The following is a 55,273-nucleotide window of genomic DNA, read 5'->3' as shown; positions in this document are numbered from 1 at the left end:
GCAACGTTCGCGTCCACTATGCAATTCTGAAACAACACCCAACCACCCCCTTGTGGTGGGGGTTGGTGGTTCAACGAGTAACACGAATAATTGGATAGACGTGTACACGTTTGGAACCCGTGTGTGTGTTTCGCAGGGTTTCGGCGGTTATAGCGAAGTGGGAAACGCCCGGTCACATCCCGAACCCGGAAGCTAAGCCCTTCAGCGCCGATGGTACTGCACTCGGTAGGGTGTGGGAGAGTAGGACACCGCCGAACAAACATTGAAGGCAAGGAGCCGGACTTGGGTGCTCACCCGAGCCCGGCTCCTTGTTTTTTGTAAACTTGATCGTTCCGTCCGCGTGTGGCGGCCCCAGTTCCATAGCGAAGGTTGGTTCTCATCGTGACCGACGACAACTCCGGTAAGAGTTCGGACGACGGCCGCCAGGAGCGGCGCGCCGGACGGTGGTCGCGCGCCGCCGGTGGTGGTTCAGGGCAGCAGCGTCCGGCGACCGGGCCGGACCCGGCGTCGTCGGAAGACCGAGCGCCTCGCGACGATCGTGACGACCGTGAGCAACGACGTGATGGACGGGCGGGGCGTTCGTCATACGGCTCGTCGGACAGGGGCGGCCGACCGCCGCGCGGCAGCTCCAGCCGGACGGGGGATGACCGGCCCCGTCGTGATGGCCGTGGTGACGACCGCCGTGGCGGCCGGCCGACTGACCGGGATCGTCGCGAAGAGGGCCGCGGCGGACGCGGTTACGAGCGCGGGGAGCGGCGCGGCTTGAGGTCCTTCGAGACGGGTCGGGGGCGTCCGGACGGCAACGGGCGAGGTCGCCCGCCGCGCAGTTTCGACCGCCGCGACGATCGCGGCTCGCGCGCCGGTGGCCAGCGGGAAGACCGTGCTGGTGGTCCTCGCCGTGGCGGCGGCCGACGCGGGGATGATGCGCGGTTCGGGTCCGACCGTCCGCGCTACAACTCCGATCGGCAACGGAGCGACCGCGACGAGCCGCAGCGCGACGAGAACAGGTCCCGTGCCGAACGCGGCCCGCGCAGCTGGGACCGCAGCTCGCCCTCACAGAAGTCGGCTCGGGACACCCGCTTCGCACCGGTTCTGCCGGAGGACATCACCGGTCGCGAGCTCGACCGATCGGTATGGCGTGAGCTGCGCACCCTGACCAAGGAGAACGCCGAGGGCGTGGCGAAACACCTGGTCGCCGCCGCCACCCTGCTCGAGGAGGACCCGGACCTGGCGCTGGCGCACGCAGAGCATGCCGCGCGTCGTGCCGGCCGCGTCGCCGCGGTGCGCGAGGCCCTCGGCCTGGTGCACTACCGGCGGAGTGAATTCAACGACGCCATACGCGAATTCCGCACTGCCAAAAGGCTTTCCGGCTCCAATCACCTCTTGCCTTATCTCGTGGACTCCGAGCGCGGTCTCGGGCGTTACGAGCGAGCCCTGGATCTTGCGAGCTCTGACGAGGCCCGCAATCTCGGCGAGGCCGACAACATTGAACTCGCGATCGTGGTGTCCGGAGTCCGGCGTGATCTCGGACAGCCCGAGGCCGCGCAGATGGTGCTGCGCATCCCGGCGCTGGAACGCGGCACGAATCAGCCTTGGGCGGGTCGCCTCTTCTACGCGTATGCCGAGGCGCTGCTCGCCGGTGGCGACTCTGAGGGCGCCCGGGAATGGTTTGCGAAGGCACTCGACGCGGACCCGTCCGGTGAGACCGACGCCGCGGACCGGCTCGACCTGCTCGACGGTGTGGTGCTGACCGACCTGCTCGACGGCCAGGACGACGACGAAGGCGACCCCGTACGCGACGATGAGGGTCACGACGACGACAGGGCCGAAGCCGTCGATGGAGAGGTCGAGGTTGCGAGCGAAGCCGGCGGCGACGTGGCCGCGGATGCGGGCCCGCACGGTGGCGGCGACGGCTCGCGCGGTCCGGACGACCCTGGTGACGACACGGACGCCGACACGGGCCCGGCCCTGGGGGAGCGGCCGGACGAGGGTCGCTGACGGCGCTCCGGCCGCCGGCGGTCACTTTCGTCTTCATCTCCCGTTTCATCCACATCCCCGATCACGCACCAGGGCGATCCACAGCAGGCTGCCCACTGGCTCGACCCGGGCACGGCGCCGCCGCACAGTGGAACGAACATCCGTTCGACCCACGGGAGGCGACATGCCCACCACACCCGCCGCGACGGTCCGCGAAGCCGTCGCTGACACGACCGCACGCAACGAGGTCCACCTCATCGGCAGGGTCAGTGCGCCGCCGGAGCAGCGCGTCATGCCGAGCGGGGACGAGCTGGCGGTCTTCCGGCTGGTCGTCGACCGGCCGGCAGCAGCACGGCACGGGCCGCGGTCTCCCACGATCGACACCGTCGACATCGTCTGCTGGTCGGCCGCCACTCGCCGGAAGGCGTCGCGCTGGGCCGGCGGCGAGCTGGTCGCGGTCGACGGAGCGCTGCTGCGGAGATTCTGGAAACCACCGGCCGGGGCGCGAGTCAGCCGCTACGAGGTCGAGGCCTTCGCGCTGCAGGTGCTCCGTCGTCCGTGAGCCGGCGCTTGCCGGGGCCCGCGCCAGGACGGTGACCAGGTCGGTCGGCAGAATGGCCCGGTGACCGCAACCGCATCGAGTCCTTCCACGCCCGGCCGGCCGCTCGCCGGTCGTTATCCCGCGCTCGTCTGTGACCTCGACGGCGTCGTCTACCGGGGCGCCTCGGCAGTGCCGCATGCGGTCGACGGGCTTGCTGCCGCCGTCGACGCGGGCAGTGGCGTGGTGTTCGCGACGAACAACGCGTCGCGAACACCGGCCGACGTCGCCGCGCAACTGCGTGCTCTCGGGGTGCGCCTGGATGACGAACAGGTGCTCACCTCATCGCTGGCAGGCGCCAGCTGGCTCGCCGAACGGTTGACGCCGGGTGACCACGTGCTGGTCGTCGGCGGCCGGGGCGTGCCCGAGGCGGTGCGCGCGGTCGGGCTGGAGCCCGTGACACCGGAGACGATGCGACAACAGCGCGCGGCGGGATCCGACGGCGCAGACACCGGCGGCGCAGACACCGGCGTGAACATCGAGGTGAAGGCGGTGCTGCAGGGGTACGGTCCGGCGGTCACTGCGGCCGACCTGGGCGAGGCTGCCTATGCGATCCAGGCGGGTGCCCGGTGGGTTGCGACCAACGACGACCTGACTCTGCCGACAGATCGGGGAGTGGCGCCGGGCAACGGTTCTCTCGTCCGGGCGGTGCGGCTCGCGGTCGAGGTGGATCCGGAGGTGGTGGGCAAGCCCGGGCCGCTGATGTACGAGCTCGCTGCGAAGGCGCTGGGACAGGACGCCGCCCACACCCTGGGCATCGGCGACCGGTTGGAGACGGACGTCGCCGGCGCGCACGCGGCCGGCATGGACGCGCTGCACGTGCTGACCGGCGTGCACGGTCCGGCCGACCTGGTGAGTGCACCGGCGACGCTGCGACCGCGCTACGTGGCTGCGGACCTGCGCGCCCTCAGCCTGCCCTACGACGAGCCGCGCGCGCTGGGCGACGGCGCCTGGGCGATCAGGGAGTGCACGGCAACCCTGGCCTTCGACGGGGCGAACCCGCGAGTTGCATTCAGCGGCACGCCCGACCAGGGCGCCGAGGCCGACGGAGCCGACGCCGAGAACGACGAGGGAGACATCGAGCGGCTCCGGCTCGCGCTGCGCGTGCTCTGGACGGCGATCGACGAGGGGCACATCACCGCCGAGCAAGCGGTGGCCGCGCTCCCCGGTCGCAGCTAGCCTGGGCGCACTCACGGCGCTGAGGCCGGAGCGCGACGGGTGCTGGACCCTCGCGCGTCGTCATGGCCGGTGCCGAACGGCGAAGGAGAAACCGCATGGCACTGGACAGCGTTCGTACCGCACTGCAGATCGTCACCGGTGCGGGCGAGATCACCCGCACCAAGGCGCTGGAAGCCGCGGGCACTCTGCTCGAGGTCCCTGGCGTTGGCCTGGCGACCACCCGGGCAGGTGTGATCGCCGGGCAGGTCAGTCAGCTCGCCGACGAGCTGATCGACGCGGCCGCGGCCAATCGGCAGATGGTGCATGATCTGGTCGCCCAGGAAGTGACCTCGCAACTGGACCGGATCGGCCTTGCCCGCAGCGCCGAACTCGACGCGGCCCGCGCGCAGATCGAGCACCTTCAGTCTGAGGTGACATCACTGCGTCAAGAACGCGCTGCCGCTGCGGCAGCCGCGGCGGCCGTGGCAACCATGCCGGCTCCGGCCAAGGAGGCCTCAGCCAAGGAGCCCTCAGCCAAGAAGGCACCGGCCAAGAAGGCTGGCAAGCGGTCGGCGACGAAGAAGGCAGCCACCAAGAAATCGACGATGGCAACTGCTGCGAGTAGGACAACCGCCAAGAAGGCACCGGCCAAGAAGGCAGCGGCGACCAAATCGGCCGCCAAGAAGGCAGCGGCGACCAAATCGGTCGCCAAGAAGACACCGGCCAGGAAGGCCGCGAAGAAGCAGACCGCGAAGAAGGCCGGGGCGTAGACGGCTTGCGCGAGTCGGCGTGACCCTCCGGGTGACCGGGGCGCTGCGCCGGCAGCACGCTCCCAGCTCGGAGTGCCCGGCCGGGCCGGGCGCGATCATGAAGCGAGCCCATTACGATCGCCGCAACGCAAGCGATCGTCACGCAAGGCATCAGGAGATTCGAGTGAGCGAGATCGACCAGCCCGACAACGCAGCGGGGGCAGCGCCCGTGCCCGGGCCGCCGGTCCCGCGACAGCCCGTCGCGAATGGGGTCGACGAAGCGAAGGTCGGTCCGGAACCGGTTGCCGCGCAAGAAGATTCGCCCAGGAGCAGGGACCGGTTCTCGGCCACTGGCGACTCGCAGGTCGACCAGGCACTGTCGGGGCTGCCCGACCCGGACGTGCTGCCTGCCTCCGACGGCCTGGCGAAGGTGCCCGGCGAGGGCGGCACTGACGGCGAGGATTCCGAGTCGAGCGACGGCGCCCGCGGGCCGGATCTGGCCGCGCACCTCGACGGCCAGATCGCCGACGTCACCGCGGTGCACCGCCGGCTGCAGCAGCGACTGTCCGACCTGTCCGGCTGACGATGCGCGCCGACGCCGCCCTCGTCGACCGCGGCCTGGCCCGCTCTCGGGCGGTCGCCCGTGCACTCATCGACGCGGGCCGGGTCAGTGCCGCAGGCCGCCCCGTTGCCAAGCCGTCGACCTCCGTCGACCCGCAGACCCTCGAACTCACCGGCGAACCCGAGCGGTGGGTGGGCCGCGCGGCATACAAGCTGGTGGCGGCGCTCGACGCCTTCCCGATCGAGGTCGGCGGCACCCGCTGCATCGACGTCGGGGCGTCGACCGGCGGCTTCACCCAGGTGCTGCTGCAGCACGGCGCGCGCGAGGTGCTCGCCCTGGACGTCGGCCACGGGCAGCTCGCCGCCGCGGTGCAGGAGGACGACCGGGTCACCGAGCTGTCCGGCACCAACGTGCGCGACGTGACCGCGGGAGACCTCGGGGGTCCGGCCGACATCGTGGTCGCCGACCTGAGCTTCATCTCGCTGCGGCTGGTACTGCCCACCCTGGCCGAGCTGACCGCCTCCGGAGGGGACCTGGTGACGCTGGTCAAGCCGCAGTTCGAGGTGGGCCGGGAGCGGCTGGCCCGCACCGGCGTGGTGCAGTCGCCGAACGAGCGGGCTCGAGTGCTGCGCGACGTCGTCGGCGCACTGCCCGGCACCGGGCTGCACGTGCACGGCCTGGTGACGAGCCCGATCGCAGGAGGCACGGGCAATGTCGAATACCTGCTGTGGGCCCGGCATACGACGCCAGGCAAGATGACAGACGTGCAGCTCGAGACCACCCTGGACCGGATGCTGACCGACGAGACCGCGGACCGGCGCGTATGACGCGGCGCGTCCTGCTCGTAGGTCACCCGGGGCGGCCGGAGGCGCTCGACGTCGCGGCCGAGCTGGTGCACGGGCTGACCAAGAACGGCATCGAGGTGACCGGCTCCATCGAGGAGCTGCGCGCCTTCGGGGTGCTCGGCGAACCCGGCGTGACCGGCGAGGACGCCCCGCGGCCGGATGGCTGCGAGCTCGCGGTCGTGCTCGGTGGCGACGGGACGATCCTGCGTGGCGCCGAGACCGTGCGAGACAGCGGCGTCCCGTTGCTCGGCATCAACCTCGGCCACGTCGGCTTCCTCGCCGAGGCCGAACGCGACGACATCGAGCACACCGTCGAGCACATCGTGCACCGCGACTGGACCGTCGAGGAACGCGAGACCCTCGAAGTCGAGGCGTCGCTCGACGGCGAATCCCTGTGGACCAACTGGGCGCTCAACGAGGCGTCGGTGGAGAAGGCGGCGCGCGAGCGCATGCTCGAGGTGACACTCGAGATCGATGGACGCCCGCTGTCCACCTGGGGTTGCGACGGGGTGGTGATGGCTACCCCCACCGGTTCCACGGCATACGCCTTCTCGGCCGGCGGCCCGATCATCTGGCCGGGTGTCGGCGCTATCGAGGTCGTGCCGATCTCTGCGCACGCGCTCTTCGCCCGCCCGCTCGTGCTGAGCCACGACGTGCACATCGCGATCGACCTGCAGCACAGCACCACCGACGCGCAGGCGGTGCTGTGGTGCGACGGCCGGCGGTCGTTCGACCTGCCGCGCGGTTCGCGGATCGAGGTACGACGCAGCGACCGCCCGGTGCGGCTGGCGCGGCTGGGCAAGGCGCCCTTCACCGACCGGCTGGTCGCCAAGTTCGACCTGTCGGTGTCCGGCTGGCGCGGCGGCGCCGACCGGCACCGTCGACGCTGACCGCAGCACTGTCCGCAGCCGCAGTTAGGCTGCCGCACGTGCTGCGTGAACTTCGCATCCAAGGGCTCGGCGTGATCGACGACGCCCTGCTCGAGCTGTCACCCGGCCTCAACGTCGTAACCGGCGAGACCGGAGCGGGCAAGACGATGGTGGTGCAGGGCCTCGGGCTGCTCTTCGGCGGGCGCGCCGACGCCGCAATGGTGCGCACCGGCAGCGACCGGGCCGCCGTCGAGGGCGTGCTCGAACTGCCCGGCCAGCACCCGGCTCGTGATCGTGCGGCCGAGGCCGGTGCGGACGCCGAGGACGACGACCTCATCCTGGCCCGCGTCGTCAGCGGCGCCGGCCGCTCCCGCGCGCACGTCGGCGGCCGCAGCGCACCGGTCGGGGTGCTCGGCGAACTCGGCGAGCTGCTGGTCGCGGTGCACGGCCAGTCCGACCAGTGGCGACTGCAACGACCCGAGCAACACCGGGTGATGCTCGACGACTTCGGCGGCAAGCCAGTCGCCACCGCGCTCACCGCCTACCGGGGGTTGTATGACGAGTGGACCGCCGCCCGCGCCGAGCTGGCGATGCTGACCGGCCGCGCCCGCGACCGGGCGCAGCGGCTCGACCTGCTCACCGCGGCGCTCGAGGACATCGAACGCATCGATCCCAAACCGGGGGAGGACGCCGAGCTCGCCGACGAGTCCGAGCGCCTCGTGCACGCCGACGGTCTGCGCGACGGCGCGCAGCTCGCGCACGCCGCGCTCGCCGGCGACGAGGACACCGACGACGCTCCCTACGCCGCCGACTTGGTCGCCCGGGCGCGGCAGGCGCTCGCCGGCCTGACCGACCACGACAGCGCGCTCGCCGACATCGACGCGCGGCTGCGCGAGCTCGGCATCCTCGTGGCCGACATCGGTGCGGATCTCTCGTCATACCTGGCGGATCTGGACGTCGACCCCGGCCGGCTCGAGCAGGTGCAGCAACGGCGCGCCGAGCTCACCGGTCTGCTGCGCAAGTACGGCGACAGCATCGACGACGTGCTGCAGTGGAGCAAGCAGGCTGCAGTGGAGGCCGCAGAGCTGGCCGGTTCGGATGATCGCATCGCTGCCCTTGAGGAGCAGGTCGGCCAGCTCGAACCGAAGCTGAAGGCCGCAGCCGGCAAGCTGAGCAAGGCGCGCGGCACCGCGGCGAAGAAGCTGGAGAAGGCAGTCGCCGACGAACTCGCCCACCTGGCAATGGGTTCGGCCAAACTCGTCGTGCAGGTGCGCACCGATGCCGACCGGCGGTCACCGACCGGGACCGACGACGTCGAGATCTTGCTCGCCGCCAACGCCGGAGCTGCTCCGCGCACCGTGGCCAAGGCGGCGTCGGGCGGTGAGCTGTCCCGGGTCATGCTGGCACTGGAGGTGGTCAGCTCCAGTGGGAGCGTCCCCACCTTCGTCTTCGACGAGGTCGACGCGGGCGTTGGCGGCTCGGCCGCGCTCGACATCGGTGCCCGGCTGGCTGCTCTCGCGCGCAGTGCCCAAGTCATCGTGGTCACCCACCTGGCGCAGGTGGCGGCATACGCCGATCGGCACCTGGTGGTGCACAAGGCAAGCGACGGCCACGTCACCGAGAGCGGCGTCGCGACCGTCGAGGGTGCGGATCGGCTGGCCGAACTCGCGCGGATGCTCGGCGGCGTCAGCGACAGCGCGGCCGCGCGCGAGCACGCCCAGGAGCTGCTCGACCAGGCGACACGGACGCGGAAGTGATCAGGGCGCAGCGCATTCGACGCGCGCCGTGACGTAGACTGAGAGCCCGTGGTGGAGCAGACGAAACAAATCTTCGTGACCGGAGGCGTTGCCTCTTCGCTCGGCAAGGGCCTCACGGCTTCCAGCCTCGGACAGTTGCTCCGCGCACGTGGTGTGCGCGTGACGATGCAGAAGCTCGACCCCTACCTCAACGTCGACCCCGGCACGATGAACCCGTTCCAGCACGGTGAGGTCTTCGTCACCGAGGACGGCGCCGAAACCGACCTGGACATCGGACATTACGAGCGCTTCCTCGACGTCAACCTGCGCGGCGACGCCAACGTGACGACGGGGAAGGTCTACAGCCGGGTGATCGCCAAGGAGCGTCGCGGCGAATATCTCGGCGACACCGTGCAGGTCATCCCGCACATCACCAACGAGATCAAGGAACAGATGCGGGCGCAGGCGGCGCCCGACGTCGACGTCATCATCACCGAGATCGGCGGCACCGTCGGCGACATCGAGTCGCTGCCTTTCCTGGAGGCCGCCCGGCAGGTGCGCCAGGACGTCGGCCGGGACAACGTCTTCTTCCTGCACGTCTCTCTCGTGCCCTACCTCGCCCCGAGTGGCGAACTCAAGACCAAGCCCACCCAGCACTCCGTCGCCGCCCTGCGCCAGGTCGGCATTCAGCCCGATTCCCTTGTGCTGCGGGCGGATCGGGAGATCCCCGAGCCGATCAAGCGGAAGATCTCGCTGATGTGCGACGTCGACACCGAGGCCTGCGCCGCCGCGGTGGACGCGCCGAGCATCTACGACATCCCGAAGGTGCTGCACGCCGAGGGCCTCGACGCCTACGTCGTACGCCGGCTCGGCCTGCCGTTCCGCGACGTCGACTGGCACGCCTGGGACCAGCTGCTGCAACGGGTGCACGAGCCCGAGCACGAGGTCGAGGTGGCTCTCGTCGGCAAGTACATCGACCTGCCCGACGCCTACCTCTCGGTCACCGAGGCGCTGCGCGCCGGAGGCTTCCACAATGACGCGAAGGTCAAGATCCGCTGGGTGAAGAGCGACGACTGCATCACGCCGGCCGGCGCCCAGAAGTCATTGGCCGGTGTCGACGCCGTGCTGGTGCCCGGCGGTTTCGGGGTGCGCGGCATCGAGGGCAAGCTCGGCGCGCTGCGGTGGGCGCGGGAGCGTCAGGTGCCGACACTCGGCATCTGCCTCGGCCTGCAGTGCATGGTGATCGAGTACGCGCGCGATGTCGCCGGCATCGAGGGCGCGTCGTCGACCGAGTTCGACCCGGAGACCCCGGCGCCGGTGGTGGCGACCATGGAGGAGCAGAAGGCGTTCGTCGAGGGCGCGGGTGACCTGGGCGGCACCATGCGCCTGGGCGCATACCCGGCGGAGCTGACTGCCGACTCGGTGATCGCCAACGCGTATGGCGCCACGAGCGTCTCCGAGCGGCACCGGCACCGCTACGAGGTGAACAACGCCTACCGCGGTGAGCTCGAGGAAGCCGGGCTGGTTTTCAGCGGGCTTTCGCCCGATGGGCAACTGGTTGAATTCGTCGAGCTGCCCGCAGACGTGCACCCGTATTACGTTGCGACACAAGCACATCCGGAGTTCCTGTCGCGTCCGGGGCGGGCGCACCCGCTCTTCGCCGGACTTATCGGCGCGGCCATCGATCAGCAGCGCGCGTCGCGCCTGGTCGAGGTCGAGAAGCCGCGCTCGGGTGACTCGGTGCTGACGCAGTGACCGGACACGGCGACCACCCGAGGCTCCCGGACGACTTCCGCGACCGGCTCGACCCGCAGCCGGTGGTCTCGTCCACCGTGGGCTACCGCGGGCGGGTGTGGGACGTCGTCACCGACGAGGTCGACCTCGGTCCCGAGGGCGGCCACGTCACGCGCGACTACGTGCGCCATACCGGAGCGGTGGCAGTGCTCGCGGTGCGTGGCGACTCCGGCGCCGAGGAGGTGCTGCTGATCCAGCAGTATCGCCACCCGGTCGGCACCTTCGACTGGGAGATCCCGGCCGGGCTGCTCGACATTGCGGGGGAGGACCCGCGGGACGCCGCAGCGCGCGAACTCCGTGAGGAGGCCGACCTCGACGCCACCCGGTGGGACGTGCTGCTGGACCTGTTCACCTCGCCCGGTGCCGTGTCGGAGAACCTGCGGGTGTTCCTCGCCCGCGACGTGCACCCGGCGATCGCCGAGGGCTTCGTGCGCGAGGGCGAGGAGGCTGGGATGCCCACCGGTTGGGTCGCGCTCGACACGGCCGTCGAGGCGGCACTCACCGGGCGCATGCACAACGGCATCGCGGTGGCGTCCGTCCTCGCGGGTTCGGTTGCGCGACAGAAGGATTGGGCCACTCTCCGTCCAGCGAATGCACCGTGGCCGGAACACCCGGCATACCGATGAACGGCACGCCGTCGGCGCGCAGCGAGGTGCCGCCGTTCCACGTGATGGAGGTGCTGCGGGCGGCGCAGGAGCGCCAGCGCACCCACGGCGACATGATCCTGCTCTGCGTCGGCCAGCCGTCCACGCCAGCACCGCGGCCCGTGCTCGACGCAGTGCACACCGCGATCGAGAGCGAGCAACTCGGCTACACGCAGGGTGACGGCATCCCGGCGCTCCGGGAGGCGATCGCCGCCCACTACGCACGGACGTATGACGTCACCGTCGCGCCGGAGGACGTGCTGATCAGCACCGGGTCGTCGGGCGGCTTCAGCACCGTGCTGCTGGCCGCGTTCGACGCCGGCGATCGCGTCGCGATGGCGAGGCCGGGCTATCCGGCATACCGAAACACGTTGCGGGCGCTTGGTTTACAGCCAGTCGAAATCGACTGCGGGCCGCAGACCCGCTATCAGCCGACGGTCGGGCAGCTCGACGCGCTCCATGCGGCGCAGCCGCTGCAGGGGCTGATCGTGGCCAGCCCGGCCAACCCGACCGGCACGATCATCGACCCCGAGCAGTTGGCTGCGATCTCGCAGTGGTGCGCGGCGCATGAGGTGCTGTTGCTGTCCGACGAGATCTATCACGGCATCTCCTACGGCCGCGCCACGCACACCGCGTGGGAGTTCGGTCGTGAGTCGGTGGTGCTCGGCTCGGTGAGTAAGTTCTGGTCGATGACCGGCTGGCGGCTCGGCTGGAACCTGCTGCCGCAGTGGCTGCACCGGCCGGTCGACGTGCTGCAGAGCAACCTGGCGATCTGCGCACCGGCTGTCTCGCAATACGGTGCGGTTGCTGCGTTTTCGCCAGAGTCGACAGCGGAGCTGCAGCGACACGTCGAGCGCTACGCCAGCTGCCGGGAGTTGCTGCTGCGGCGCCTGCCGGAGCTCGGCATCGACGCCTTCGCGCCGCCGGACGGGGCGTTCTACGCCTACTGCGACGTCTCACATCTCACCGACGACTCGATCGCCTGGTGCCAGGAGGTGCTCGACCGCACCGGTGTGGCGATCGCGCCCGGTGTCGACTTCGACCCAGAGCACGGCAACCGCTTCGTGCGGTTCAGCTTCTGCGTCGAGCCGGCGCAGCTGGACGAGGCGCTCGACCGGCTGGTTGCGATGCTGCGGGACTGAGAGTCCAGCCGATCCTCTAGGCGATGTCGAGCGCCTGGCCGATCATCCGGTGCCCCTGCGCTTCGAAGTCCTCGTCACCGACCTGATAGGCCCACACCGCAGAGCCGACGGCTTCGTGCAGCAGCATTCGGCGCCAGGCGTCCGGCTCCCGCGGGTCCACGCCGTATCCCTCGAAGAAGGCCTGCTCCAGCGCCGGGCTCCGCTCGACGTCTTGTCTTGCGAGGCGTGCGAAATCGGTTGCTGCCGGCCGGAGTTCGGCACGACCGAAGTCGATGATGCGCACCTGGCCACCGTCCACGAGCCAGTTGCGTGGCTGCCAGTCGCCGTGGGTCGGCACCACCGGTGCCGGTCCGGTCGGCCAGTCGCGCATGGCATCGCGTAGGCGCTCGACCGTCTCGGGCGCAATCCGGTGATCGGCGTCGAGCCAGTGGACCATCCGGTCGTGCGCGGTCGCCAGGTAGTCGTCGTCGATGCCCTGATGCTGGCCGTGGAACTGCGCGAGGAGCCGACCGGCCTGGCGGTAGCACTCCGGATCGTCCTGTGCGGGGCTGTCGAGCACCAGTCGGCCGGGCAGGTGAGCGGTGACCAGCAGTTTGGCCGCCGCGTCGGCGTGGACGAGCTTCGGCGCGTGGCCGGTCACGGCCCAGATCGGCACCCACTCACGGTGTGCGTGGATCTCGCGGGCGATGTGCTTCTCCGCCTCGCCGCCGGCCTTGACGATGAATCGCCGTCCGGACTGGGCGATTTCGAGCACAACACGGTCGTCCAGACCCCAGGTGTGGTCGGCGACGACGGCATATCCCGGCAGCCAGGCGTCGAGCAGCTCCCGTTGTCGCGTGGTCAGCGACGGCGTCGGCCGCTCAGCCGGCGGCATCGAGCGCGCTCAGCTGCTCGGTGGTGATCGGAAGTTCTGCGGCGGCCAGCGCCTGGTCGAGTTGCTCGAGCGAACTCACCCCGACGATCGGCCGCACCGGCGGGTCGCTTCGCAGCAGCCAGGCGAGCACGGTCTGCCCGGCGGTCGCGTCGAGGGCGCCGGCCACGTCGTGCAGCGCGGCCAGCCGTGCGTCACTGCCCGGGTGCCGATACGCCTCCGGGAACGGCCGGTCCGATCGGTCGTAGCTGCCCTGGATGAGCGGCGAATACGCCCACAGCTCAAGGCCATTGGAGGTCACATAATCCATCGTCTCGTCGGTCGCGAAGCCGAAGCGGTGGTCCTTTCCCGGCACGGCGATGTCCGGTCGCGGCCGGAGGTATGACGTGGTCAGTTGCAGCAGGCTGAAGGGCTCCAGGCCCTGCGCGGCGGCGAGTGCGCGAGCCCGCTCCACCCGCCAGGTGGGGTGATTGGAGATGCCGAGCCGGCGCACGACCCCCGATTGCACGGTCCGCCCGAAGGCTTCGACGGTCTCCTCCAGCGCAGTCGCACGGTCCTCGCCGTGCGCCCAGTAGATGTCGATCGTCTCGACGCCGAGCCGCTCCCGGCTGCGCTCGACCTCACGGGCGATGACCGGCGCGGACAGGCCCTCGACGATGTCGAATTTGCCCGGAGTGACCGGCTCCTGACCCACCTTGGTGGCGATCGTCAGCTCATCGCGCAGGCCGGGGTTGGCCGCCAGCCACCGGCCGATGACCGCTTCGGACTGGCCGCCGGCGCCGGTGTCGGAGGCCCAGAACGCATAGCAGTTGGCAGTGTCGATGGTTCGCCCTCCGCGCTCGACGAACCGGTCGAGAAGGGCGAACGAGTCCTTCTCGTCGGAGCGGGTGCCGAAGTACATGGCGCCGAGCACGAGGTCTGCTGTGGAGATCGTCACCCGCCGATCGTAGTGCGGCGCTCAGAGGAACCGCCCGATGCTGCGCCGCAGGGACGACGCGTCCAGGCCGTGCGCGGCTCGGTGTTCGTCCGGCGTGCCGTAGCGACGCAGCTCGTGCTCCCGGTCGGTGCCGAGGGCCAGCAGGCGATGGGGTCGGTCGACCAGCGCCTCGCTGACCGAGCGCGCCGAGGTGCCGGCGAGGTATGGCTCCACAAGTACGACGGCGGGCGTCGAGCCCTCGACGGCTGCGCGCAGACCCACCCGATCGAACGGCCGGATCGTGCTCGCGTAGAGGACCGTGAGGTCCAGCCCAGCGGTGGCGTCCAGGACATCGCCCAGGGTCGGCCCGACGGCGATCACCACCCCACGAGCACCCTGGCGCAGAGCGGTGAACCGCGTTGACGACTCCGGGATTTCGACGCCGTGCTGATGCTCCTCGACCCGCAGGTAGTGCCGACCGCCGTCGGCAACCGCTCGGCGGAGCAGGATGTCGACCTCGCGGGCGGATCCGGGGATGTGGATCGACCAGCCGGGCAGCGTGTCGATCAGTGCCACGTCACCCGGTGACTGGTGGGTGCGACCGCCGGCCGCGATATCGAAGGAGCCGCCGGTCGACACCAGCACGCCCCCGACATCCTGGTGGCCGAAGTCGAGCTTGACCTGCTCGAACGGCCGCTCGACCAGGAACGACGCGAACGTGTGCACGATCGGTCGCAGCCCGGACAGCGCCAGCCCGGCGCCGACACTGACCAGGAGCTGTTCGCGGATGCCGACGTTGATGACGCGGTCGGGCGCCGCGGTGCGGGCGTCGCCGAAGAACTGCCCGGAGATCTCTGCGTAGACGAGTGCGACCTGTGGATGAGAGCGCACCAGGTCGGTCGCGGTGGCGCCGAAAGTCTCGCGCGTGGCGGCGAAAATAGTTGTGATTGTTGTCATCTCAGTACTTTTCCTCGACATCGGCGACGACTACCCGGGGGACTCCGGTGCGTCGATCGGTTAGCGCGGCGGCTACCGCGTCGTGGTCGCGGCCGTCCACCGTCCGGGTGTGCCAGCCTTGCGCGCGGAACCGCTCGGCGATGCGGCCGGGCACGGCATACGAGCTGGAGTGGTTGTCGATGACGACGACGGTCAGGCTGTCCAGGCCGGTGGCGGCTGCGAGCTCGAGCCCTTCGGCGTTGCTGCCCTCGTCGAGTTCGGCGTCCCCGACGAGTACAACGGTGCGCGCGGGTGAACCCTGCGCCCGCAGACCGAGCGCGACGCCGACGGCGAGCGGCAAGCCGTGGCCCAACGAGCCCGAGCCGATCTCGACACCCGGCACCAGGACACGGTCCGGGTGCTGGCCCAGCGGCGAGTCGAACGTCGCCCAGGTCGGCAGCCAGTCGGCCGGTATGAAGCCCTTCGCCACGAGCACGGCATAGTAGGCCATCGGGCCGTGCCCCTTGGAGAGCAGGAAACGGTCCCGGTCGGGGTCGGCGACCGTCTCGGGGGAGACGTCGAGCACCCGGTCGTAGAGCACCCAGATCACATCCAGTGTCGAGGTGGCCGCGGCCGAGTGCTTCTCGTCGCCGGTCATCAGCGACATCAGGCCGGCGAGATCGTCGTACCGGCCGGTGGGCGGGGGACCGGTGGTCAGCAACTGGTTCATAGGGTCCAGACTTGGGGTTCAAGTCGACTTGAAGTCAAGACCTCACGAGCTGATGCCGAGGAACTCCCGGATTGCGGGCAGCTCGCGCTGCGCCTGCTCGTAACCGTCGCGGTAGCTCGCCTCCAGCACGTCGAGCCGCCGCTCGCCGTTGCTCACGGGATCGCGAGTCGGCACGAAAACGTATGCTTTGCCTTGTTTTTCGAGCTCAAACAGTCGCTCACGGGTGGCGTTGTAGCGCTTGGCACGCAGCGCCATTGCGTCCGCAACTGCCGGGTATTTGCGGTAGTAGGCCCGGAAGAACCGGTCGTGTCCCTGCTCGGCCTTGACGTAGTCGCGGGGCTGGGTCAGCACCACCAGGAACTTCTCGTAGCCGTCGCGCTCCGCGATGTCCATGGGTATGCCGCCGGACTCGCCGAGCGCACCGTCGACGTAGAGGTGGCCGTCGAGCTTGACCGGCGGCATGAGCACAGGCATCGACGAGGACGCCTGCACGCGGGTCACCACGTCGAGCAGGGTCGGCATGTCCTTGCGGCCCCAGTAGACGGTCTCGCCGGTGGTCGCTTCGAAGGCGCCGATGCGCCACTCGTCGTCGGAGGCGGCGAAGGTGTCCCAGTCGAAGGGCAGTGCCGCGCCGGGCAGGCCCGACTCCTGGTAGATGTAGCGAGAGTTGAAGAAGCCCTTGCCGCGCACGAAGCTGCCCCACCCGCCGAACTGCGGGTCCTGCGCGAAGGTCGTGAACGACGCCTTGGCCCGCCACGCATCACGGGTGATGTAGTTGGACGCGTTGGTCGACCCCGACGAGATGCCGCCGACCCAGTCGAGCCGGATCTGCTCCTCGATCAGGGCGACCACCAGCCCGGCCGAGAAGCTGCCGCGCATCGCACCGCCCTCCAGCACGAGGGCGGTGTCGGTGATCAGGTGTTCAGTCGACACCGGAGTCGATCGCCGCACGGTCGAGCGCGTCGTCCTCGTCGGTGTCGACGGCCGGGTTTGCCGAAATCGCCGCAGCACCACCGGGTTTGAGCTCTCCGACCAGGTCGGTTTCGCGCTCGGGCAGAGCGCCGAGCCCGGCATACAGCTCCAGCTTGGAGCGGGTGTCGGCAATGTCGAGGTTGCGCATGGTCAGCTGTCCGATGCGGTCGGTTGGACCGAACGCGGCGTCCTCGGTGCGCTCCATCGACAGCTTGTCCGGGTGGTAGCTGAACGCCTCTCCCTGGGTGTCGACGATGGTGTAATCGTCGCCGCGGCGCAGTCGCAGGGTGACCTCACCGGTGACCGCCGAGGCGACCCAGCGCAGCAGCCCCTCGCGGATCATCAGCGACTGCGGGTCGAACCAACGGCCCTCGTAGAGAAGGCGACCCAGCCGCCGGCCCTCCACGTGATATTGCGCGAGGGTGTCCTCGTTGTGCACGGCATTCACCAGACGCTCGTATGCCGCAAAGAGCAGCGCCATGCCGGGCGCTTCGTAGATGCCCCTGGACTTCGCCTCGATGATGCGGTTCTCGATCTGGTCCGACATGCCCATGCCGTGCCGGCCGCCGATCTCGTTGGCGAGCTGGAAGAGCTGCACGACGTCGTCGAAGGTCCGGCCGTTGATCGCAACCGGACGACCACCCTCGAAACGCACTGTGACGTCTTCGGTTTCGATCTTCACCTCGGGGTCCCAGAAGCGGACGCCCATGATCGGCTCGACGATCTCCATGGAGGTGTCGAGGTGTTCCAGCCGCTTGGCCTCGTGGGTCGCGCCGAGGATGTTGGCGTCGGTGGAGTAGGCCTTCTCCTGCGAGTCGCGGTAGGGCAGGTCGCGCGCGGTCAGCCACTCCGACATCTCGTGCCGGCCGCCGAGCTCGTCGACGAAGTCGGCGTCCAGCCACGGCTTGTAGATGCGCAGCGACGGGTTGGCGAGCAGGCCGTAACGGTAGAACCGCTCGATGTCATTGCCCTTGTAGGTCGAGCCGTCACCCCAGATCGACACGCCGTCCTCCTGCATGGCGCGCACCAGCAGCGTGCCGGTGACGGCGCGGCCCAGGGGAGTGGTGTTGAAGTAGATCCGGCCGCCGGACCGGATGTGGAAGGCGCCGCAGGCGATCGCCGCCAGGCCCTCCTCGACCAGCTGACGCTTGCAGTCGACCAGGCGGGACAGCTCCGCGCCGTACTGCCCGGCGCGCCCGGGCACCGACTCGATGTCCGGCTCGTCGTACTGCCCGAGGTCGGCGGTGTAGGTGCACGGCACCGCGCCCTTCTCGCGCATCCAGGCGACGGCCACCGAGGTGTCCAGGCCACCGGAGAAGGCGATGCCGACGCGCTCGCCGACGGGGATGGAGTTCAACACTTTCGACACGGGGGCAGCCTATCTTTGTCCGACATGACCACCGACGACCCGTGCCCGTGCGGATCGGGCCTGCCCTTTGACCAGTGCTGCGGTCCGCTGCTGTCGACCGAGCGGCTCGCACGGACCGCAGAAGAACTGATGCGGTCGCGCTACACCGCCTATTACTACGGCAACCGCGAGCACCTGTGGCGCACCTGGCATCCCAAGACCCGCCCGGCGCAGGTCGAGGTCAACGACGGTGTGCGCTGGACCGGCTTGCAGATCAACGAGATTCGCGATGGTGGCCCGGACGACGACACGGGCATCGTCGACTTCACCGCGTCGTATGACGGGGGTCGCCTGCACGAACGCAGCCGCTTCGCCCGGCGTGCCGGCCGCTGGTTCTACGTTGGTGAAGAACAAGTCGGCGAGCACGCCGGTGACGACGATCAGCCCGCGAGGTAGCGGATCAGGCCAGCGGCGCGATCGAGCTGGGCGGCCTCCGCCGCCGGCATGAAGGCGGTGCGCGAGCGGCGGAACTCCACCGCGTCGTCCAGGCGGTCGAGCGGTTCGGCGACGGCGAGGAACGCATCCAGCAGGTCGGTCGCGTTGGGGTGCCGGTCGGCGAGGTAGGCCAGGGCGTAGCAGGCCAGGATCACCGCGGTGACGGCCACGTCCAGTCCCGGCGCGCCCCAGGCGGCGTTCTCCCAGTCGATCAGCACCGGGCCGTCCGGCCCGATGAGCACGTTGTTCGGGTGCAGGTCCAGGTGGATGAGCCGGTCACCACCGGCCTCCGGGAGGTCGACGTGCGGGGCGCGTCGTACCCGGTGGGTGCTGCGGTGCAGGTCGGCGAGCACGGTCATCGCCTCGTCGGTCGCCATCCGCCCGGCGGCCAGCTGGTGCAGCATCGTCGGTCCGTCGACGCGCTCGACGAGCAGGTCGGGGCCGGCCGCGAGCAGCACCAGCGGAGTGGGGACCCCGGCGTTGCGCGCGAGCCGAGCCGCCCGCGCGACCCGGTCGGCCGGCCAGGCGGGGTCGCGGTAGCGGCGCAGCACCCGGCCCCTGCCCAGCGCGTAGACGTCGGCCGTCGCGCCCGACGCGAGCAGCTCACCGATCTCAAGCGGGTCGGGCGAGGTCATCGGCGCAGAGTATGACGGGGCACGCGGACCGTCATCCCGGCATCACGGTGGTCACCACGGCGGTGCGGCTCGGACGTCGCGGGGTCGACCCGAAGCCGAAGGTCACCGGCGGCTCGACGGGCCGCAGGGCGCCGAGGGTCCGGCCGGCCCAGGTACCGGCCACCGAGGTCACCGCGTGCTGGTCGAAGGCGCCGTAGAACTCGCGGCGACCGTCGCGCGCCGAACCGGCGGTGCGCACACCGCGCATCAGCAGCCGGGCGGCCGGGTCGATCGCGCGGCACCAGGCGGGTGCGGTCGTGACGCGGCGCGGCGGCAGTGACAGCAGCCGTCCGAGCAGGGTGCGGGCCCCGATCGTCCACACCAGCTGCAGCTCGCCGGCGGTGAGCACGCAGGTCCGGCCGACGGTGCCGACCGTGACGGTCACCACCTTGACCTCGTCGAAAATGTAGGTCTGGCTGATGAATTCGGCGATCTCGGCTGTCGGGGCCAGCAAGGTCCTCACCCCTCCGTCGTGCTGCAGCATGACGTCGCTGAACGCCCCGAAGGGCGAGTCCGGCCACTGCCCGATCACGACCCGGACGCCGCTGGAGGTCCCGATGCCGGTGATCCACCCCGCAAAACGCTTCCGGCCCGACACGCTCATGCGTCGGCCGCGACCGGCTGCCGCAGCATGAACACCTCGTCATACGTAGTGAAACCGGCGCGCCGCAGGATCGGCGCGGAAGTGGTGACGCGCCCCTCCACGAACGCCAGGCGGCAGCCGTGCTCGGTTGCGGCGCGCAGGCGCGCGTCGAGGACGGCGCGATAGGCACCGCGGCCCCGTGCCGATGGGTCGGTGGCGCCGCCCCAGAGCTTGGCAACCGCGCAGCCCGCGACATACGACGTGCCACCGGTCGAGACCGGCCGCCCGTCGAGATAGCCGACCAGGTATTCGCCCGAGCCGTCCGTGGCGTCGCGCCGGCGTTCGGCGAGCTGCTCCTCGGTGACCGGCTGCAGCGGCGTCTCGAACGCCGCCGACTCCACCACCCGGAAGTCCTCGACCTGCCGGCGCTCCACCGCGGGCTCGACCGTGACGTCGGCCGGCGCCTCGAGTGCCGGCCGCGGCGCGGTCAGGCCGAGCACCAGCAACGCGAGGCGCTCCTTCTCCTCGCCGCCCCGGGAGAGCAGCGCGTCGACCAGGTCCGCCGGCCGGGTGCGGTCACCGAGCCCGTGCCAGTAGAGCGCCGGACGCTGCCACTCCCGCGCGATGGCCTCCGCGTCGGCGATCAGCGCGGTCGCCGGGCGCTGCGAGTCGACGTTGTAGACACCGGTGTCGTAGACGAAGCCGTTGTCGTAGCGCACGATGTCGAAACCGTCGGCCCGGCGGTGCTCGCCCTCCGGCGGCACCCAGAAGCTCGCGGACGCTGCGCGGACCAGTGTGTCAACTTCATCGACGTTCACCCCGCCGACGATAGACCGCCCGGGTCAGGCGCCGATCGTCATCCGCAGCGTGCGCTCGTTGCCGCACGAGACGAAGCCGAAATCGCCGAGCACGTCGACCAGTTGAGGTTGCGCCTTGGCGATCGCGATGCGGCAGCCTGCACCGTGGGCGCGGCAGAGCCGATCGCGGGTGAGCGCGCGGTAGACGCCGCGGCCCTGTGCCCAGCCGGCGGTCGCGCCGCCCCAAAGGACCGCGAGGTCGTCGCGGGTGGTGAGCGTCGCCGATCCAGCCGGGCGGCCTTCGAGCAGCGCCAGCAGGTGCGTCTCGAAGCGGTCGGTGCCCTGGGCGTGACGGCGGGCAATGTCCAGGTCGTCGGGTTCGGAACGGTGCACCTCCCAGGAGTCCTGGTCGACGGTCCGCAACATCCGGATCTCGGCGTCGTCGACCGGCTCGTGCACCTCGATCGCCGGGTCGAGGTTGTCGGGCGTCCTCACCTGGTCGAGTTCGACGGCGAAGACGGCATGCTGGTCGGCGACCTGCGCGCCCGCCGCGAGCAACGCCGGCTCGAGTCCCCGCGGGGAGCTGGTGTCGGTCAACCCGTGCCACCACACCGAGGTCCGGCCCCAGGCCCGCGCCTGCGCCACCACGTCACGGATCAGCCCCTGTGGGTCACGATCGCTTCGTATGTCGAAAACTCCCGCGTCATAGCGGTATCCGTTGTCGAAGCGGACCATCGTGAAGTCGTCGGTGACGAGCCGGGGCGCCGAGGGCGGAACCACGCAACTCGTCATCGCCAGGGGCATCGAGAGCGTCGGGGGCATGGACTCGACGTTACGAAAGATCTCTCGCGATCCGCGGATCTGCACGCAGTTTGGACGCAATCTGAACGCAATCTTTACGGTTCGGTAGCTTCGGCGGCCCTGTCCGGCGTGCTGCGGGTGCCCGGCGGGGTCGCTGGCGTCGCATCGGTTTCCGTACGATGGTCCGCGGCTCCCGCCATAGTCCCGCCTCCCGAAAGCTAGGAAGATCTGTGCTCCGCACCCACGACGCCGGCACGCTGCGTGCCGACAACGCCGACCAGACCGTCACGCTCGCCGGGTGGGTGGCCCGGCGGCGCGATCACGGCGGGGTGGCCTTCCTCGATCTGCGGGACGCCAGCGGCGTCGTGCAGGTGGTCGCCCGCGACGAGGTGCTGACCGGTGCGGCCCACGCCCTGCGCAACGAATACGTCATCCAGGTCACCGGCGTGGTCCGGCCGCGCGACGCCAAGGACGTCAACCCCGACCTGCCGACCGGTGAGGTCGACGTGGTGGCCGACAAGATCGAGGTGCTCAGCGAGGCCGCGCCGCTGCCGTTCCAGATCGACGAGCGGATCAACGTCGGCGAGGAGACGCGGCTGAAGTACCGCTACCTCGACCTGCGCCGGCCCGCGCAGGGCGACGCGCTGCGGTTGCGCTCGAAGGTCAACGCCGCCGCCCGCAGCGTGCTGGCCGAGCGTGACTTCGTCGAGATCGAGACGCCGACGCTGACCCGCTCGACCCCGGAGGGCGCCCGCGACTTCCTGGTGCCGGCCCGCCTGCAGCCGGGCAGCTGGTATGCGCTGCCGCAAAGCCCGCAGCTGTTCAAGCAGCTGCTGATGGTCGGCGGCATGGAGCGCTACTTCCAGATCGCCCGCTGTTACCGCGACGAGGACTTCCGCGCCGACCGGCAGCCGGAGTTCACCCAGCTCGACATCGAGATGAGCTTCGTCGAGGAGGACGACGTCCTCGAGCTCGGCGAGGCGATCGCCAAGGCCTTGTGGCAGGTGATCGGGGTGGAGTTGAAGACGCCGTTCCAGCGCATGACGTATGCCGACGCGATGCGCCGCTTCGGCACCGACAAGCCCGACCTGCGCTTCGACCTCGAAATCGTCGAGTGCACAGACCTTTTCAAGGACACCACGTTCCGTGTCTTCCAGGCGCCGTATGTCGGTGCCGTCGTCATGCCCGGCGGCGCCTCTCAGCCGCGCCGTCAACTCGACGGCTGGCAGGAGTGGGCCAAGCAGCGCGGCGCGCGCGGGCTGGCCTACGTCCTGGTGCAGGAGGACGGGACGCTCACCGGGCCGGTTGCCAAGAACCTCACCGAGGCGGAGGTCGCCGCGCTGCCGGGTCACGTGGGCGCCAAGCCGGGGGACTGCATCTTCTTCGCCGCGGGCGAGGCCAAACCCTCTCGTGCGCTGCTCGGCGCCGCCCGGCTGGAGATCGGCCGGCGCTGCGACCTGATCGACGAGTCGAAGTGGTCCTTCCTCTGGGTGCTCGACGCGCCGCTGTTCGAGCCGGCCGCCGACGCCGTCGCCTCCGGTGACGTCGCGGTCGGTGCGGGTGCCTGGACCGCGGTGCACCACGCCTTCACGATGCCCAAGAAGGAATTCCAGGAAACCTTCGACCAAGACCCCGGCGAGGCGCTGGCCTACGCCTACGACATGGTCTGCAACGGCAACGAGATCGGCGGCGGCTCGATCCGTATCCACCGCAAGGACATTCAGGAGCGGGTCTTTGAGGTCATGGGCCTGTCGGAAGAGGAGGCGCAGGAGAAGTTCGGCTTCCTGCTCGAGGCCTTCCAGTTCGGCGCGCCGCCCCACGGCGGCATCGCCTTCGGCTGGGACCGCATCTGCGCGCTGCTCGCCGGCACCGACTCGATCCGTGAGGTCATCGCCTTCCCGAAGTCCGGCGGCGGCTTCGACCCGCTCACGTCCGCCCCGACCCCGATCACGCCCCAGCAGCGCAAGGAGGCCGGCGTGGACGCCAAGCCGGAGAAGAAGACCGAGCAGGAGAGCGCTGCGAAGGCCGACTGATCACCAGGTGAGCAGGTCGCACCCGTCATATGCCTGGATTGCCTGATTGACGGTGACCAGCGTCATACTCTCGGTGACTGCTTGAGCCACCAGGAGGCGATCGAAGGGGTCGCGGTGCGGCCACGCGAGTGATCCGGCCACGAGTGCATGCTGGGTGGAATCTCGAGGCGTTGCCCTTGCATTGCGGCGACCCGGGCCGACCAGTTCTCGCCAAAGGAGCTTGGTCAAGCCTGCTTGGTCAAGGGGTGGCGGAGGCCGGTCAGCTCGCGAAACGTGCCGACGCGAGCTGGCGCGAGTGCGCGACGAGGGCGCCGGTCGAATCCCAGACCTGGGCGTCCTCGTTGAGCAGGCCACCGGCCACGTGCTCGGTGGTGAGGCGCAGCTGCAACCAGCCGGGTGCCGGCACCGCGCGCACGTAACCGGTGAACTCGACCGTCGGCACCCAGCCGACCGAGCCGAGGTCGAACGACACCGGCGGGAAGGCATCGAGCACGAGCAGGAGTCCGGCTGCGTCGATGTCGCCGCCGTCGACCAGCCGGATCCAGCCGCGCATCTCGCCGCTGCCGCTCGGCTCGCCGATAGCCCACCCGATCGTGGCCGGGTCCATCCGCACGTCCCAGCGCTTGAGGAATCCGGAGTTCATCAGCATGGACGGCGGCGCCTCGGAGCTCGGGACACATTCCTCAGGAGGTGGGATCGCAGGTGCCGCAGTCGTTTTCAGCACCGGATCGGTGTAACGCCCCAGGTCGCCGAGCGTGACCAGGGCGCGGAAGCGCTCGATGTCCGTGCCGTCGACCGGCTGGCTGACGCGAACCTCTGCCGTCGTCATGGACCGGCCGCTGCGCAGGATCGTCGGCTCCAGCCGCACCTCGCCGGGCCCACTGGGGGAGAGGAACACCGCAGAGAAGCTCAGCGGGTCGCCGTGGCCGCCGGTCGCCGTGCTCGTGCGGGCTGTGGCGGTTGTCGCCAATGCCATGAGCAAGCCCCCGTTGATCGCTTCACCGATGGCCCAGTCGTCGCTCAGCTCCCCGGTCCAGCCGCCGTCCGACGCACGCAGGTCCAGGGCGTCGCTGTACTCGCTCATGTCGGTAACCCTACTCATCGGTAGGCGATCGGTGCCGCTGGGACGGAGCCGGTATGCCGAGCGTCCCGACATAGGTTAGCCTTCCCTTTCATGATCGCTTCCCGTCACAGTCTGCGACGCACCGTCGCCCTCGCGTTGCCCCTGTCCCTTGCTCTCCCGCTCGCCGCGTGCGGCAGCAGCGGAAGCGGCGGCTCGACCTCTTCGAATCCGGCAGCTACGGCGGATGGCACGAGCTCGGGGTCGACAGCCAAGCCCAGCGGGGAGATCACCGTCTACAACGCCCAGCACGAGACGCTGGGCAAGGAGTGGATCGACGGGTTCACCAAGGCGACCGGCGTCAAGGTCAACGTCCGCAACGGCAGCGACACCGAGATGGCCAACCAGATCGTCGCCGAGGGCAAGGCATCCCCGGCCGACGTCTTCCTCACCGAGAACTCCCCGTCGATGACGATCGTCGAGAACAAGGGCCTTTTCGCCAAGGTCGACGCCAACACGCTCGCCGACGTGCCGCAGCAGTACCGCCCCTCCACCGGCATGTGGACCGGGATCGCAGCCCGTTCAACGGTTTTCGCCTATGACAAGAACAAGCTGAAGGCGGGTCAGCTGCCGGCGTCGATCATGGATCTGGCCAAGCCGGAGTGGAAGGGGCGCTGGGGCGCGTCGCCGTCCGGCGCCGACTTCCAGGCGATCGTCAGCGCCATGCTGCAGCTCAAGGGCAAGGACGCCACGCTCACCTGGCTCAAGGCGATGAAGACCAACGCCAAGCCGTTCAAGGGCAATTCGACCGTGATGAAGGCGGTCAACTCCGGCCAGATCGACGGCGGAGTGATCTATCACTACTACTACTTCGGCGACCAGGCCAAGACCGGCGAGAACAGCAAGAACGTCAGCCTGGACTATTTCGGCAAGAAGGACCCGGGTGCCTTTGTGTCCGTCTCCGGCGGTGGGGTGCTGAAGTCCAGCAAGAACCCGACCGCGGCGCAGGCCTTCCTCAACTACGTGGTCAGCAAGCAGGGCCAGGAAGTGCTGCAGAACGGCTCGTCGTACGAATATCCGGTCGGCTCGCAGGTGCCCGCGAACAGCAAACTCAAGCCGTTGGCGCAACTGGACGCACCTGACGTCGACCCGGCCAAACTGAACAGCCCCGAGGTCGTCACCCTGATGCAGGACGCGGGCCTGCTCTGAGCAGTCACTCCATTGCGCAGCGGGTGGGCGCGGCCGTGCGGTCGCACCCGCCCGTTGTGACGTCGCTGCTCGCGTTGATCGTCGCGCTCGCCGCACTCATCCCGCTGATCTACGTCCTCCAATCGGCGTATGACGCAGGCTGGTCCACGGCGCAGCAACTGATCTTCCGTCCGCGCATCGGCGAACTCTTCGCGAACACAGCCAAACTCATCGGTCTCGCAGTGCCACTCAGCGTGCTGCTCGGGGTCGGGGCGGCACTCGTCGTCGAGCGCACCGACTTGCCCGGCCGTTCCGTCCTCGCCCTACTTTTCGCCGCCCCGTTGGCCGTGCCGGCGTTTGTCGCGAGCTATGCCTGGGCAACCGTGTGGCCCTCGATCGGGGGTCTGCCCGGGGCCGTGCTCATCTCGGTCGCGGCCTACTTTCCGTTCGTCTACATCCCGGTGATGGCGACCCTGCGCCGCCTCGATCCCGCGGTGGAGGAATCCGCACGCGCGCTCGGGCTCGGCCCGGCAGCGGTGCTCTGGCGGGTCGTGTTGCCGCAACTGCGGCTACCGATCCTGGGCGGGGCGCTGCTCGTGGCCATGCACCTGCTCGCCGAGTACGGAGCGTTCGCCTACATCCAGTTCGACACCTTCACCACCGCGATCTACGACCAGTTCCAGTCGACGTTCGCCAGCGCTGCAGCCTCGATGATGGCGGGTGTGCTGGTGCTGTGCTGCCTGCTGCTGCTCGTCGGTGAAGCGGGGATCAGGGGCCGGCGCCGGTACTCGCGACTCGGTCCGGGTGTTGCCCGCCCGGCCCGACCGGCTCGACTGGGATGGTGGGGTGTCCCGGTGTGGGTCGCCGTGCTCGCCGTGCTCGGCGCGACCCTCGGGGTGCCGGGGTGGAGCATCACCCGTTGGCTGATCAGCGGCGGAAATGCAGCCTGGACAAGCGATCTCACGTCGACCCTGCTCACGACACTGGCCTACGGCGTTGTCGGAGGAGTGATCACCGTGGTGGCCGCCCTACCGATCGCGTGGCTTGCCGTCCGGCATCCTGGCCGCTGGGTACGGGTGCTCGAAGGGTCGACGTTCGTCGCGGCCGCGATCCCCGGCATCGTGGTCGGCCTGGCATTCGTGTCCTACGCGATTCGCTACGCACAGCCGCTCTATCAGACCGCACCCTTGCTGGTGGCCGCTTACGCCGTGCTGTTCCTGCCGCGCGCGGTGGTGACGCTGCGGGCCGGCATCGCCCAGGCACCTCCGTCGCTGGAGGAGGCCGCGCGCTCGCTCGGAGCGAGCGCACCGGCCGCGTTCGTGCGGGTCGCGCTCCGGCTGATCGCGCCGACCGTGGGGGCGTCGATCGCGTTGAGTTTCCTCGGGATTGCCGGCGAACTGACCGCGACGTTGCTCCTCGCGCCGACCGGGACCAGGACGCTCGCGACCGAGTTCTGGGCATTGTCGGGGGAGATCGACTATGCGGGAGCTGCGCCATACGCACTGCTGCTGGTGGTCTTGTCGATGCCGATGACCTATCTGTTGTTCCGTCAGTCCAGGAAGGTGGCCGGCCTGTGACCGCTGGCGAGATCGGGCTCGAGGCGCGTCGCCTCACCAAGTCGTATGACGGGGCGCCCGTCCTGCAAGGCATCGACCTTGACGTGCCCGCCGGATCCGTTGCGGCAGTAGTGGGTCCGTCCGGTTGTGGCAAGACGACCCTGCTGCGCTGCATCGCCGGTTTCGAGACGCCGGAGTCGGGGGAGGTCCGCATCGACGGCCGCGCGGTCGCCGGGCCGGCGTGGGTCCCTGCCCACCGGCGCGAGGTTGGTTACGTCGCCCAGGATGGAGCGTTGTTCCCCCACCTGACGGTCGGTCAGAACGTCGCCTTCGGGCTGCCCCGTCGGGAACGATCGAGGGCACGTATCGGCACCCTGCTTGAGGCAGTCGCGCTCGAGGCCGACATGGCCGGTCGGCGACCGGATCAGCTGAGTGGCGGTCAGCAGCAACGGGTTTCGCTGGCCAGGGCCCTCGCGCTGCGACCCCGGGTGATGCTGCTCGACGAGCCGTTCTCAGCGCTCGACACCGGGTTACGCGTCCGCACCCGCGAGATCGTCGGCGACGTGCTGCGCGGTGCCGGCATCACCACGGTGCTGGTCACGCACGACCAGGAGGAGGCGTTGTCCTTCGCCGATCAGGTCGCGGTGATGACGCACGGCGCTTTCCGTCAGGTCGGTCCCCCGGCCGATGTCTACCTCCGCCCGGGCGACCTGGAGACGGCCCGCTTCACCGGTGAGACCGTCGAATTGCCCGCAACCGCGGCCGGCGGCCGGGTCGAGGTGCCATTCGCCGCGGCCGCCGTCGATACCGAGCTGAGCGGCCCGGTGCGCCTGGTGCTGCGACCCGAGCAGGTCGAAGTGCGGGTCGCCGACGATGAGCCGGTCGGCGACGGCGCGGCGGTCGTCGAGCAGGTCGACTTCCGCGGCGATCATGTCCGGGTGCGGGTGCGGGCGCCGGGGGAACAGGAGCCGCTGGTGCTGCGGGCTGCGACAGTCGCCGGTCTGCGGGTGGGTGACCGGGTGCGGCTGCGAATCTCTGGTGACGCCAATGTGTTTCCGGACCGCGGCTGAACGCGGTGCTTTAGTCCCGTGGCCGGTCGAGGTCACGGGCGGCGGCAGCGATGAGGCCGGCGAGTTCGGTCGGTCGGCTCCACATCGGCCAGTGCCCCGTCGGCAGGTCGGTCACCGTGAGGTCCACAATTCGAAACTTCGGTAGTGATGGCTCGACCGTGGCATCGATACCGGACAGCAGCCGTCTTAGATTGATTTACGCGGCGGCGTGTGCGTGGCCGGGCATGCGGCCTGGGGTGAGGTCCCAGGTGACGCCGTCGGGGCGGACTCGTGCCATGAGCCCGTGGCGGTGGACTTCTTGGTGGTGTCGGCAGCACAGCATGGCCGAATTTGTGAGGCTGGTTTCGCCGCCGGCCCACCAGGGGGTCACGTGGTGGACTTCGCAGAAACCTGGCGGCCGATCGCAACCGGGGAAGGTGCATCCGCCGTCTCGTATGACGACAGCCGCTCGTAAACCCTTGGTGACCAGGCGTTCTCGTCGGCCCACGTCCAACGGCTGACTCGGCCCGCCCAGCACTGCGGGGATCAGGTCCGCGTCACACGCGGCCCGCCGGGCCGCTCCCGCATCGAGCACCTCACCGGCGGGGGTGGTTGCCCCACCGATCCCTTCGGTGAGCGACTTGAGGTCCATCGTCAGCAGGACCGTGGCCGCCGAGCCGACCGGAGCCGCCTCACCGGCAGCGACTTTCGCACCCGCGGTCACCAATTCGATCAACGCGTCGGCGCGGCGTTTGCCCGGGGTGCGGTCATCCCGCACGGTGTCAGTTCGGCCGCCCTCGGTGTCGACCACCGCGGGCCGGGGTGCGGAGCCGGCGGTGATCGCGGCCTTCAGCACCGCAGCATTCGCCGGCGCCAACTCGGCCACCAACCGCGTCATCCCCGTGGCCGTGGTGCCCCAGGTCAGGGTTTCGACTTGCTCGAGTTTCGCGTCCTGCGCCGACAACGCCTCCGATGCGTAGGTCGCGAGGATTTTCCGGGTCAACGCCTGCACACCCTTGACCCCGAGCGACGGGTCCAGTTGCAGGAACCACGACAACACTTCACCCCGGTCCGCGAACGGCACCACGGGCTCGACCTTGTCCGCGTTGGCCAACGCGGCCCGCGCCGTCGACACCGTGCACGACCCCTGCCGGACTGCTGTGACGATGACCGCGTTTTTGGGTTCCCGGCACGCCTCCGCGACCACCGCGATCGTTTTCGCCTCCACCGGTTCGACCGGCACCCCAGCCGCTGCGGCGTGACGGCATACCCACTGGGTGGTGTTCGCCGCCGTCGATGACGCGACCGTGCCCCGGTCGACCGCTTCCGCCGTCGCGACGGTCGCGAGCTGAGCGAACCGGCCTGACAGACCCAGCAGTGTTTCGGTCAGCGCCTCCAACTGCCCTTCCCCGAGCTGGTGCAGCACACCCGGCACCTCACCGGCTATGGCCGCGACCGCCTGCAACTGTGCCAAAACCTCCGGCCCACGACCCGGCTCAACCGGCACCCGCGCACCACTCTGCGGCACGTCCGGACGCTCCGGCAGCGGCAGGGCAGAATCGAGAGACATGGGCTCGAATCTCCTTCCGCCGCAGTGGTTTTCGCCGTGCAATGCATCGTACAGCTGACCACTGACAGGCAAGGGTAAATCGAACATATATCGCAATAGATCGAGGAAGATTCACTCCGCCAGCCGCCGGCTGCCCCACGCGTGCGCGACGGCGTAGCCCAACCCGTCGTACACCGCACGCGCGCGATCGTTGTCGGCATACATACCGAGCGTGCACACCTCATAACGATCCAGCGACCACCGGGTCAGCGCCGCGATGAGCGCGAGCCCGAGCTGCCGGCCTCGCATGCCGGGGTCCACCACGATGCCGGTCAGATGCGGCGCACCGCCCTGGGTCAGATGTATGGCGCCGGCTGCGACCAACCGGCCTTCCGCGCGGGCGCCGAGCCATTTGGTGGTGATCCCGGTGCCCGGCTCCGACTCGGCGGTCGGGTTCCCGATCTCGTTGAGCGCGAGGATGTCTCGCGCATCGGCATCGTCGTCGAGATCGACCAGGTGACGCTCCGCGTCGACGACCGGCGGCATGCGCGTGGTCCACATCCAGTCCCAGTCGCCGCCGGGCCGCAACCGGTCGCCGAACACCTCGGTGAGCATGCCGGCCTGTGACTGCTCGACCGACACAGCATTGACCGTTGCGGGCAGTGCGGCCGCCGCGAAGTCCAGCAGAGCTCGCACCGGCTCGTCCGATCCGATGACGGTTAGGCTGCGGATCTTGCGTGAGTGCGACAGTCGCTCGAAGGCAACCGCGTCGCCCGCCGTCCAGATGTCGCCGGCGTGCGGCCTCGGAAGGTCCCAGCGCACGAACGGGTCGTCACCCCATCGCTGCTGAAGTGCGGCGCCGGGTAGCCGGCGAATCGACATGTCTGCCACGGACGTTAGCGTGGCATGCGTGTCGGACGATCTCTTCGCCGCCGCCGGCGAGACCGCCGGCAGCGACGCCACCACGCCGCCGCTCGCCGTGCGGATGCGGCCGCGCACGATCGAGGAGGTGCGCGGTCAAACCGACGCACTCAAGCCGGGCAGCCCGCTGCGCCGGCTGATCGAGGGGGCGCGCGGCGCGGCGGGGCCGATGTCGGCGATCCTCTGGGGTCCACCCGGCACCGGCAAGACCACGCTCGCCCACCTCGTCGCGACCGCGGCCGAGCGGCGCTTCGTCGAACTCTCCGCGATCAACGCCGGGGTCAAGGACGTGCGCGCGGTGATGGACCAGGCGACCCGCGACCGCGACCTCTACGGCCGGCAGACCGTGCTCTTCCTCGACGAGATCCACCGCTTCAGCAAGGCGCAGCAGGACGCGTTGCTCCCCGGCGTCGAGAACCGCCTCGTCGTACTCGTCGCCGCTACCACCGAGAACCCGAGCTTCAGCGTCATCGCACCGCTGCTCTCCCGGTCGATCCTGGTGCGCCTCGAATCGCTCACGGACGATGACATCGCGCACCTGCTTGACGATGCGGTGGCCGAAACGCGTGGCCTCGGAGGCGAATTCGAGCTATCCACCGAGGCCCGCGACCACCTTGTCCGGATGGCGGGAGGCGACGCCCGACGATCGCTCACCGCTCTCGAAGCGGCAGCCGGGGTCGCGCTCGACGCCGCGGGCGCCGGCGCCGACCACCCGGTGCCGATCGAGGTCGCACACACCGAGCAGGCAATGGCGACCGCGGCCGTCCGCTACGACCGTGCCGGTGACCAGCACTACGACGTGGCGAGTGCGCTGATCAAGTCGATGCGCGGCAGCGACGTCGACGCCGCGTTGCACTACCTCGCGCGCATGCTCGAGGCGGGGGAGGACCCACGCTTCATCGCGCGACGCATCGTGATCAGCGCCAGCGAGGACGTCGGCATGGCCGACCCGACCGCTCTGCAGACCGCGACCGCGGCCATGCACGCGGTCGCGCAGATCGGGATACCGGAGGCCCGGATCATCCTGGCGCAGGCCGTCGTGCACAACGCGCTCGCGCCGAAGTCCAATGCGTCATACAAGGGCATCAACGCCGCGATCGAGGACGTGCGGGCCGGCCGCGGGGGAGCGGTGCCCCCACACCTGCGCGGCAGTGGGTATGCCGGGGCAGCCGCGCTCGGACACGGTGACGGTTATCGCTACAGCCACGACGAGCCGGGCGGAGTCGGACCGCAACAGTTCCTGCCCGACGACCTGGTCGATGCCGATTACTATCAGCCGACCGACCGCGGCTGGGAGCAGTCGCTCGGACCGCGTTGGGCGTCGATGCGTCAGGTCATCAAGGGTGACCGCCGCGACTCACAGTGAGCCCATGGCGTAAACAAGTAACAATCACGTTTCAAGTGCGGTAAAGCCCAGCCAAGTCACCCCGTTCGTGACACCGTGCCCACGGCGCACGGTGCGCGTTCGAACGGGAGGTCTTGAAGATGCGTTGGTCGAGCAAGCTCGCGGTGGCGGCAGTTGCAGTCGCGATGCCGTTGGCGGCATGCAGCAGCAACGGTCCGAGTGACAAGGGGTCCAGTTCGGGTGGGAGCGCCCCGCGCACGGCGGTGAAGAACTCGGCCATGGACGCGACGGTGAAGGGACCGGCTCCCGAGGTGAGCGGCGCAAAGAAGGGCGGCACGTTGACCATCACCGAGTCCGGCGTGCCACCGACTTTCGACCCGGCAGGCGCCTATTACGTCTTCTCGATGGCGGCGTTGTCCGGCCTGACTACCCGCAGCCTGACCGGCTACCAGGTCAGCAAGGACGGCTCGACCCTGGTGCCCGACCTGGCTACTGACCTGGGCAAGGAGTCGGCCGACGGAAAGACCTGGACCTTCAAGCTGAAGCCGGGCATGAAATACAGCGACGGTTCCGCGGTCAAGGCCGCCGACTTCGTCTACGGCATCGAGCGCGGCTTCGACGAGGATCTCGGCGGGAACGGGCCGGTGCCCTACCTGCAGGACTACCTGGTCGGCGGCAAGGACTACAAGGGTCCGATCAAGCAGCCCGACGCGAAGTTCCAGGGAGTCACCGCCCAGGGTGACGACACGATCGTGTTTCACCTGACCCGCAAGTGGCCGACCCTGCCCTACTTCATGGCGTTCCCGCTGGCATCCCCGGTGCCGCAGGCCAAGGACACCAAGGGCACCTACCAGAACAAGCCGCTCGCCACCGGCCCCTACATGGTCAAGTCGTTCACCAAGGGCCGCGGCTTCGAGTTGACCAAGAACACCAACTGGGACCCGAATTCCGACCCGATCCGGCACCAGTACCCCGATGCGGTCACCGTCAAGCTCGGCGTCACCGCGCTGACCACCCAGCAGCAGATCCTCGCCAACAGCGGCTCGGGCGCAACTACCCTCGACGTGTCACCGGACGGGGTCGACGCCTCGCTCATCGGTCAGGCGAAGAAAAAGACGGACCAGTATGGCGAGGGCGACTCCCCGTGCGAGTCGTACATCCCGCTGGATACCCAGCAGATCCCGCTCGAGGTGCGCAAGGCGATCGCGATCGCCTACCCGTACGACCAGATACGCAAGGCCAAGGGCGTGAGCCCGGAGTCGTACGACCCGGCGACGACCTACGCTCCGCCGCAGGTGCCGGGTATGAAGCAGTACCCGGCGGTCAACGGACTTGTCGGCAAGGGCACGGGCGATCCGGCCAAGGCAAAGTCGATGCTGAAGGCGGCGGGCAAGGAGAACTTCGAGCTCAGCTGGTACTTCATCAACGACGACCCGACCGAGGTGGCGGCGAACAACGCCGAGAAGAAGGCGTTCACCGACGCCGGCTTCAAGGTCAAGGACGTCGGCATCAGTAAGGAGCAGTACTCCGACAAGGCCAACGACCCGAGCGTGAAATTCAACGTCGGGCAGGGCATCAGCTCGTGGTGCTATGACTGGCCGGCCGGCGACTCGATCTATCCGCAGCTGTTCAGCAGTACGACGGCGAAGGACGCCCGCTCGGTGGGCAACCTGCGGGACACCGCCGTGGACAAGCAACTCGCCGACATCGGCGCGATGGAACCGGCGCAGGCGGCCCCGAAATGGCTGGAGTTCGACAAGCAGATGACCGCACAGGTGGTCGGCATACCGACGTCCTACGGCAAGTCGAACTTCGTCTTCGGCAAGCAAGTGCACAATGTGATCAACGATGGAAACCGAGGGCTGCCCGATTTCGCGCAGATCTGGGTCGGCTGACGGACTATCTGCGCAAGATGACCGGTGTCTAATGCACAAGGTAACGATTAGGTGACCTTAGGCCGGACACAGGTGGACGAGCGCCCCACATGTGGCAAGTTAGTCAGGTCACATCGGGCGGGGGCGCACAAGGGTGTGACCACCATTCGATATAGGTGTCCCGAATCCCGGATGCCTCCGTTCGCTACGTCGATTGACCTGGAGGATCGATGACCGCTGGACCCGGTGGCGTCAACGAGACGCTGCAGGAGGTGTCCGCCGTCGAGCAGTCGACCGGCAGCGCAGGGGCGCTCGGCGACCCGGATCAGGGCAAGTCCGGCAAGAGCCAGGAGGGTAGGTCGCCCTTCCAGATCGCGATGGCGCGGTTGCGGAAGGACCGCATCGCGATCATCTGTGCGGTAGTCGTCGGTGTCTTCATCCTGATGGGGATCCTGGCGCCCGTCCTGGCCAACCTCGAAGGCCAGTCGCCGACCGAAACGCACTACGACCTGGTCGGTAACGACACCCTGCCCACCTTCTACACCAACAGCCAGCACTGGCTGGGCGTCACGTCGAGCAACGGCTACGACGTCTTCGCTCGGTTCGTCTACGGCATTCGCCCGTCGTTCCTGATCGCCATCTCCGCGGCGGTGCTGTCCACTGTGATCGGTGTGATCATGGGCATGATCGCCGGCTTCTTCGGCGGCTGGGTCGACCAGGTGGTCGGTTGGCTGGTCGACTTCGTGCTGTCCCTGCCGGTGCTGCTGATGGCGATCGCGATGGTGCCGGTGCTCAGCCAGTTGCTGGTCGGAAATGCGCCGAGTCAGTCGCAGACCCAGATGATCCGCATCCTGGTGTTGATGATTGTGCTCGTCGGCTTCGGCTGGGCCGGTCCGTGTCGTCTGGTCCGCGGTGAGGTGTTGTCGATGCGGCAGCGGGAGTTCGTCCAGGCCGCCCGCTCCCTCGGTGCGCCCACCTCCCGGGTGCTGTTCAAGGAGATCCTGCCCAACCTGACCAGCATCATCCTGGTCTCGATCACCACGGCGCTGCCGGCCTACATCGGCATCGAAGCAGGTCTGTCCTACCTCGGCGTCGGCCTCACTCTGCCGACCGCCGACTGGGGCCTCGACATCTCACTGGCGCAGGTCCAGATGCAGAACTTCGCACTCCCGTTGCTGGTGCCGTTGATCGGACTGCTCGTCGTTGTGTTGTGCCTCAGCCTGCTCGGCGACGCCATCTCCGACGCCTTCAACCCGAACACCCGCCGCTAGGTCGCGAGGATCACTGGCATGAGCGGTAGCAACCCACAGACCCCGGCGATCGCCGGACGCAGAAAATAAGGAGAACAACCATGCGCAGGACCAAACTCGTCGCACTGTCGACGTCCGGTGTGTTGGCCCTCACACTTGCTGCGTGCAGCAGCGGGGGCCCCGGGGGTGGCAACAGCGGGGGTGCCGGTGCCAGCAATGGCGCGGGTGCCGACAACACCAAGGCAGCTGAGCAGGGCCAGGATGCCAAGGCGACTGGTCCGGCAGCGCCGGTCTCAGGTGCGAAGACCGGTGGCACGCTCTACCTCACGGAGTCGAGCGCGCCGCCCACGATGGACCCCTCGGGCATCTACTACGTCGACTCCAACGGCATCGGCACCGGTCTGATGTACCGGACGCTGACCCAGTACAAGGTCGAGAACGGCAAGCCGGTCCTGGTGCCGGACCTGGCCACCGACCTCGGTCAGCAGTCGGCCGACGGCAAGACCTGGAAGTTCAAGATCAAGCCGGGCATCAAGTACGACGACGGGTCGCCGGTCAAGATTGAGGACTTCGTCTACGCGGTCAAGCGCTCGTTCGCGCGTGAGAGCGTGGCCGCCAACGGCACCACCTACCAGGACGAGTTCCTGGTCGGCGGCGACAAGTACAAGGGCCCGTTCAAGGACCCGAAGGGCGACTTCCCCGGCGTCACCACCGAGGGCAGCGACACCCTGGTGTTCCACCTGACCAAGAAGATGCCGTCGTTCAACTTCTTCACCACCTTCCCGGAGTTCAGCCCGATCCCGAAGAGCCGGGACACCAACCCGAACAACTACCAGCTGAAGCCTGCGACGACCGGCCCCTACAAGGTCGACTCCTACACCAAGGGCCAGAAGCTGGTGCTGTCCAAGAACACCAACTGGGATCCGAAGAGCGACCCGGCCCGGCACCAGTACCCGGACAAGATCCAGGTCGAGTTCAACAAGGACCCGCGCCAGCGGCAGACCCAGATCCTTGCCAACTCCGGCCAGGGCGCGAGCATGCTCGACTTCAGCCCGGGCATCGACTCATCCCTCGTGGGGCAGGTCACCGGCGCCAAGAAGAGCCAGTTCATCCAGGGTGCGTCGCCGTGCACCTACTTCATTCAGATGGACAGCCGCAAGATCCCGATGAACATCCGCAAGATCATCGGTATGGCATGGCCGTACGACCAGATGCGCAAGGCTGCCGGTGTGGCTTCGATCAACATCCAGCCGGCGACCACCTACGGCGCACCGAGCCTGCAGGGCTTCAAGAAGTACCCGCCGGTCAACGGTGCGACCGGTCAGGGCAAGGGCGACCCGGCCAAGGCCAAGGCGGAGTTGCAGAAGGCCGGCAAGCTCGGCTTCGAACTCAGCTGGTACTACCGCAACGACACTCCGCAGCGCGTTGCCTCGAACAACGCCGAGGTGCAGGCGCTGACCGCGGCCGGCTTCAAGGTGAAGCCGATCGGCGTCAGCGGTGAGGAGTACACCACCAAGAAGGCCGACCCGAACGCCCCGGTCAACATGAACCAGGGCCCGGCCGGATGGTGCTACGACTGGCCGACCGGTGACTCGGTCTACCCGCCGTTGTTCAACGGACTGGGCATCCCGCAGGGCACCACCGTCGGACAGTTCAAGGACCCGGCGATCACCAAGGAAATGAACCAGATCCAGCAGATGGATCCGAAGGCGGCCGGACCCAAGTGGGCTGAGCTGGACAAGAAGTTGATGACCGATTACCTGCCGTCGCTGCCGGACTACTACCCGCTGCAGCAGGCGACCTTCGGTACCAAGGTCAAGAACGTGGTGCTGAACCCGGCGATGAACATGCCGGTGCTCTCGGGCATCTACGTCACGTCCTGACCCAATGATCACCGGCGGGTACGGCGCACCGCGCCGTGCCCGCCGGTGACACGCCCTCGATGCATTCTTCGGAAAGGCGTTTCAGCTAGATGATCGTCTATATCGCCCGGCGACTGCTGCTCGCGATTTCGGTGCTCTTCGCGACCATCGTGCTTACCTTCGGGCTGTTCTTCACCGGCCCGGCAAAGGACGCGGTCGCCTACCAACTCTGTGGTACCAAGTGCACCAACCAGATCGTCGAACAGACCAACCACCGGCTCGGTCTGGACCGGCCGGTGATCAGCCAGTTCGGTGACTACATCAAGGGTGTCGTAGCGGGCCGGGACATCAAGAGCGACGGAGTTGTCACCGGCCACTGTGACGCACCGTGTCTCGGCTGGTCCTACGTCCAGAGCCAGTCGGTGACGACCATGGTGAAGCAGGCCCTGCCGGTGAACCTGGCCATCGTCTTCGGCGCTGCCTTCCTCTACATCCCGCTTGGCCTGCTGCTCGGCGTGATGTCCGGGCGTACCCGCGGTTCCCCGCTCGACCGGACTCTGGTCGGTGTCTCCCAGGTGGTCGGCAACATGCCTTACTACGCGGTGGCCCTGATCCTCAACCTGTACTTGATCTTCCAGTGGCATCTGCTCCCGGGCACTCAGTACATTCCGCTGACCCAGGATCCGGGCGGTTGGTTCAAGGGCTTCCTTGGCATCTGGCTGATCTTCGGTCTGTTCAACGCCATGCTGTATGTGCGGTATGTCCGCACCTTCATGATCAACACCCTGTCCACCGACTTCGTGCGGACCGCGCGCTCCAAGGGCATCTCCGAGCGGAAGGTGGTCTGGAACCACGCGTTACGTGCGACGCTCGCGCCATACCTGACCCTGATCGGTTTGGATATCGGACTCAGCCTGGCCGGGTCGATCTTTACCGAGCAGATCTTCAATGTGTCCGGACTCGGTCAGTTGGCGATCTTGTCGCTGCGACAGAGCGATCTGCCGGTGATCGCCGGCACGGTCCTTGTCGGTGCGGTGTTCATTATCCTGGCCAACTTGATCGTTGACCTGCTCTACGTCGTCGTCGACCCCACGGTGAAACTCACATGACAGACACTCTGGCCGGTGCTCCGGCGCCGTTGCCCGGCTCCACCCGGCGGCCCCCGCTGGATCCGAACGCAGAATTGCTGCTGGAGGTGAAGGACCTTCAGGTGCAGTTCCCGACCGAGGACGGCATGGTCAACGCCGTCAACGGCGTCTCCTACGAGGTGCGCGCCGGGCAGACCCTGGCGATCGTCGGCGAGTCAGGGTCGGGTAAGAGCGTGTCGTCGATGGCGATCATGGGGCTGCATGACCCGAAGCGGACCCGGATCAGCGGCTCGATCCTGCTCGACGGGCAGGAGCTCGTCGGTGCCTCGCAGGAGAAGTTCCGGTCGATCCGCAGCGCCACCGCGGCGATGATCTTCCAGGACCCGCAGTCTTCCCTGCACCCGTTGAAGAAGGTCGGCGCGCAGATCGCGGAGGCCTACCAGGCGCACCACAAGGTGTCGAAGGCCGTCGCCGCCAAGCGCGCGGTCGAGATGCTGGACCGCGTCGGCGTGCCCAACCCGGACAAGCGGGCCAAGCAGCTGCCGGGCGAGTTCTCCGGTGGAATGCGGCAGCGCGCAATGATTGCGCTTGGCCTGGTCAACGACCCCAAGTTGCTGATCGCCGACGAGCCGACCACCGCGCTGGACGTGACGGTGCAGGCGCAGATCCTTGACCTGATGAACGACCTGCAGGCGGAGTTCGGTTCGGCGATCATCATGATCACTCACGACCTCGCGGTCGTGGCCGAGGTCGCCGACCACGTGCTGGTGATGTATGCCGGGCGCAGCGTCGAGTTCGGCACCGCGCCCCAGGTCTTGGCGCAACCTCGCCACCCCTACACGTGGGGTCTGCTGAGCTCGGTCCCGTCGTTGACAGCCGACGTCGGCAGCGAGTTGAAGCCGATCGCGGGAAACCCGCCGAGCCTGCTCAACCTGCCCAGCGGTTGCTCGTTCCGGCCGCGGTGCAAGTATTCGGACCGGGTGGCCGGAGACCGGTGTGCCGCCGAGTTGCCGGAGTTCCGCGAGGTGCCCGGTGAGCCGGGCCGGCTGTTCCGTTGCCATCTGGAAGACCCCGCCACGATCTTCGCCGACGAAGTCGCGCCGACGCTGGAGTGATCGATGACTGACAACACCACTGACGCGGCGACCCCAGCCGACGAAGTCAACCTCGGCAAGCATCGCGCGGCCGAGGAAGCCGAGACGATCGTGCACGAAACGTCGCGGGAGCGGGAGACGCTGCTCAAGGTCACCGACCTGGTCAAGCACTTCCCGGTCAAGGAATACAGCGGACTCTTCCCGAAGACCCTGCAGACGCACGCGGTCGACGGCGTCAGCTTCGACCTGGCCAAGGGCGAGACGCTCGGTCTGGTTGGGGAGTCCGGTTGCGGCAAGACCACCACCGGTCGACTGGTCACTCGGCTGCTCGACCCGACCTCGGGCTCCATCGAATTCGAAGGGCGCGACATCGCCCAGCTGAAGGAGAAGGAGCTGCGGCCGATGCGCCGCGACATGCAGCTGATTTTCCAGGACCCGTACGGCTCGCTGAACCCGCGGTTCACCGTCCTGAAGATCATCGGTGCGCCACTGGAGATCCACGGCCTGGTGCCGAAGAACAAGATCAAGGCCCGCGTGCAGGAGCTGCTCGAGCTGGTCGGTCTGAACCCCGAGCACGTCAACCGCTATCCGAACGAGTTCTCCGGCGGCCAGCGGCAGCGCATCGGCATCGCCCGCGCACTCGCGGTCGAGCCGAAGCTGATCGTGGCCGACGAGCCGGTCTCGGCGCTGGACGTGTCGATCCAGGCGCAGGTGATGAACCTGATGGGCAAGCTGCGCAAGGAACTCGGCATCTCGTTCGTCTTCATCGCCCACGACCTGGGCATCGTCCGGCACTTCTGCGACCGCATCGCGGTGATGTACCTCGGCAAGATCGTGGAGATGGGCGACCGCGAGGACATTTACGAGAAGCCGCAGCATCCCTACACCCAGGCGCTGCTGTCGGCCGCTCCCGACCTCAATGTGGTGCGCGGCGCCGAGCCGGGCGAGCGGATCCGGCTGGTCGGTGACCTGCCCAGCCCGATCAACCCGCCGAGCGGCTGCCGCTTCCGGACCCGCTGCTGGAAGGCGCAGGAGATCTGCGCCGCCGAGGAGCCGCTGTTGACCCCCGCGGAAGGCAAGCCCGAGCACACCATCGCCTGTCACTTCCCCGAGGTGAAGAGCGACCTGGTGGTGGAGGTCGACGCGTCCTGAGCTTCGTCGACGAACTCCAGTCTTTGATATCGTGATATCAGGATGGAGGTCGTCGACATGGCAGATGTGCTGATCCGCGGTCTTGCCGCGGAGTCCGTTGCACGGATCGATGCGGCGGCCGCCGCTCTCGGGATTTCGCGGAACGAGTATCTGCGACGCAAGCTTGAGGGCGACAGAGCGTCGGACCAGACCGCAAACGTGACGATGGACGACTTGCGGCGCGCATCCGAATCGGCCGCAGACTTGATGGATCCGGACGTGATGGAAAACGCGTGGCGCTGACCGGATGGCTCATCGACAAGTCCGCCTACGTGCGACTTGCCTCATCCCCGGATGCAGAGTTGTGGCTTGGCCGGATCGCACGAGGCCTCGTCCGAACCAGCACGATCACTCGTCTTGAGATCGGCTACTCGTTTCGAACCGCGGCACAAGCTCAGCGCGAAGTGGTGTCACCCCCGCTGTCCTTGATGCCGGTCGAATACCTGACGCCCGCGATGGAGGACCGGGCGCTCCAGGTGCAGTTGCTCTTGACCGAACGCGGTCAACATCGAGCACCTTCGATCCCGGACCTGCTGGTCGCGGCCACAGCGGAGAAGGCAGGTCTGACCGTCTTGGCGGTGGACAAGGACTTCGAGATCGTCGCGGCTGTCACCGGTCAGCCGGTCGAATCGCTGACGGTACCCTTGAGCGAGCGTTGACCGAGCCATGAAACGAGTGCTGCCATGAGCGTCTCCCTGGGAGACATCGCCGGGATGATCGCCGCGTTGGCGTTCGTCCTGCTGGTGCTGCGCACCGGCGCGGTCATCGGCAAGGCAGGCAAGGTGCTCGACGAGACCCGTGCGGGGGTTCGCGAGATCACCGACGAGACCGTGCCGTTGCTGCGCGAGGTGACCGACACCGTTGCCGCGACCAACGCGCAGATCGGCCGGCTCGACACCATCTCCTCCAACGTGGCGACCATGTCGACCAACGTCAGCGCGCTCACCTCGGTGGCGACTGCCACCGTGGGCCGGCCGCTGATCAAGGTCGCCGCCTTCTCGTATGGCGTGCGTTCCGCGCTTGACCTGCGACGCGGCAAGACGCCACTGAACAAGCTCGGTGGTGGCTCGTGAAGTGGCTGACCGCTGTCGGAGCCGGTGCGGTCGGCGCGCTGCTGGCGAGCAAACCTGCGCGGCGCGAGGCGAGCCGGTTCGCCCGCGACATACGGCTGGGAATGGACCAGCGGGAGGCGCAACTGCGCGAGACGCTCGCAGTCGACACCGGGCTGACGCTGCGCGGCGAGCGAGCCGACGGCGACGCCCAGGCGCAGGTACGAGCTATCGAGGGCCGCTGAGCCCGACCGGTTCGGCGTTGCCCCACCTTCGCCCCGCCATGCCCTACCGGGCACCGAAAACGTTTGAGATGTAAAGGAACCCGATCATGGAAACCGCCGAGATCCGGCGCCGTTGGCTCGACTATTTCGAGAAGAACGGGCACGTCGTCGTGCCGTCCGCGCCACTCATCTACGACGACCCCAACCTGCTGTTTGTCAACGCCGGCATGGTGCCGATGAAGCCCTACATGCTGGGCCAGCAGACCCCGCCGTGGCAGCGCGCCACCAGTGTGCAGAAGTGCGTGCGCACCGGTGACATCGAGGAGGTCGGCAAGACTTCCCGGCACGGCACGTTCTTCCAGATGAACGGCAACTTCAGCTTCGGCGACTACTTCAAGAAGGGCGCCATCGACCTGGCCTGGGGCCTGCTCACCACCCCGCAGTCCGAGGGTGGCTACGGCATCGACGGCGACATCCTCTGGCCGACGGTCTTCAAGGATGACGACGAGGCGTTTGCGCTGTGGCGCGACCACATCGGCATCCCCGAGTCGCGGATCACCCGCCGCGACGAGAACGACAACTACTGGTCGATGGGCGTGCCCGGACCGGGCGGCCCGAGCTCGGAGATCTTCATCGACCGCGGCCCCGACTACGGCGCCGAGGGCGGCCCGAGCGTCGACGAGGACCGCTACATGGAGATCTGGAACCTGGTCTTCATGCAGGACGAGCTGTCGGCGTTCCGCAGCAAGGCCGACTTCGACATCGCCGGCCCGCTGCCGACCCGCAACATCGACACCGGCATGGGCCTGGAGCGCATCGCCAGCGTGCTGCAGGGCGTCGACAACCTCTACGAGATCGACGAGGTCTACCCGGTGCTGGCCAAGGCCGCGGAGATGACCGGCAAGAAGTATGGCGAGCACTCCGGCCACGCCGCGACCGCCAGCCACCCCAACGACGTGCACCTGCGCGTGGTCGCCGACCACGTGCGCTCCTCGCTGATGCTGATCGGTGATGGCGTCACCCCTGGCAACGAGGGCCGCGGCTACGTGCTGCGCCGCATGCTGCGCCGCGCGGTTCGCGCGATGCGGTTGCTCGGCTACGGCGACAAGGCGCTGCCCGAGCTGCTGCCGGTCAGTCTGGAGCGGATGCAGGCGTCATACCCCGAACTCGCCGCGGACTTCCCGCGCATCAGCCAGATCGCGTACGCCGAGGAGGACGCCTTCCGGCGCACCCTCGACCAGGGCACCACGATCCTGGACACCGCGGTCACCAAGGCCAAGCAGTCGGCGGCGTCGCTCGGCGGCACGAGCGCGCCGACGCTGCCCGGGTCGCAGGCGTTTGCGTTGCACGACACCTACGGCTTCCCGATCGACCTGACCCTGGAGATGGCCGCTGAGCAGGGCGTCGAGGTCGACCAGGACGGTTTCCGCCGGCTGATGACCGAGCAGCGGCAGCGGGCCAAGGCCGACGCGAAGGCGAAGAAGACCGGCCACGCCGACACCGAGGTGTGGAAGGAGCTGCGCGCGCTCGGAGCCACGGATTGGCAGGCGTACCAGGCGCTTTCGACCGAGGCGAAGGTCACCGGCCTGGTCTCCGACGGCGCTCGGGTCGAGGGCCTGGGGGAGGGCAGCACCGGTCAGGTGGTGCTCGACCGCACCACGTTCTATGCCGAGTCCGGTGGTCAGATCGCCGACGAGGGCATCATCACCACGCCCACTGGGCAGCTGCGGGTGCGCGACGTGCAGCGGCCGGTCAAGGGCCTGGTCGTGCACACCGTCGATGTGCTGTCTGGTGAGATCAAGGTCGGTGACGGCGTGCAGGCGCAGGTCGACCCCGACTGGCGAGTGTCCGCGTGTCAGGCGCACTCCGGCACGCACGTGGTGCACGCCGCGCTGCGACAGGTGCTCGGGCCGTCGGCGCTGCAGAGCGGTTCCTACAACAAACCGGGTTACCTGCGGCTGGACTTCGCCTGGAACTCCGCGCTGAGCAAGGAGACCCGCTCGGAAATCGAGGAGGTCGCCAACCTCGCCGTACGGCAGGATCTGGCGGTGTCGTCGCAGTTCATGACGCTGCCCGAGGCGCGCGAGTGGGGCGCGCTCGCACTCTTCGGCGAGACGTATGACGAGCAGGTCCGCGTCATCGAGATCGGCGGCCCCTGGTCGCGCGAGCTGTGCGGTGGCACCCACGTCGCGCACTCCTCGCAGATCGGCGCGCTGACCCTCACCGGCGAGTCGTCGGTCGGCTCCGGCGTGCGCCGGATCGAGGCGTTCGTCGGGATGGACGCGCTGCGCTACCTGGCCAAGGAGCGCGCGCTGGTCGCCGAACTGTCCGGGCTGGTCAAGGTGCAGCCGGACGAGCTGCCCGACCGGATCAACGAACTGCTCGCCCGGGTCAAGGACGCCGAGCGGGAGATCGGCCGGCTCAAGCAGCAGCAGCTGACCGCGCAGGCCGGCGAACTGCTGAGCACGGCGACCGACGTGGCCGGGGTGCGGTTGCTCGCGCACGACGCCGGCGAGCTCGGCGCCGACGAGGTGCGGTCCCTGGTCACCGACCTGCGGGCCCGTCTCGGTGACGGCGCACCCAGCGTGGTCGCGGTGACCGGCGCGGCCAAGGGCCGTCCGGTGATCGTGATCGCGACCAACGGTCCCGCCCGGGACCGCGGCGTGCGCGCCGGCGATCTGGTCAAGGTCGCGGCCGGCGTGCTCGGCGGCGGGGGCGGCGGCAAGCCCGACCTCGCCCAGGGTGGCGGCACCGACCCGTCGGCGGTCGGGGCCGCACTCGACGCCGTCGAGCGCACGCTCGCAGGCTGAGCGGGCGAAGAGCGAATGCGACGGGGCGTGCGGCTCGGCGTCGACGTGGGCAGTGTCCGCGTCGGCGTCGCGTCGTGCGACCCCGACGGGCTGATCGCGACCCCGCTGCAGACCGTGCAGCGGGCCAAGGACGGATCCGACGTGGCGGTGGTCGCCGCACTTGCCGCGGAGCACTCGGCCATCGAGGTGATCGTGGGACTACCGCGATCACTCGACGGCGCCGAACGTGCCGCCGCCGAAGGAGCCCGGTCGTGGGCGAAGGCATTGCGGCGTCATACCCCTCAGCTGTCGGTGCGGTTGGTCGACGAACGGATGACCACCGTGGACGCGCATCGCGCACTCGACGCCACCGGGGTATCCCACCGGAACCGCCGGTCCATCATCGATCAGCAAGCAGCTGTGCTGATCCTGCAAGTCGCGCTTGACTCGGAGCGCGTTTCCGGCGAGCCTGCCGGGGAAGCTGTGGGGGGTCGCAAACCGAGACGCAAGTCCGGGCCCAACATGGAAGGTCGACAGTGAGAGCCGAACCGGTGGCAAGAGCCGGCACCCGCCGACTTTTGGCGACCCCGCACACCGGGGGAGCGCGCCGATGAGCGACCGCCGCTCGGAGCGCCGAGCCTCCCGTCGCATGCCGGCCGAGCCGCCGCGCAGCCGCCGTGAGGCGCGCGAACGTGCCGCCACCGACTCCAGCGCCCGTTCCGCCCCGGCCCGTCCTCCGCGGCTGCCCTCCAACGCCGGGTCGCAGCGGACTGCGCGCACCGGTCCGGCGGGCCCCGCGGGCCGGTCGGAGCAGGCAGCACGGCCCAGCGCCGAGCCCAGCCAGACACCGGTGCCCGCCCCCGATATCGGCGACGACCCGACGACCGCGCTGCCGAGCCGGGAGGCGCTGCGCGCGCACGCCGAGAACAGCCGGCGGCCCGACTATGAGTTTGCGACCGGACGCCGCGACACCGACGGAGACGGTTACATCGGCGGCGTCGCCGACCTGGTGGGCGGTGGCCGCCATGACGATGACCACGGTGACGACCACAAATCACGGCGTCCGGCAGTGCGCTCCTGCCTGGTCATGATGGTCGCGCTGGTGCTGTTCATCGGTGCGCTGGGTTTCGCCGCGACCAAGATCCCGCTGCCGGACTTCGGCGGTGGTAGCAGCAGCGCCGGGGGCGACTACTCCGGCAGTGGCACCGGCACGGTGGACATCACGGTCAAGCAGGGTGACAGCGGAGGTGCCATCGCGCGCACCCTGGTCGATGCCGGCGTGGTGAAGTCGACGTCGGCGTTCATCTCGGTTGCGAACGGCGCGCAGCAGTTCAACCAGATCCAGCCGGGCACCTACCGGTTGCGCAAGCAGATGAGCGCGTCCTCCGCCATCCGGCTGATGCTCGACCCGAAGGCGTTCATCAGCACCGGCACCACGATCCGCGAGGGGCTGTGGGTCGACGAGGTCTTCTCCCGCCTGTCGAAGGCGACCGGTGTGCCGCTCGCCGACTACAAGAAGGTCGACCCCGGCAGCCTCGGACTGCCGGCGGCTGCGAAGGGAAACCTGGAGGGCTACCTGTTCCCCTCGACCTACAACTTCCCCAAGGACGCGACCGCGCAGCAACAGCTGAAGATGATGGTCGATCAGGGCAAGCGGCAGATTGCCTCGCTCGGGGTGCCGGCCGATCAGCTGGCGCGGGTGATGACCGTCGCGTCGCTGGTGCAGGCCGAGTCCAAGCTGGGCAAGGACGGTCCGAAGGTGGCGCGCGTCATCGAGAACCGGCTGAAGGAAGGTATGCCGCTGCAGTTCGACTCGACGGTGCACTTCGTGGAGCAGAAGCGCGGCACGGTCACCACCACCGACGAGGAGCGGCAGAGCGACAGCCCGTACAACACCTACAAGGTCAAGGGGCTGCCCCCGGGACCGGTCGACAGCCCGGGCGCGGACGCCATCAAGGCGGCCCTGCACCCGGCGACCGGCAACTGGCTCTATTTCGTCACGATCAACCAGGAGACCGGCGAGACGCTCTTTGCCGACACCTACGCACAGCAGCAGGCCAACGAGACCAAGTTCCGCCAGTGGTGCCAGCAGAACCCGGGCAAGTGTTGATCGCTCCTCGTGCCGGCGTGCTCGGCAAACCGATCGCTCACTCGCTGTCTCCTCTCCTGCACCGTGCCGCGTATGACGCTGCCGGACTGACCGACTGGTCGTACGACGCGCGCGAGTGCGACGTGTCCGAGCTGCCCGACCTGGTCGCGGGGCTCGGTCCCACCTGGCGTGGTCTGTCCTTGACGATGCCGCTGAAGGAGGAGGCGCTGCTGCTGGCCTCGTCCTCGAGTGCCGTCGCCCGCCAGACCGGCGCGGTGAACACCCTGGTGCGCGACGGCGCCGACTGGCTCGGCGACAACACGGACGTGGTCGGCATCCGGGACGCGCTCTGCGAGGGCGGCGTCGCCGATCACGGGCCGGTCGATGCGGTGCTGATGATCGGCTCCGGAGCGACCGCCCGCTCGGCGCTCGCTGCCGTTGCCGAGTTGGGCGTCACCCACGTGACGTTCGCGGTCCGCGGAAACGCCCGGGAATCCACACTTGCGCAGGCGCGCGACCACGGACTGCAGGTCGAGGTGGTCGACCTGACTGAAGGTGCGACCTTGGCGCTGCACACGCCCCTGGTCATCAACACGACGCCGGCCGGCGCGACGGACGCGGTGGCCGAGACGATGGCCTCGGCAGCCGGGTCGGCCGGCGCGTTGCCGGAGCGTCGGGTGTTGCTCGACGTGGTGTACGCCGGATGGCCCACCCCACTCGCGGTGGTCGCAGCGACCTACGGAGCCCACGTCATACCCGGCGTGGAGATGCTGATCCACCAGGCGGCCGCGCAGTTCACCCTGATGACCGGGAAACCGGCTCCGCTGCAGGCGATGCAGGACGCTGGACGGGCTGCGGCGCAGGTTTAGCGGCATGGGAAGATCGGCCCCATGCTTCGCTGGCTGACCGCAGGTGAATCCCACGGGCCCGAACTCACCGCGGTGATCGACGGGCTACCGGCAGGGGTCGCCATCACTGCACCCGAACTCGCCGACGCGCTCGCCCGCCGTCGCCTCGGTTACGGGCGCGGGGCGCGGATGAAGTTCGAGCAGGACAAGGTGTCCTTCGTCGGCGGGGTGCGGCACGGCCGCAGCCTCGGCTCGCCGATCGCGATCACCATCGAGAACACCGAATGGCCCAAGTGGCAGGCGGTGATGAGTCCCGAGCCGGTCGACGAGTCGCAGCTGCGCGCCGCGAACGACGTCGGCGCCCAGGGCGAGGTCGCGCGCAACCGGCCGCTGACCCGTCCGCGGCCCGGTCACGCCGACCTGGTCGGGATGCAGAAGTACGGCTTCGAGGAGGCACGGCCGATCCTGGAACGCGCCTCGGCCCGCGAGACCGCCGCGCGCGTGGCGCTCGGTGCGGTCGCCGCCGCCTTCCTGGAGCAGGCGTTCGGCGTGCGGCTGGTGTCGCACACGGTCTCGATCGGCACGGTCGACGTGCCCGACGACGCGCCGCTGCCCGGGCCGGACGACGTTGCCGCGCTCGATGCCGACCCGGTGCGCACCTTCGACGCGGCCTCCTCGGCGGCGATGGTCGCCGAGATCGATGCCGCCAAGAAGGACGGCGACACCCTCGGCGGCGTCGTCGAGGTGCTGGCGTATGACGTGCCGCCCGGCCTGGGATCGCACGTGCAGGGCGACCGGCGCCTCGACGGCCGGCTCGCCGGCGCGCTGATGGGCATCCAGGCGATCAAGGGTGTCGAGGTCGGCGACGGCTTCCGCACCGCGGCCCGCCGCGGCTCGGCCGCGCACGACGAGATCGTCCGTGAGGACGGCAAGCTGCGCCGCGAGACCAACCGGGCCGGCGGCACCGAGGGCGGGATGTCCACCGGTGAGGTGCTGCGGGTGCGGGCGGCGATGAAGCCGATCTCGACCGTGCCGCGGGCGCTGCGCACGGTCGACGTGGCCACCGGGGACGAGGCCACCGCCATACATCAACGATCGGATGTGTGTGCCGTGCCGGCGGCCGGGGTGGTCGCCGAGGCGATGGTCGCGCTGGTGCTCGCGGAGGAGGCGCTGGAGAAGTTTGGCGGGGACAGCGTGCCGGAAAGTGCGCGCAACCTGCAGGCCTACCTGGCCGCTATCCCGGAGCTGATGCGATCCACCCCACGAAGTTCTCCGCTCGTGCCTCGCTCCGATACTTCGCGGGGGCCCCGGTGAGCGCCGGTGTCCCCGGGTCGAGTGCCGGCCCCACGGTCGTGCTAATCGGTCCGCCGGGTGCGGGCAAGACCACGGTCGGGGAGCTGGTGGCGACGGCGCTCGGCGTGCCGTTCACCGACACCGACCGGATGGTCGAGGACGAGCAGCAGACCACGATCTCGGACCTGTTCGTCGAGCGGGGCGAGGCGGAGTTCCGCCGGCTGGAAGCCGACGCGGTCGCGCGGGCGCTCGCCGCCCCAGGCGTGGTCGCGGTCGGCGGGGGAGCGCCGATGACCGACTCGACCGCGCAGCTGCTGGCAGCTGCGCCCGTGGCCTTCCTCGCAGTCGCGATCGCCGACGCCGCCGGACGGATCGGTTTTACCGGTGCTCGACCGCTGCTCGCGGTCAACCCGCGCGCGACATGGACCAAGCTGATGGACCAGCGGCGGCCGACCTATGAGCGGCTCGCGACCTGGGTCGTCGACACGGCAGGACGCACGCCTGAGGACATCTCCGCCGAGGTCGTCGGGTTGGTCAATCATGGCTGATGCCAAGGTGATTCGGGTTGGCGATGACTATGACGTGGTGATCGGGCACGGCGTGCTCGAGCAGGTGCCCTCGCTGGTGCCCGACGGGACGTTGCGGGTGCTGATCGCGCACGCGCCGGTGATGACCGCGGTCGCCGAGTCACTTGCCGAGCAGCTCACCGCGGGCGGGTTGCGGCCGACGCTTGCCGCGCTGCCGGACGCCGAGGCCGCGAAGACCTCCGCGGTCGCCGCTGAGCTCTGGTCGCTGTTGGGAGAGCAGGGCTTCACCCGCAGCGACGCGGTGATCGCGCTCGGCGGCGGGGCCACCACCGACCTCGGTGGCTTCGTCGCGGCGTCCTGGCTGCGTGGCGTTCCGGTCGTGCAGGTGCCCACCACGGTGCTCGGGATGGTCGACGCCGCTGTCGGTGGCAAGACCGGCATCAACATCCCCGAGGGCAAGAACCTGGTCGGCGCGTTCCACCCGCCGGCTGCCGTCGTCTGCGATCTCGATCTGCTGCGCACCCTGCCGCGGGAGGACCTGATCGCCGGGCTGGCCGAAGTGGTGAAGTGCGGCTTCATCGGCGACCCGGAGATCCTGCGCCTCGCCGCCGACCCGGACGCCGCGACCGACGTCGACGGCGACGTGCTGCCCGAACTGATCGCGCGCGCCGTGCAGGTGAAGGCCGACGTGGTCGCGGCCGACCTCAAGGAGTCGTCGCTGCGCGAGATCCTCAACTACGGGCACACCCTCGCGCACGCGATCGAGCAGGTCTCCGGCTTCGCCTGGCGGCACGGCGACGCGGTTGCGGTCGGCATGGTCTACGCGGCCGAGCTGGCGTCGCGCGCCGGCATGCTCGAGCCGTCGGTGGTCGACGAACACCGAAAAGCGTTGCAAACATTGGGTCTTCCGACTGCGTATGACGATGGCTCCGCCGGTGACGCTGCCGCGGCACAGGCGCGCTGGGAAGCGTTGCGCACGGCGATGGGGCGCGACAAGAAGACCCGCGGCGCCACGCTGCGCTTCGTCGTGCTGACCGAGGTGGGGGAGCCGACGCGTCTCGAGGGACCGTCCGAAGAGCTGCTGCGCGCGGCATACGACGCGGTCGTGGGGTAGGGCCCGTCGCGCATGCGCCCACCCGATGCCGGCTTCGCCGATCCGCGGCTGGCCCGCTGGTACGACTTCTGGGACCCCGACCGCAGCGACCTGGATGTCTACGCCGCGATCGTGGCCGAGCTCGGTGCGCGACGAGTGGTCGATATCGGTTGCGGCACAGGGAGTTTCGCGGTGCGGCTCGCCGCAGCCGGTGTCGAGGTGGTCGGGGTGGATCCGGCCGGCGCGTCCCTCGACCTGGCTCGGGCGAAGCCCTATGCCGACCGGGTGACCTGGCTGCACGGGGACGCCACCATGCTGGCCGGCCGGCACGTTGCCGCCGATCTCGCGGTGCTGACCGGCAACGTTGCCCAGGTGTTCGTCGACGACGAGGACTGGGCGGTCACGCTCGACGCGGTGCACGACGCGCTGGCGCCGGGCGGCTGGTTGGTCTTGGAGACCCGGCGCCCCGAAGCGCGGGCCTGGCAGGAGTGGGACGGGCAGTCGAGTGCGGGCACCCTGCCGAACGGCTCGTCATACAGCTCGCAAATGCGAGTGACCGCAGTCGAATTGCCGCTGGTGACCTTCGAGGTGGTCACGGTGATCGACGGCGAGCAGCTGCGCTCGGAGTCCACGCTGCGCTTCCAGGCCCGCGATGAGGTCGAGGCCGACCTGGTCCGGCACGGGTTCGAAGTGGAGCAGGTGCGAGATGCTCCGGACCGGCCGGGCAAGGAGCTGGTGTTTGTGGCGAGGCGCGCGGGTCTCGATACGGGCTCGCCCTAGGGGGCTCGCCCTACTCGACCGACCGGCGTGGACGGGCTCGCCCTACTCGACCGGCGTGGGACGGGCTCGCCCCTATTCGACCGGCGTGGAACCGCCGGTGGGTGCGTCGCTCATAAGTGCGGCGACCTCGCGCCGCAATGGCTCGCCGAGGCGCCCCCATTCGGCGTCATACCCGTAGACCTCGCGCAGCGGGCGACCGACCCGTTGCCCGTAGAGCAATTCGAGGTCGTCCGGGTCGATCAGCGCGGGGTGCTGCACGCCGACCGCCTCGCTCACCTTGAGCAGGTCGCGGCGCAGCGCCTGGAGATACTGCGCGAGTCGCACGGACTTCAGCGACGGGTCCAAACCCCTTGTCAGCCAACGGTTCTGGGTCGCGACACCGGTGGGGCAGCGGTCGGTGTGGCACTTCTGGGTCTGCAGGCAGCCGATCGCCAGCATCGCCTCGCGCGCGACGTTGACCAGGTCGGCGCCGAGCGCGAACGCCGTCGTGGCCGACCGCGGCAGACCGAGCTTGCCCGAGCCGATGAACGTCACCCGGTCGGTGAGCCCGCGACGGGCGAAAACCGAGTAGACGCGGGTGAATCCGACGTAGAACGGCAGCGCGACCGCGTCGCTGAAAACGAGCGGTGCGGCGCCCGTGCCGCCCTCGCCACCGTCGATCGTGATGAAATCCGGCGCCCGGTCACCGGTCACCATCGCGTCGGCGAGCTCCTCCCAGAAGCCGAGATCGCCGACGGCGGACTTGATGCCGACCGGCAGCCCCGTTTCGTCGGCGAGCAATTCGATGAAGTCCAGCATGCTGTCGACGTCGTGGAACGCCGAGTGACGGGACGGGGAGATGACGTCCTGGCCGAGCGGCACCCCGCGGATCTGCGCGATCTCCTCGGTCACCTTCGCCGCCGGTAGCACGCCGCCGAGGCCAGGCTTGGCCCCCTGAGACAGCTTGATCTCCAACGCCCGCACGGGTGCTCGCTCGATCGTCGCCTTGAGCCTGGCCAGGTCGAAACGGCCCTGCTCGTCCCGGCAGCCGAAGTAGCCGGTGCCGATCTGCCAGATCAGGTCACCCCCGCTGCAGTGGTATGACGAGAGTCCCCCTTCGCCGGTGTTGTGCAACGCCCCGGCGAGCGCGACGCCCTGGTTGATCGACACGATCGCCTGCGCCGACAGCGACCCGAAGCTCATCGCCGACACGTTCACCACCGACGACGGCCGGAAGGCGTGCCGCCGCCCGCGCGGCCCGCCGAGCACCTTCGGGCTGGGCAGCCGCACGTCCTCACCGCCGTGCGGGGCGGTCGTCGGCGGCGACGCGCTGAACGTGCGGTGCTTGATGATCGGGTAGCCCTCGCAGTTTTCGACGTCGTTGTCGGTGCCGAACCCGACGTAGTTGTTCTCGCCCTTGCAGGAGGCGTAGATCCAGCTGCGCTGATCCCGGCTGAACGGCCGCTCTTCGTCGTTGCCCGCCACGATGTACTGCCGCAGCTCCGGCCCGATGCGTTCGATCGCGTAGCGCGCGTGCCCGAGCACTGGGAAGTTGCGCAGCAGCGAATGTTTCTTCTGCAGCAGGTCGTGGGCGGCGACACCGCCCGCGGCGAGGACCGGCACCAGCGACAGCACACGCGAGGACTTCACGTCTCGCAGCATGCCCTATGCGACGGCGCGTTGTCCGGCCCGGCGCACCCGTCGCCGCCCACTGAGCACGTTGACCACCCATTCGATCGGCCCGGTGCCGATCAGCCGCGCCCAGAGCCAACTGATGAGCAGACAGGCGACGATGAACACCACGGCCGGTTTCCAGCCGAACGGCAGCCAGTCAGGGCCGTGCTGGACGAGCAGCCGGATCAGCACGAACTGCAGGGCATACAGCGACAGCGCGACCGTGCCGATGGTGGCGACCGGCCGCAACAGAGCCCGTATGACGGTGCCCGCGCGCGGCGCGGTCGCTGCCGCCATACCGACCAGCGCGAAGACGATCCCACTGAGCGCCAGGTCGTGGGTGTTGTCGATGAAGCGGCCCGGATAGGTCGACCAACCCATGGCGCGGCCGAACGCCCAGGCGGCCGCGGCGAGCACCCCCAGCGCGAGGGTCGCACGCAGGACGCGCGGACGGGCGTGCCCGACGCGGCCGAGGATCAGCCCGAGCAGGAAGACCGGGAGCAGCCCGGTCACCCGGTAGTGCGAGTCGCTGAGCACGTAGACGTGCAGCCAGTGCGCCGGCTGACGCCAATTCGCGTCGTTGGGCTCGTTGCCCGGGTAGGTATTGAGCAGTTGCAGCAGCCAGCACGCCACCGCGAGCACCGCGAGATAGCGCACGCGCAGGAACATCACCAGCGCCCCGAGCAGCGCGGTCAGCCCGAGCGGCTGCAGCACGACCGCGATCCAGAGGTTGATCTTGCCGAGCAGCTCGCCGATGACGACCAGGAGCACCGCGCGCACCGCGAACTGTGTTGCTGTCGGCCACCTGGCGGCGTGCTCGGTGAGCACCCGCCGAGCGACCAGGCCGGCCGACACACCCATCACCAGCGCGAACAACGGCGAGGCCAGGTCGTTGACCTGGCCGATGAGCGCCTTCAGTGGCTGCGGCGCCTGAAACCACGGCACCGCATGGGCGATGACCATGGCGATGATCGCGATCCCGCGGGCGGCGTCCAGGCCGAGGTCTCGCGGTTGGCGGGCCGTTCGGCTCACGGTGCTCACAGCCAGGAAGTCTGCCGCAACGCGGCGTAGCGTGGGCCGGGTGGGACCGACTGCCAGACAAGCCGACATCACCAGCCTCGACGTGGACGCGATTGTCAATGCAGCGAATTCGTCGCTGATGGGCGGCGGGGGAGTCGACGGTGCGATCCACCGCGCGGGTGGCCCGCAGATCCTCGCCGAGTGCAAGCAGGTGCGCGCCGACCGCTTCCCGGACGGGTTGCCGACCGGGAAGGCGGTCGCCACCACGGCGGGCCGGCTGCCGGCGCGCTGGGTGATCCACACCGTCGGCCCGGTCTGGTCCAAGCGGCAGGACCGGTCGGCGCTGCTCGCCGACTGCTACCGCAACTCCCTCGCGGTGGCCGACGAGCTGGGCGCCCGCAGCATCGCCTTCCCGGCGATCTCCGCCGGCATCTACGGCTGGCCGATGGACGACGCCGCCCGCATCGCCGTGGCGACCGTGCGGGCCACCCCGTCGAAGGTGTCGGACGTGACGTTCGCGCTCTTCTCCCCGGACGCCCTGCGCGCCTTCGAGGCCGCCCTGGCGACCAGCTGAGCGGCGCGTGACCGCCCGCGTGATCGGGCAGGCGGTGGCGGCCCGCTAGACTGTGGCGTCATACCCCTTGGCTTTGCGCGGCTTTCCGGTGCCCGCGCACCTTCCGAACGCAACGAAAGAGAAGAGCGAACGTGGCAAGCACGAACGACCTGAAGAACGGCATGGTGCTCAACATCGACGGCCAGTTGTGGTCGGTGGTGGAGTTCCAGCACGTCAAGCCCGGCAAGGGCCCGGCGTTCGTGCGCACCAAGCTGAAGAACGTGCTGTCCGGCAAGGTCGTCGACAAGACCTTCAACGCCGGCGTCAAGGTCGACACGGCCAACGTCGACCGCTCGGACATGCAGTACCTCTACAAGGACGGCAACGACTTCGTCTTCATGGACACCAAGACGTACGACCAGTTGCCGATCGCCGCCGAGACCGTCGGCAAGGCGGCCAACTTCCTGCTGGAGAACCAGGAGGCGATCGTCGCCCAGCACGACGGCACGGTGCTGTATGTCGAACTGCCCGCCTCGGTCGTCCTGGAGATCAGCCACACCGAGCCCGGCCTGCAGGGCGACCGCTCCTCGGGTGGCACCAAGCCGGCCACTTTGGAGACCGGCGCCGAGATCCAGGTGCCGCTCTTCCTGGAGCAGGGCACCAAGGTCAAGGTCGACACCCGCGACGGTTCCTACCTCGGGCGGGTCAGCTGACCATGCCCGCAGCCCCCGACGGCGGCGAGCAGCACGAACTGGTCAGCAGCACCACCGCCGACCTGTCCAAGCTGTCGGCGCGCGGCAAGGCGCGCAAGAAGGCGCTGGACATCCTCTTCGAGGCCGAGCAGCGCGGCGACAACGCCGTCGCGCTGCTTGAGCAGCGCATCGCGGCGCCGACCACTCAAACGCCGCTGCCGGACTACACCGTGCAGATCGTGCGTGGTGTCGTCGAGAACTGGGTGGCGATCAACGAGGCGCTGACCACCTATAGCCGGGACTGGCCGCTGGACCGGATGCCCTCGGTCGACCGCGCGCTGCTGCGCGGCGCCGCCTGGGAGCTGATCTACAACGACGAGATCGACGATCCCGTGGTGATCAGCGA

At 69.0% G+C, this 55,273-nt stretch carries 54 protein-coding genes and 1 rRNA gene (1 of these 55 only partly in view); 39 read left to right on the top strand and 16 right to left on the bottom strand.

The genetic code is table 11. From position 1 onward, the window contains the following. Positions 1-139 precede the first annotated feature (139 nt). The 12 genes from rrf (at position 140) to N2M23_RS16410 (ending at position 12,074) form a co-directional block, all read left to right on the top strand. Positions 140-257: ribosomal RNA gene (gene rrf / locus N2M23_RS16465) — 5S ribosomal RNA — on the top strand. A 124-nt stretch (positions 258-381) separates the two neighbouring features. Next, complete coding sequence (locus tag N2M23_RS16460) at positions 382-1,998, top strand: hypothetical protein (protein ID WP_265446961.1); 1,617 nt, start codon at positions 382-384, stop codon at positions 1,996-1,998. A 163-nt stretch (positions 1,999-2,161) separates the two neighbouring features. After that, the gene (locus N2M23_RS16455; protein WP_265446959.1) at positions 2,162-2,539 is read left to right on the top strand and encodes a single-stranded DNA-binding protein; all 378 of its coding nucleotides are present in this window, start codon (positions 2,162-2,164) and stop codon (positions 2,537-2,539) included. 60 nt (positions 2,540-2,599) lie between these two features. Next, entirely contained in the window at positions 2,600-3,754 is a 1,155-nt protein-coding gene (locus N2M23_RS16450; protein WP_265446958.1) for an HAD-IIA family hydrolase, read from the top strand. A gap of 95 nt (positions 3,755-3,849) precedes the next feature. Continuing rightward, a complete protein-coding gene (locus tag N2M23_RS16445) occupies positions 3,850-4,503 on the top strand; it encodes a hypothetical protein (protein WP_265446957.1) in 654 nt (217 codons plus the stop codon). Positions 4,504-4,666: 163 nt separating this feature from the next. Next, positions 4,667-5,065 (top strand): hypothetical protein, encoded by a 399-nt coding sequence (locus N2M23_RS16440; protein WP_265446956.1) that lies wholly within the window; start codon positions 4,667-4,669, stop codon positions 5,063-5,065. 2 nt (positions 5,066-5,067) lie between these two features. Next, positions 5,068-5,871 (top strand): TlyA family RNA methyltransferase, encoded by an 804-nt coding sequence (locus N2M23_RS16435; protein WP_265446955.1) that lies wholly within the window; start codon positions 5,068-5,070, stop codon positions 5,869-5,871. After that, the gene (locus tag N2M23_RS16430; RefSeq protein WP_265446954.1) at positions 5,868-6,779 is read left to right on the top strand and encodes an NAD kinase; all 912 of its coding nucleotides are present in this window, start codon (positions 5,868-5,870) and stop codon (positions 6,777-6,779) included. Before N2M23_RS16435 ends, N2M23_RS16430 begins: the two co-directional genes overlap by 4 nt. A 38-nt stretch (positions 6,780-6,817) precedes the next feature. Beyond that, complete coding sequence (gene recN / locus N2M23_RS16425) at positions 6,818-8,515, top strand: DNA repair protein RecN (RefSeq protein WP_265446952.1); 1,698 nt, start codon at positions 6,818-6,820, stop codon at positions 8,513-8,515. A 48-nt stretch (positions 8,516-8,563) separates the two neighbouring features. Further along, entirely contained in the window at positions 8,564-10,249 is a 1,686-nt protein-coding gene (locus N2M23_RS16420; RefSeq protein ID WP_265446951.1) for a CTP synthase, read from the top strand. Further along, on the top strand, positions 10,246-10,914 hold the full coding sequence (locus N2M23_RS16415; RefSeq protein ID WP_265446949.1) for an NUDIX domain-containing protein: 669 nt from the start codon (positions 10,246-10,248) through the stop codon (positions 10,912-10,914). Before N2M23_RS16420 ends, N2M23_RS16415 begins: the two co-directional genes overlap by 4 nt. Then, positions 10,887-12,074 carry an aminotransferase class I/II-fold pyridoxal phosphate-dependent enzyme gene (locus N2M23_RS16410; protein ID WP_265446947.1) on the top strand — a complete coding sequence of 396 codons (1,188 nt, stop codon included), beginning with the start codon at positions 10,887-10,889 and terminating at the stop codon, positions 12,072-12,074. The genes N2M23_RS16415 and N2M23_RS16410 overlap by 28 nt, the downstream gene beginning before the upstream one ends. Before the next feature lie 16 nt (positions 12,075-12,090). Here the strand turns inward: N2M23_RS16410 and N2M23_RS16405 are convergent, their stop codons facing one another. Genes N2M23_RS16405 through argG form a run of 6 tightly spaced genes read right to left on the bottom strand, consistent with a single transcriptional unit; the run spans position 12,091 to position 17,868 of the window. Further along, the gene (locus N2M23_RS16405) at positions 12,091-12,948 is read right to left on the bottom strand and encodes a phosphotransferase (RefSeq protein WP_265446945.1); all 858 of its coding nucleotides are present in this window, start codon (positions 12,946-12,948) and stop codon (positions 12,091-12,093) included. Continuing rightward, positions 12,935-13,882 (bottom strand): aldo/keto reductase, encoded by a 948-nt coding sequence (locus N2M23_RS16400; RefSeq protein WP_265446943.1) that lies wholly within the window; start codon positions 13,880-13,882, stop codon positions 12,935-12,937. Before N2M23_RS16400 ends, N2M23_RS16405 begins: the two co-directional genes overlap by 14 nt. Before the next feature lie 21 nt (positions 13,883-13,903). Further along, positions 13,904-14,818, bottom strand: a complete 915-nt coding sequence (locus N2M23_RS16395) for a transketolase family protein (protein WP_265446941.1) — start codon at positions 14,816-14,818, stop codon at positions 13,904-13,906. A gap of 1 nt (position 14,819) precedes the next feature. Beyond that, positions 14,820-15,527 (bottom strand): thiamine pyrophosphate-dependent enzyme, encoded by a 708-nt coding sequence (locus N2M23_RS16390; RefSeq protein WP_265446939.1) that lies wholly within the window; start codon positions 15,525-15,527, stop codon positions 14,820-14,822. Positions 15,528-15,569: 42 nt separating this feature from the next. Next, entirely contained in the window at positions 15,570-16,460 is an 891-nt protein-coding gene (locus N2M23_RS16385; protein ID WP_265446937.1) for a patatin-like phospholipase family protein, read from the bottom strand. Next, a complete protein-coding gene (gene argG / locus N2M23_RS16380; RefSeq protein WP_265446935.1) occupies positions 16,450-17,868 on the bottom strand; it encodes an argininosuccinate synthase in 1,419 nt (472 codons plus the stop codon). The genes N2M23_RS16385 and argG overlap by 11 nt, the downstream gene beginning before the upstream one ends. 24 nt (positions 17,869-17,892) lie before the next feature. Here argG and N2M23_RS16375 point away from each other — a divergent pair, with 24 nt between their 5' ends. Continuing rightward, positions 17,893-18,303 carry a YchJ family protein gene (locus N2M23_RS16375; RefSeq protein WP_265446933.1) on the top strand — a complete coding sequence of 137 codons (411 nt, stop codon included), beginning with the start codon at positions 17,893-17,895 and terminating at the stop codon, positions 18,301-18,303. Here N2M23_RS16375 and N2M23_RS16370 read toward each other — a convergent pair. From N2M23_RS16370 to N2M23_RS16355, 4 genes are read right to left on the bottom strand one after another with little or no spacing between them, the layout of a single operon-like run. Further along, positions 18,288-18,977 carry a phosphotransferase gene (locus N2M23_RS16370; protein WP_265446931.1) on the bottom strand — a complete coding sequence of 230 codons (690 nt, stop codon included), beginning with the start codon at positions 18,975-18,977 and terminating at the stop codon, positions 18,288-18,290. The genes N2M23_RS16375 and N2M23_RS16370 overlap by 16 nt on opposite strands. Before the next feature lie 31 nt (positions 18,978-19,008). After that, positions 19,009-19,620 carry a hypothetical protein gene (locus N2M23_RS16365; protein WP_265446930.1) on the bottom strand — a complete coding sequence of 204 codons (612 nt, stop codon included), beginning with the start codon at positions 19,618-19,620 and terminating at the stop codon, positions 19,009-19,011. Next, positions 19,617-20,417 carry a GNAT family N-acetyltransferase gene (locus N2M23_RS16360; RefSeq protein WP_265446929.1) on the bottom strand — a complete coding sequence of 267 codons (801 nt, stop codon included), beginning with the start codon at positions 20,415-20,417 and terminating at the stop codon, positions 19,617-19,619. The genes N2M23_RS16365 and N2M23_RS16360 overlap by 4 nt, the downstream gene beginning before the upstream one ends. A 24-nt stretch (positions 20,418-20,441) precedes the next feature. Further along, positions 20,442-21,218, bottom strand: coding sequence for a GNAT family protein (locus N2M23_RS16355; RefSeq protein ID WP_265446927.1), 777 nt, complete (start codon positions 21,216-21,218; stop codon positions 20,442-20,444). A 209-nt stretch (positions 21,219-21,427) separates the two neighbouring features. On the opposite strand from N2M23_RS16355, the gene aspS reads away from it, so the two are divergent. Beyond that, positions 21,428-23,230 (top strand): aspartate--tRNA ligase, encoded by a 1,803-nt coding sequence (gene aspS / locus N2M23_RS16350; RefSeq protein WP_265446926.1) that lies wholly within the window; start codon positions 21,428-21,430, stop codon positions 23,228-23,230. On the opposite strand, the gene N2M23_RS16345 is transcribed toward aspS, so the two are convergent. Then, positions 23,231-23,371 (bottom strand): PIN domain-containing protein, encoded by a 141-nt coding sequence (locus N2M23_RS16345; RefSeq protein ID WP_265446924.1) that lies wholly within the window; start codon positions 23,369-23,371, stop codon positions 23,231-23,233. A 118-nt stretch (positions 23,372-23,489) separates the two neighbouring features. Continuing rightward, positions 23,490-24,314 carry a thioesterase family protein gene (locus tag N2M23_RS16340; RefSeq protein WP_265446923.1) on the bottom strand — a complete coding sequence of 275 codons (825 nt, stop codon included), beginning with the start codon at positions 24,312-24,314 and terminating at the stop codon, positions 23,490-23,492. A 90-nt stretch (positions 24,315-24,404) separates the two neighbouring features. Here N2M23_RS16340 and N2M23_RS16335 point away from each other — a divergent pair, with 90 nt between their 5' ends. From N2M23_RS16335 to N2M23_RS16325, 3 genes are read left to right on the top strand one after another with little or no spacing between them, the layout of a single operon-like run. After that, positions 24,405-25,499: an iron ABC transporter substrate-binding protein gene (locus tag N2M23_RS16335; RefSeq protein WP_265446921.1), complete on the top strand. Its 1,095-nt coding sequence runs from the start codon at positions 24,405-24,407 to the stop codon at positions 25,497-25,499. A gap of 56 nt (positions 25,500-25,555) precedes the next feature. Beyond that, positions 25,556-27,055, top strand: a complete 1,500-nt coding sequence (locus N2M23_RS16330; protein WP_265446919.1) for an ABC transporter permease — start codon at positions 25,556-25,558, stop codon at positions 27,053-27,055. Continuing rightward, positions 27,052-28,104, top strand: coding sequence for an ABC transporter ATP-binding protein (locus N2M23_RS16325; RefSeq protein ID WP_265446917.1), 1,053 nt, complete (start codon positions 27,052-27,054; stop codon positions 28,102-28,104). Before N2M23_RS16330 ends, N2M23_RS16325 begins: the two co-directional genes overlap by 4 nt. Before the next feature lie 196 nt (positions 28,105-28,300). Here the strand turns inward: N2M23_RS16325 and N2M23_RS16320 are convergent, their stop codons facing one another. Then, positions 28,301-29,653, bottom strand: a complete 1,353-nt coding sequence (locus N2M23_RS16320; protein ID WP_265446916.1) for an HNH endonuclease signature motif containing protein — start codon at positions 29,651-29,653, stop codon at positions 28,301-28,303. Between the two features lie 111 nt (positions 29,654-29,764). Continuing rightward, positions 29,765-30,514 carry a GNAT family N-acetyltransferase gene (locus N2M23_RS16315; protein WP_265447007.1) on the bottom strand — a complete coding sequence of 250 codons (750 nt, stop codon included), beginning with the start codon at positions 30,512-30,514 and terminating at the stop codon, positions 29,765-29,767. On the opposite strand from N2M23_RS16315, the gene N2M23_RS16310 reads away from it, so the two are divergent. The 19 genes from N2M23_RS16310 (at position 30,513) to N2M23_RS16220 (ending at position 50,949) form a co-directional block, all read left to right on the top strand. Further along, positions 30,513-31,919, top strand: a complete 1,407-nt coding sequence (locus tag N2M23_RS16310) for a replication-associated recombination protein A (protein ID WP_279672290.1) — start codon at positions 30,513-30,515, stop codon at positions 31,917-31,919. The two genes, N2M23_RS16315 and N2M23_RS16310, sit on opposite strands and share 2 nt — an antisense overlap. 119 nt (positions 31,920-32,038) lie before the next feature. Further along, positions 32,039-33,793, top strand: a complete 1,755-nt coding sequence (locus tag N2M23_RS16305) for an ABC transporter substrate-binding protein (RefSeq protein ID WP_265446913.1) — start codon at positions 32,039-32,041, stop codon at positions 33,791-33,793. A gap of 209 nt (positions 33,794-34,002) precedes the next feature. Further along, positions 34,003-35,043: an ABC transporter permease gene (locus N2M23_RS16300; RefSeq protein WP_265446911.1), complete on the top strand. Its 1,041-nt coding sequence runs from the start codon at positions 34,003-34,005 to the stop codon at positions 35,041-35,043. Between the two features lie 80 nt (positions 35,044-35,123). Further along, on the top strand, positions 35,124-36,905 hold the full coding sequence (locus N2M23_RS16295; RefSeq protein WP_265446910.1) for an ABC transporter substrate-binding protein: 1,782 nt from the start codon (positions 35,124-35,126) through the stop codon (positions 36,903-36,905). A gap of 89 nt (positions 36,906-36,994) precedes the next feature. Next, positions 36,995-37,993 (top strand): ABC transporter permease, encoded by a 999-nt coding sequence (locus N2M23_RS16290; protein WP_265446908.1) that lies wholly within the window; start codon positions 36,995-36,997, stop codon positions 37,991-37,993. Then, entirely contained in the window at positions 37,990-39,087 is a 1,098-nt protein-coding gene (locus tag N2M23_RS16285) for an ABC transporter ATP-binding protein (RefSeq protein WP_265446907.1), read from the top strand. The genes N2M23_RS16290 and N2M23_RS16285 overlap by 4 nt, the downstream gene beginning before the upstream one ends. Before the next feature lie 3 nt (positions 39,088-39,090). Next, entirely contained in the window at positions 39,091-40,218 is a 1,128-nt protein-coding gene (locus tag N2M23_RS16280) for an ABC transporter ATP-binding protein (protein WP_265446906.1), read from the top strand. A gap of 42 nt (positions 40,219-40,260) precedes the next feature. Further along, on the top strand, positions 40,261-40,500 hold the full coding sequence (gene vapB, locus N2M23_RS16275; protein ID WP_265446904.1) for a type II toxin-antitoxin system VapB family antitoxin: 240 nt from the start codon (positions 40,261-40,263) through the stop codon (positions 40,498-40,500). Next, entirely contained in the window at positions 40,491-40,916 is a 426-nt protein-coding gene (locus N2M23_RS16270; protein ID WP_265446902.1) for a PIN domain nuclease, read from the top strand. The genes vapB and N2M23_RS16270 overlap by 10 nt, the downstream gene beginning before the upstream one ends. A 24-nt stretch (positions 40,917-40,940) precedes the next feature. Further along, the gene (locus tag N2M23_RS16265; protein WP_265446900.1) at positions 40,941-41,330 is read left to right on the top strand and encodes a DUF948 domain-containing protein; all 390 of its coding nucleotides are present in this window, start codon (positions 40,941-40,943) and stop codon (positions 41,328-41,330) included. Next, positions 41,327-41,551, top strand: a complete 225-nt coding sequence (locus N2M23_RS16260; protein ID WP_265446899.1) for a hypothetical protein — start codon at positions 41,327-41,329, stop codon at positions 41,549-41,551. The genes N2M23_RS16265 and N2M23_RS16260 overlap by 4 nt, the downstream gene beginning before the upstream one ends. Positions 41,552-41,637: 86 nt before the next feature. Further along, on the top strand, positions 41,638-44,340 hold the full coding sequence (gene alaS / locus N2M23_RS16255) for an alanine--tRNA ligase (protein WP_265446898.1): 2,703 nt from the start codon (positions 41,638-41,640) through the stop codon (positions 44,338-44,340). Positions 44,341-44,355: 15 nt separating this feature from the next. Beyond that, positions 44,356-44,859 carry a Holliday junction resolvase RuvX gene (ruvX, locus tag N2M23_RS16250; RefSeq protein WP_265446897.1) on the top strand — a complete coding sequence of 168 codons (504 nt, stop codon included), beginning with the start codon at positions 44,356-44,358 and terminating at the stop codon, positions 44,857-44,859. 70 nt (positions 44,860-44,929) lie between these two features. Next, a complete protein-coding gene (mltG, locus tag N2M23_RS16245) occupies positions 44,930-46,429 on the top strand; it encodes an endolytic transglycosylase MltG (RefSeq protein WP_265446896.1) in 1,500 nt (499 codons plus the stop codon). Next, positions 46,423-47,277 (top strand): shikimate dehydrogenase, encoded by an 855-nt coding sequence (locus N2M23_RS16240; protein ID WP_341870609.1) that lies wholly within the window; start codon positions 46,423-46,425, stop codon positions 47,275-47,277. The genes mltG and N2M23_RS16240 overlap by 7 nt, the downstream gene beginning before the upstream one ends. Before the next feature lie 21 nt (positions 47,278-47,298). Further along, the gene (gene aroC, locus N2M23_RS16235; RefSeq protein WP_265446894.1) at positions 47,299-48,570 is read left to right on the top strand and encodes a chorismate synthase; all 1,272 of its coding nucleotides are present in this window, start codon (positions 47,299-47,301) and stop codon (positions 48,568-48,570) included. Further along, on the top strand, positions 48,567-49,097 hold the full coding sequence (locus N2M23_RS16230; RefSeq protein WP_265446893.1) for a shikimate kinase: 531 nt from the start codon (positions 48,567-48,569) through the stop codon (positions 49,095-49,097). Before aroC ends, N2M23_RS16230 begins: the two co-directional genes overlap by 4 nt. Beyond that, complete coding sequence (gene aroB / locus N2M23_RS16225) at positions 49,090-50,190, top strand: 3-dehydroquinate synthase (protein WP_265446891.1); 1,101 nt, start codon at positions 49,090-49,092, stop codon at positions 50,188-50,190. Before N2M23_RS16230 ends, aroB begins: the two co-directional genes overlap by 8 nt. A 12-nt stretch (positions 50,191-50,202) precedes the next feature. After that, a complete protein-coding gene (locus N2M23_RS16220) occupies positions 50,203-50,949 on the top strand; it encodes a class I SAM-dependent methyltransferase (RefSeq protein WP_265446890.1) in 747 nt (248 codons plus the stop codon). 72 nt (positions 50,950-51,021) lie between these two features. Here N2M23_RS16220 and N2M23_RS16215 read toward each other — a convergent pair whose 3' ends face one another. After that, positions 51,022-52,578 (bottom strand): FMN-binding glutamate synthase family protein, encoded by a 1,557-nt coding sequence (locus N2M23_RS16215; protein WP_265446888.1) that lies wholly within the window; start codon positions 52,576-52,578, stop codon positions 51,022-51,024. 15 nt (positions 52,579-52,593) lie between these two features. Next, positions 52,594-53,643, bottom strand: coding sequence for an acyltransferase family protein (locus N2M23_RS16210; protein ID WP_265446886.1), 1,050 nt, complete (start codon positions 53,641-53,643; stop codon positions 52,594-52,596). A gap of 40 nt (positions 53,644-53,683) precedes the next feature. Between N2M23_RS16210 and N2M23_RS16205 the strand changes: the two genes are divergently transcribed. From N2M23_RS16205 to nusB, 3 genes are all read left to right on the top strand, one after another. Further along, complete coding sequence (locus N2M23_RS16205; RefSeq protein WP_265446885.1) at positions 53,684-54,196, top strand: O-acetyl-ADP-ribose deacetylase; 513 nt, start codon at positions 53,684-53,686, stop codon at positions 54,194-54,196. Positions 54,197-54,327: 131 nt separating this feature from the next. Further along, the gene (gene efp / locus N2M23_RS16200) at positions 54,328-54,888 is read left to right on the top strand and encodes an elongation factor P (RefSeq protein WP_265446884.1); all 561 of its coding nucleotides are present in this window, start codon (positions 54,328-54,330) and stop codon (positions 54,886-54,888) included. A gap of 2 nt (positions 54,889-54,890) precedes the next feature. Next, a protein-coding gene (gene nusB, locus N2M23_RS16195; protein WP_341870608.1) for a transcription antitermination factor NusB crosses the window boundary here: on the top strand, positions 54,891-55,273 show its 5' portion. 100 nt of this gene lie beyond the right edge of the window; 383 of the gene's 483 nt are visible here — the first part of the coding sequence; its start codon is at positions 54,891-54,893; the stop codon falls past the right edge of the window.

It is taken from the genome of Flexivirga meconopsidis (assembly GCF_026162425.1).
Classification (GTDB): Bacteria; Actinomycetota; Actinomycetes; order Actinomycetales; family Dermatophilaceae; genus Flexivirga; species Flexivirga meconopsidis.
This window is presented reverse-complemented; position numbering and strand designations above follow the sequence as displayed.

Coding starts and splice junctions, on each gene's coding strand:
- N2M23_RS16395 (WP_265446941.1), bottom strand. CDS start 14,818: ATGACAACAATCACAACTATTTTCGCCGCCACGCGCGAGACTTTCGGC.
- N2M23_RS16315 (WP_265447007.1), bottom strand. CDS start 30,514: ATGTCGATTCGCCGGCTACCCGGCGCCGCACTTCAGCAGCGATGGGGT.
- N2M23_RS16305 (WP_265446913.1), top strand. CDS start 32,039: ATGCGTTGGTCGAGCAAGCTCGCGGTGGCGGCAGTTGCAGTCGCGATG.
- N2M23_RS16290 (WP_265446908.1), top strand. CDS start 36,995: ATGATCGTCTATATCGCCCGGCGACTGCTGCTCGCGATTTCGGTGCTC.
- aroB (WP_265446891.1), top strand. CDS start 49,090: ATGGCTGATGCCAAGGTGATTCGGGTTGGCGATGACTATGACGTGGTG.
- N2M23_RS16285 (WP_265446907.1), top strand. CDS start 37,990: ATGACAGACACTCTGGCCGGTGCTCCGGCGCCGTTGCCCGGCTCCACC.
- N2M23_RS16220 (WP_265446890.1), top strand. CDS start 50,203: ATGCGCCCACCCGATGCCGGCTTCGCCGATCCGCGGCTGGCCCGCTGG.
- N2M23_RS16435 (WP_265446955.1), top strand. CDS start 5,068: ATGCGCGCCGACGCCGCCCTCGTCGACCGCGGCCTGGCCCGCTCTCGG.
- mltG (WP_265446896.1), top strand. CDS start 44,930: ATGAGCGACCGCCGCTCGGAGCGCCGAGCCTCCCGTCGCATGCCGGCC.
- alaS (WP_265446898.1), top strand. CDS start 41,638: ATGGAAACCGCCGAGATCCGGCGCCGTTGGCTCGACTATTTCGAGAAG.
- N2M23_RS16355 (WP_265446927.1), bottom strand. CDS start 21,218: ATGCCCCCGACGCTCTCGATGCCCCTGGCGATGACGAGTTGCGTGGTT.
- N2M23_RS16365 (WP_265446930.1), bottom strand. CDS start 19,620: ATGAGCGTGTCGGGCCGGAAGCGTTTTGCGGGGTGGATCACCGGCATC.
- N2M23_RS16295 (WP_265446910.1), top strand. CDS start 35,124: ATGCGCAGGACCAAACTCGTCGCACTGTCGACGTCCGGTGTGTTGGCC.
- N2M23_RS16375 (WP_265446933.1), top strand. CDS start 17,893: ATGACCACCGACGACCCGTGCCCGTGCGGATCGGGCCTGCCCTTTGAC.
- N2M23_RS16335 (WP_265446921.1), top strand. CDS start 24,405: ATGATCGCTTCCCGTCACAGTCTGCGACGCACCGTCGCCCTCGCGTTG.
- vapB (WP_265446904.1), top strand. CDS start 40,261: ATGGAGGTCGTCGACATGGCAGATGTGCTGATCCGCGGTCTTGCCGCG.
- N2M23_RS16370 (WP_265446931.1), bottom strand. CDS start 18,977: ATGACCTCGCCCGACCCGCTTGAGATCGGTGAGCTGCTCGCGTCGGGC.
- N2M23_RS16265 (WP_265446900.1), top strand. CDS start 40,941: ATGAGCGTCTCCCTGGGAGACATCGCCGGGATGATCGCCGCGTTGGCG.
- N2M23_RS16280 (WP_265446906.1), top strand. CDS start 39,091: ATGACTGACAACACCACTGACGCGGCGACCCCAGCCGACGAAGTCAAC.
- ruvX (WP_265446897.1), top strand. CDS start 44,356: ATGCGACGGGGCGTGCGGCTCGGCGTCGACGTGGGCAGTGTCCGCGTC.
- N2M23_RS16300 (WP_265446911.1), top strand. CDS start 34,003: ATGACCGCTGGACCCGGTGGCGTCAACGAGACGCTGCAGGAGGTGTCC.
- N2M23_RS16430 (WP_265446954.1), top strand. CDS start 5,868: ATGACGCGGCGCGTCCTGCTCGTAGGTCACCCGGGGCGGCCGGAGGCG.
- N2M23_RS16340 (WP_265446923.1), bottom strand. CDS start 24,314: ATGAGCGAGTACAGCGACGCCCTGGACCTGCGTGCGTCGGACGGCGGC.
- N2M23_RS16445 (WP_265446957.1), top strand. CDS start 3,850: ATGGCACTGGACAGCGTTCGTACCGCACTGCAGATCGTCACCGGTGCG.
- N2M23_RS16390 (WP_265446939.1), bottom strand. CDS start 15,527: ATGAACCAGTTGCTGACCACCGGTCCCCCGCCCACCGGCCGGTACGAC.
- N2M23_RS16310 (WP_279672290.1), top strand. CDS start 30,513: ATGTCTGCCACGGACGTTAGCGTGGCATGCGTGTCGGACGATCTCTTC.
- N2M23_RS16455 (WP_265446959.1), top strand. CDS start 2,162: ATGCCCACCACACCCGCCGCGACGGTCCGCGAAGCCGTCGCTGACACG.
- N2M23_RS16405 (WP_265446945.1), bottom strand. CDS start 12,948: ATGCCGCCGGCTGAGCGGCCGACGCCGTCGCTGACCACGCGACAACGG.
- N2M23_RS16320 (WP_265446916.1), bottom strand. CDS start 29,653: ATGTCTCTCGATTCTGCCCTGCCGCTGCCGGAGCGTCCGGACGTGCCG.
- aroC (WP_265446894.1), top strand. CDS start 47,299: ATGCTTCGCTGGCTGACCGCAGGTGAATCCCACGGGCCCGAACTCACC.